The sequence below is a fragment of the Halalkalibacter flavus genome, from assembly GCF_036663575.1.
GTDB classification, from domain to species: Bacteria; Bacillota; Bacilli; order Bacillales; family Bacillaceae_D; genus Halalkalibacter; species Halalkalibacter flavus.
The window spans coordinates 173,015-230,685 of sequence record NZ_JAWRVK010000002.1; the positions used below are offsets into that span (position 1 = coordinate 173,015).

The 57,671-nt window shown below is 36.8% G+C and carries 56 protein-coding genes, 2 pseudogenes and 2 riboswitches (1 of these 60 cut by a window edge); of the genes and pseudogenes, 18 read left to right on the plus strand and 40 right to left on the minus strand.

The genetic code is table 11. The annotated features are described in order from the left end of the window. Positions 1 to 292 carry the 3' end of an amino acid permease gene (locus SAY88_RS02140; protein ID WP_431308830.1) on the plus strand. The gene continues 1,085 nt to the left of window position 1, outside the view, so only the last 292 of its 1,377 coding nucleotides appear in the window; its start codon lies off the left edge, out of view; the stop codon is at positions 290 to 292. Here SAY88_RS02140 and SAY88_RS02145 read toward each other — a convergent pair. After that, entirely contained in the window at positions 276 to 905 is a 630-nt protein-coding gene (locus SAY88_RS02145; protein WP_332628914.1) for a LysE family transporter, read from the minus strand. The genes SAY88_RS02140 and SAY88_RS02145 overlap by 17 nt on opposite strands. Before the next feature lie 142 nt (positions 906 to 1,047). Next, entirely contained in the window at positions 1,048 to 1,146 is a 99-nt protein-coding gene (locus SAY88_RS02150) for a YjcZ family sporulation protein (RefSeq protein ID WP_332628916.1), read from the minus strand. Between the two features lie 208 nt (positions 1,147 to 1,354). On the opposite strand from SAY88_RS02150, the gene SAY88_RS02155 reads away from it, so the two are divergent. Together SAY88_RS02155 and SAY88_RS02160 are read left to right on the plus strand one after the other, a co-directional pair. After that, on the plus strand, positions 1,355 to 1,987 hold the full coding sequence (locus SAY88_RS02155; protein ID WP_332628917.1) for a YitT family protein: 633 nt from the start codon (positions 1,355 to 1,357) through the stop codon (positions 1,985 to 1,987). A 101-nt stretch (positions 1,988 to 2,088) separates the two neighbouring features. Then, a complete protein-coding gene (locus tag SAY88_RS02160) occupies positions 2,089 to 3,060 on the plus strand; it encodes a tripartite tricarboxylate transporter substrate binding protein (protein WP_332628919.1) in 972 nt (323 codons plus the stop codon). 566 nt (positions 3,061 to 3,626) lie between these two features. On the opposite strand, the pseudogene SAY88_RS02165 reads toward SAY88_RS02160, so the two are convergent. From SAY88_RS02165 to SAY88_RS02190, 6 genes and pseudogenes are all read right to left on the minus strand, one after another. Beyond that, a pseudogene (locus SAY88_RS02165) lies at positions 3,627 to 5,040 on the minus strand (tripartite tricarboxylate transporter permease). A gap of 76 nt (positions 5,041 to 5,116) precedes the next feature. Beyond that, complete coding sequence (locus SAY88_RS02170; protein ID WP_332628921.1) at positions 5,117 to 5,410, minus strand: hypothetical protein; 294 nt, start codon at positions 5,408 to 5,410, stop codon at positions 5,117 to 5,119. A 19-nt stretch (positions 5,411 to 5,429) separates the two neighbouring features. Next, a complete protein-coding gene (locus tag SAY88_RS02175; RefSeq protein WP_332629033.1) occupies positions 5,430 to 6,629 on the minus strand; it encodes an MFS transporter in 1,200 nt (399 codons plus the stop codon). Positions 6,630 to 6,899: 270 nt separating this feature from the next. Continuing rightward, complete coding sequence (gene pepF, locus SAY88_RS02180; protein ID WP_332628922.1) at positions 6,900 to 8,687, minus strand: oligoendopeptidase F; 1,788 nt, start codon at positions 8,685 to 8,687, stop codon at positions 6,900 to 6,902. Positions 8,688 to 8,895: 208 nt separating this feature from the next. Next, positions 8,896 to 9,777, minus strand: a complete 882-nt coding sequence (locus tag SAY88_RS02185; protein ID WP_332628924.1) for a hypothetical protein — start codon at positions 9,775 to 9,777, stop codon at positions 8,896 to 8,898. Further along, positions 9,774 to 10,304, minus strand: coding sequence for an RNA polymerase sigma factor (locus tag SAY88_RS02190; protein WP_332628926.1), 531 nt, complete (start codon positions 10,302 to 10,304; stop codon positions 9,774 to 9,776). Before SAY88_RS02190 ends, SAY88_RS02185 begins: the two co-directional genes overlap by 4 nt. 559 nt (positions 10,305 to 10,863) lie before the next feature. On the opposite strand from SAY88_RS02190, the gene adh reads away from it, so the two are divergent. After that, the gene (adh, locus tag SAY88_RS02195) at positions 10,864 to 12,381 is read left to right on the plus strand and encodes an aldehyde dehydrogenase (protein WP_332628928.1); all 1,518 of its coding nucleotides are present in this window, start codon (positions 10,864 to 10,866) and stop codon (positions 12,379 to 12,381) included. A 203-nt stretch (positions 12,382 to 12,584) separates the two neighbouring features. Then, complete coding sequence (locus tag SAY88_RS02200) at positions 12,585 to 12,953, plus strand: DUF779 domain-containing protein (protein ID WP_332628929.1); 369 nt, start codon at positions 12,585 to 12,587, stop codon at positions 12,951 to 12,953. Positions 12,954 to 13,054: 101 nt separating this feature from the next. Here SAY88_RS02200 and SAY88_RS02205 read toward each other — a convergent pair whose 3' ends face one another. The 3 genes from SAY88_RS02205 to thiC form a co-directional block, all read right to left on the minus strand. Further along, positions 13,055 to 13,195: a hypothetical protein gene (locus SAY88_RS02205; protein ID WP_332628930.1), complete on the minus strand. Its 141-nt coding sequence runs from the start codon at positions 13,193 to 13,195 to the stop codon at positions 13,055 to 13,057. Positions 13,196 to 13,199: 4 nt separating this feature from the next. Continuing rightward, a complete protein-coding gene (locus SAY88_RS02210; RefSeq protein WP_332628931.1) occupies positions 13,200 to 13,562 on the minus strand; it encodes a hypothetical protein in 363 nt (120 codons plus the stop codon). 295 nt (positions 13,563 to 13,857) lie between these two features. Further along, positions 13,858 to 15,642, minus strand: a complete 1,785-nt coding sequence (gene thiC / locus SAY88_RS02215; protein WP_332628933.1) for a phosphomethylpyrimidine synthase ThiC — start codon at positions 15,640 to 15,642, stop codon at positions 13,858 to 13,860. Between the two features lie 130 nt (positions 15,643 to 15,772). Further along, positions 15,773 to 15,887, minus strand: a riboswitch (TPP riboswitch). Between the two features lie 161 nt (positions 15,888 to 16,048). Here thiC and SAY88_RS02220 point away from each other — a divergent pair. Beyond that, positions 16,049 to 17,029 carry a 2-hydroxyacid dehydrogenase gene (locus SAY88_RS02220; protein ID WP_332628934.1) on the plus strand — a complete coding sequence of 327 codons (981 nt, stop codon included), beginning with the start codon at positions 16,049 to 16,051 and terminating at the stop codon, positions 17,027 to 17,029. Between the two features lie 84 nt (positions 17,030 to 17,113). On the opposite strand, the gene SAY88_RS02225 is transcribed toward SAY88_RS02220, so the two are convergent. Then, positions 17,114 to 17,458: a hypothetical protein gene (locus SAY88_RS02225; protein ID WP_332628935.1), complete on the minus strand. Its 345-nt coding sequence runs from the start codon at positions 17,456 to 17,458 to the stop codon at positions 17,114 to 17,116. Positions 17,459 to 17,563: 105 nt separating this feature from the next. After that, a complete protein-coding gene (ssuE, locus tag SAY88_RS02230) occupies positions 17,564 to 18,097 on the minus strand; it encodes an NADPH-dependent FMN reductase (RefSeq protein ID WP_332628936.1) in 534 nt (177 codons plus the stop codon). Positions 18,098 to 18,475: 378 nt separating this feature from the next. On the opposite strand from ssuE, the gene SAY88_RS02235 reads away from it, so the two are divergent. The 4 genes from SAY88_RS02235 to SAY88_RS02250 all read left to right on the plus strand — a co-directional run bounded on the left by SAY88_RS02235 (position 18,476) and on the right by SAY88_RS02250 (position 22,514). Then, positions 18,476 to 18,919: a CBO0543 family protein gene (locus SAY88_RS02235; RefSeq protein ID WP_332628938.1), complete on the plus strand. Its 444-nt coding sequence runs from the start codon at positions 18,476 to 18,478 to the stop codon at positions 18,917 to 18,919. A gap of 293 nt (positions 18,920 to 19,212) precedes the next feature. Next, positions 19,213 to 20,061 (plus strand): pyrroline-5-carboxylate reductase, encoded by an 849-nt coding sequence (gene proC, locus SAY88_RS02240; protein WP_332628939.1) that lies wholly within the window; start codon positions 19,213 to 19,215, stop codon positions 20,059 to 20,061. Positions 20,062 to 20,087: 26 nt separating this feature from the next. Further along, the gene (gene proB / locus SAY88_RS02245) at positions 20,088 to 21,227 is read left to right on the plus strand and encodes a glutamate 5-kinase (RefSeq protein WP_332628941.1); all 1,140 of its coding nucleotides are present in this window, start codon (positions 20,088 to 20,090) and stop codon (positions 21,225 to 21,227) included. A gap of 21 nt (positions 21,228 to 21,248) precedes the next feature. After that, positions 21,249 to 22,514 (plus strand): glutamate-5-semialdehyde dehydrogenase, encoded by a 1,266-nt coding sequence (locus SAY88_RS02250; protein WP_332628943.1) that lies wholly within the window; start codon positions 21,249 to 21,251, stop codon positions 22,512 to 22,514. Between the two features lie 100 nt (positions 22,515 to 22,614). Here the strand turns inward: SAY88_RS02250 and SAY88_RS02255 are convergent, their stop codons facing one another. After that, complete coding sequence (locus tag SAY88_RS02255) at positions 22,615 to 23,670, minus strand: DUF3900 domain-containing protein (RefSeq protein ID WP_332628944.1); 1,056 nt, start codon at positions 23,668 to 23,670, stop codon at positions 22,615 to 22,617. A gap of 284 nt (positions 23,671 to 23,954) precedes the next feature. Here SAY88_RS02255 and SAY88_RS02260 point away from each other — a divergent pair, with 284 nt between their 5' ends. After that, a complete protein-coding gene (locus SAY88_RS02260) occupies positions 23,955 to 24,515 on the plus strand; it encodes a hypothetical protein (protein ID WP_332628946.1) in 561 nt (186 codons plus the stop codon). Between the two features lie 91 nt (positions 24,516 to 24,606). On the opposite strand, the gene SAY88_RS02265 is transcribed toward SAY88_RS02260, so the two are convergent. From SAY88_RS02265 to SAY88_RS02280, 4 genes are all read right to left on the minus strand, one after another. Next, positions 24,607 to 25,632 carry an ion channel gene (locus tag SAY88_RS02265; protein ID WP_332628949.1) on the minus strand — a complete coding sequence of 342 codons (1,026 nt, stop codon included), beginning with the start codon at positions 25,630 to 25,632 and terminating at the stop codon, positions 24,607 to 24,609. 231 nt (positions 25,633 to 25,863) lie between these two features. After that, complete coding sequence (locus tag SAY88_RS02270; protein WP_332628951.1) at positions 25,864 to 27,201, minus strand: TrkH family potassium uptake protein; 1,338 nt, start codon at positions 27,199 to 27,201, stop codon at positions 25,864 to 25,866. A gap of 1 nt (position 27,202) precedes the next feature. After that, complete coding sequence (locus SAY88_RS02275; RefSeq protein WP_332628953.1) at positions 27,203 to 27,865, minus strand: potassium channel family protein; 663 nt, start codon at positions 27,863 to 27,865, stop codon at positions 27,203 to 27,205. 63 nt (positions 27,866 to 27,928) lie between these two features. Continuing rightward, positions 27,929 to 28,074, minus strand: a riboswitch (cyclic di-AMP (ydaO/yuaA leader). 103 nt (positions 28,075 to 28,177) lie between these two features. Continuing rightward, positions 28,178 to 29,410, minus strand: a complete 1,233-nt coding sequence (locus tag SAY88_RS02280; RefSeq protein ID WP_332628955.1) for an alanyl-tRNA editing protein — start codon at positions 29,408 to 29,410, stop codon at positions 28,178 to 28,180. 54 nt (positions 29,411 to 29,464) lie between these two features. On the opposite strand from SAY88_RS02280, the gene SAY88_RS02285 reads away from it, so the two are divergent. Then, positions 29,465 to 29,896, plus strand: a complete 432-nt coding sequence (locus SAY88_RS02285; RefSeq protein WP_250098266.1) for a CBS domain-containing protein — start codon at positions 29,465 to 29,467, stop codon at positions 29,894 to 29,896. A 110-nt stretch (positions 29,897 to 30,006) separates the two neighbouring features. Here SAY88_RS02285 and SAY88_RS02290 read toward each other — a convergent pair whose 3' ends face one another. Together SAY88_RS02290 and SAY88_RS02295 are read right to left on the minus strand one after the other, a co-directional pair. After that, positions 30,007 to 30,207 carry an alpha/beta-type small acid-soluble spore protein gene (locus SAY88_RS02290; protein ID WP_250098265.1) on the minus strand — a complete coding sequence of 67 codons (201 nt, stop codon included), beginning with the start codon at positions 30,205 to 30,207 and terminating at the stop codon, positions 30,007 to 30,009. A gap of 159 nt (positions 30,208 to 30,366) precedes the next feature. Beyond that, positions 30,367 to 30,513, minus strand: a complete 147-nt coding sequence (locus SAY88_RS02295) for a hypothetical protein (protein WP_332628958.1) — start codon at positions 30,511 to 30,513, stop codon at positions 30,367 to 30,369. 161 nt (positions 30,514 to 30,674) lie between these two features. On the opposite strand from SAY88_RS02295, the gene SAY88_RS02300 reads away from it, so the two are divergent. Together SAY88_RS02300 and SAY88_RS02305 are read left to right on the plus strand one after the other, a co-directional pair. After that, complete coding sequence (locus SAY88_RS02300; RefSeq protein ID WP_332628960.1) at positions 30,675 to 31,079, plus strand: DUF4395 domain-containing protein; 405 nt, start codon at positions 30,675 to 30,677, stop codon at positions 31,077 to 31,079. A 138-nt stretch (positions 31,080 to 31,217) separates the two neighbouring features. Beyond that, positions 31,218 to 32,453: an MFS transporter gene (locus tag SAY88_RS02305; RefSeq protein WP_332628962.1), complete on the plus strand. Its 1,236-nt coding sequence runs from the start codon at positions 31,218 to 31,220 to the stop codon at positions 32,451 to 32,453. A 58-nt stretch (positions 32,454 to 32,511) separates the two neighbouring features. Here SAY88_RS02305 and SAY88_RS02310 read toward each other — a convergent pair whose 3' ends face one another. After that, positions 32,512 to 33,378 (minus strand): 5'-3' exonuclease, encoded by an 867-nt coding sequence (locus tag SAY88_RS02310; protein WP_332628963.1) that lies wholly within the window; start codon positions 33,376 to 33,378, stop codon positions 32,512 to 32,514. Between the two features lie 214 nt (positions 33,379 to 33,592). Beyond that, complete coding sequence (gene zwf / locus SAY88_RS02315) at positions 33,593 to 35,077, minus strand: glucose-6-phosphate dehydrogenase (RefSeq protein ID WP_332628964.1); 1,485 nt, start codon at positions 35,075 to 35,077, stop codon at positions 33,593 to 33,595. Between the two features lie 906 nt (positions 35,078 to 35,983). Between zwf and SAY88_RS02320 the strand changes: the two genes are divergently transcribed. Then, positions 35,984 to 37,411, plus strand: a complete 1,428-nt coding sequence (locus tag SAY88_RS02320; RefSeq protein WP_332628966.1) for an LVIVD repeat-containing protein — start codon at positions 35,984 to 35,986, stop codon at positions 37,409 to 37,411. Positions 37,412 to 37,468: 57 nt separating this feature from the next. Here the strand turns inward: SAY88_RS02320 and SAY88_RS02325 are convergent, their stop codons facing one another. Then, positions 37,469 to 37,930, minus strand: a complete 462-nt coding sequence (locus tag SAY88_RS02325) for a class I SAM-dependent methyltransferase (protein ID WP_332629036.1) — start codon at positions 37,928 to 37,930, stop codon at positions 37,469 to 37,471. Between the two features lie 162 nt (positions 37,931 to 38,092). Here SAY88_RS02325 and SAY88_RS02330 point away from each other — a divergent pair, with 162 nt between their 5' ends. Continuing rightward, positions 38,093 to 38,371 (plus strand): hypothetical protein, encoded by a 279-nt coding sequence (locus SAY88_RS02330; protein WP_332628967.1) that lies wholly within the window; start codon positions 38,093 to 38,095, stop codon positions 38,369 to 38,371. A gap of 135 nt (positions 38,372 to 38,506) precedes the next feature. Here SAY88_RS02330 and SAY88_RS02335 read toward each other — a convergent pair whose 3' ends face one another. From SAY88_RS02335 to helD, 5 genes and pseudogenes are all read right to left on the minus strand, one after another. Further along, complete coding sequence (locus SAY88_RS02335; RefSeq protein WP_332628968.1) at positions 38,507 to 39,202, minus strand: MgtC/SapB family protein; 696 nt, start codon at positions 39,200 to 39,202, stop codon at positions 38,507 to 38,509. A 156-nt stretch (positions 39,203 to 39,358) separates the two neighbouring features. Continuing rightward, positions 39,359 to 39,991, minus strand: a complete 633-nt coding sequence (locus SAY88_RS02340) for a CAP domain-containing protein (RefSeq protein ID WP_332628969.1) — start codon at positions 39,989 to 39,991, stop codon at positions 39,359 to 39,361. Positions 39,992 to 40,094: 103 nt separating this feature from the next. Then, positions 40,095 to 41,072, minus strand: a complete 978-nt coding sequence (locus tag SAY88_RS02345) for an aldo/keto reductase (RefSeq protein WP_332628970.1) — start codon at positions 41,070 to 41,072, stop codon at positions 40,095 to 40,097. A 69-nt stretch (positions 41,073 to 41,141) separates the two neighbouring features. Next, positions 41,142 to 41,973: pseudogene (locus SAY88_RS02350) on the minus strand (aldo/keto reductase). 55 nt (positions 41,974 to 42,028) lie between these two features. Further along, the gene (gene helD / locus SAY88_RS02355) at positions 42,029 to 44,317 is read right to left on the minus strand and encodes an RNA polymerase recycling motor HelD (protein WP_332628972.1); all 2,289 of its coding nucleotides are present in this window, start codon (positions 44,315 to 44,317) and stop codon (positions 42,029 to 42,031) included. A gap of 151 nt (positions 44,318 to 44,468) precedes the next feature. On the opposite strand from helD, the gene SAY88_RS02360 reads away from it, so the two are divergent. Continuing rightward, positions 44,469 to 44,723, plus strand: a complete 255-nt coding sequence (locus tag SAY88_RS02360) for a hypothetical protein (RefSeq protein WP_332628974.1) — start codon at positions 44,469 to 44,471, stop codon at positions 44,721 to 44,723. Between the two features lie 109 nt (positions 44,724 to 44,832). Here the strand turns inward: SAY88_RS02360 and SAY88_RS02365 are convergent, their stop codons facing one another. From SAY88_RS02365 to SAY88_RS02415, 11 genes are all read right to left on the minus strand, one after another. Next, entirely contained in the window at positions 44,833 to 45,957 is a 1,125-nt protein-coding gene (locus SAY88_RS02365; RefSeq protein WP_332628976.1) for a Ger(x)C family spore germination protein, read from the minus strand. Then, the gene (locus tag SAY88_RS02370; protein ID WP_332628977.1) at positions 45,954 to 47,036 is read right to left on the minus strand and encodes a GerAB/ArcD/ProY family transporter; all 1,083 of its coding nucleotides are present in this window, start codon (positions 47,034 to 47,036) and stop codon (positions 45,954 to 45,956) included. The genes SAY88_RS02365 and SAY88_RS02370 overlap by 4 nt, the downstream gene beginning before the upstream one ends. Positions 47,037 to 47,038: 2 nt before the next feature. Beyond that, positions 47,039 to 48,553 (minus strand): spore germination protein, encoded by a 1,515-nt coding sequence (locus SAY88_RS02375; protein ID WP_332628979.1) that lies wholly within the window; start codon positions 48,551 to 48,553, stop codon positions 47,039 to 47,041. A 248-nt stretch (positions 48,554 to 48,801) separates the two neighbouring features. Beyond that, positions 48,802 to 49,416, minus strand: coding sequence for an alpha/beta hydrolase (locus SAY88_RS02380; RefSeq protein WP_332628980.1), 615 nt, complete (start codon positions 49,414 to 49,416; stop codon positions 48,802 to 48,804). 3 nt (positions 49,417 to 49,419) lie between these two features. Beyond that, positions 49,420 to 50,400 carry a ring-cleaving dioxygenase gene (locus tag SAY88_RS02385; protein ID WP_332628982.1) on the minus strand — a complete coding sequence of 327 codons (981 nt, stop codon included), beginning with the start codon at positions 50,398 to 50,400 and terminating at the stop codon, positions 49,420 to 49,422. 26 nt (positions 50,401 to 50,426) lie between these two features. Beyond that, positions 50,427 to 50,867 carry a MarR family winged helix-turn-helix transcriptional regulator gene (locus SAY88_RS02390; RefSeq protein WP_332628983.1) on the minus strand — a complete coding sequence of 147 codons (441 nt, stop codon included), beginning with the start codon at positions 50,865 to 50,867 and terminating at the stop codon, positions 50,427 to 50,429. A gap of 192 nt (positions 50,868 to 51,059) precedes the next feature. Beyond that, positions 51,060 to 51,848, minus strand: coding sequence for an HAD family hydrolase (locus SAY88_RS02395; protein WP_332628984.1), 789 nt, complete (start codon positions 51,846 to 51,848; stop codon positions 51,060 to 51,062). A 185-nt stretch (positions 51,849 to 52,033) separates the two neighbouring features. Then, positions 52,034 to 53,983 carry an ATP-dependent DNA helicase gene (locus SAY88_RS02400; RefSeq protein ID WP_332628985.1) on the minus strand — a complete coding sequence of 650 codons (1,950 nt, stop codon included), beginning with the start codon at positions 53,981 to 53,983 and terminating at the stop codon, positions 52,034 to 52,036. 128 nt (positions 53,984 to 54,111) lie between these two features. Further along, positions 54,112 to 54,375, minus strand: coding sequence for a YciI family protein (locus SAY88_RS02405; RefSeq protein WP_332628987.1), 264 nt, complete (start codon positions 54,373 to 54,375; stop codon positions 54,112 to 54,114). Positions 54,376 to 54,393: 18 nt separating this feature from the next. Continuing rightward, a complete protein-coding gene (locus tag SAY88_RS02410) occupies positions 54,394 to 54,828 on the minus strand; it encodes a CBS domain-containing protein (RefSeq protein WP_332628988.1) in 435 nt (144 codons plus the stop codon). Between the two features lie 117 nt (positions 54,829 to 54,945). Continuing rightward, the gene (locus tag SAY88_RS02415; RefSeq protein WP_332629038.1) at positions 54,946 to 55,197 is read right to left on the minus strand and encodes a sporulation protein; all 252 of its coding nucleotides are present in this window, start codon (positions 55,195 to 55,197) and stop codon (positions 54,946 to 54,948) included. Between the two features lie 207 nt (positions 55,198 to 55,404). Between SAY88_RS02415 and SAY88_RS02420 the strand changes: the two genes are divergently transcribed. Further along, the gene (locus tag SAY88_RS02420) at positions 55,405 to 56,403 is read left to right on the plus strand and encodes a hypothetical protein (protein WP_332628990.1); all 999 of its coding nucleotides are present in this window, start codon (positions 55,405 to 55,407) and stop codon (positions 56,401 to 56,403) included. A 95-nt stretch (positions 56,404 to 56,498) separates the two neighbouring features. Here the strand turns inward: SAY88_RS02420 and SAY88_RS02425 are convergent, their stop codons facing one another. Beyond that, positions 56,499 to 57,578 (minus strand): branched-chain amino acid aminotransferase, encoded by a 1,080-nt coding sequence (locus SAY88_RS02425; protein WP_332628992.1) that lies wholly within the window; start codon positions 57,576 to 57,578, stop codon positions 56,499 to 56,501. Between the last annotated feature and the right edge of the window lie 93 nt (positions 57,579 to 57,671).

Consider the following 57,671-nt stretch of genomic DNA (forward strand, 5'->3'; position numbering starts at 1 on the left):
AACGACGGCAGCTGGAATTATGTTGCTATATAACTGGATTTTCATTTTAGGATCGTACGGACGTTTATTAGAATTAACGACAAAGGACAAAATAAAGCGAGTTCTTGGTTTTGTCTTCGTTCTCCTTGCAGTTATTGGTACCGTGTTTCATCAAACAAGCCGACCAGGCTTCTATATAAGCCTAGTTTTTATCCTTTTGGTCGCAATTGTCACATTAATTATGCGCCATTTTTGGAAGAAGAAAAAAGATGACAACCCACCTAGTCCTTCTTTATTTACGAAGTTAGAATAAGAAATGCCTGAATCCCAAAGTATACTCCGAATCCAATTAGGGAAAAGCCAGAAACGATTGATATGATGGTTAACAGTCTATTCGTCAAATATTTTCGCAATGTACTAGCAAGTGCTGCCATTGTTATATCCCATACAGTTATCCCAATAAAGATGGCAGCACTATATAAAATCACTTGACTTGTCCCATAAGTCGTCACCGTCTTCGCCAAAATAGAACCAAAGATTCCAAGCCAAAATAATATCGTTAGTGGGTTAAAAAGTGACATGAAAAAGCCCGAGAAAAAGGATTTCAAATATGAATCCTTTAAACTCCTCATATTTGTAGAGCAAATCCTTCCTGCCCCAGAGATGCTCTCAATCCCCGTATACACTAAAACGAAAAAACCGAAAATCCATAAAAACGTTTGAATGATTGGTATTTCAATAAATTGCACGACTCCAACAAAAACAAGCAACATATAAAAAGCATCGGCAACAGTAGCACCTAACCCGACAAGCCACGCATGAAAAAAACCGCTTTTTATTCCACGATCTAATTGGGCTGCATTAACCGGACCAATAGGTGCAGCCAAACTTAATCCTAAAAATATGTACCCTAAAAACACACTCATAGAACCATCCTCCAATCATCAATCTTACGACGGACAACTTTATCGCTTGTACAAGTCTATGAAATGATTTAGGTTATTAGGACAATAATTTAACTAAAAAAAGAAAGCCGACTCTATGAGTCAGCCCTCTTGCTAATGCAAATTAATAGCCGCACCAGCTACATCCAATAATGATTAATAAAATAAACAGCACTACTAATAACGCGAAACCGCCACCGTAACCTGGAGTTGCGTGTGTCATGAAAATCATCTCCTTTGATTCGTTGTTAACTTACACTCATATCCTATGTTCATTCTTTCATTTCGTTTGGGCTCTTTACAATTTTCCTCCAAAACAAAATGTGTAATTCAATGAACCATGAGAAACTGCTAACATAAATATGGAAAAAGCTAATACAATGATATAAGGACAAGAACTCCACAATAACAAATAAACTATAGGAGCAACTATGGTACATTCATTACGGTCATATTTATTAATTACGTGCGGAGGGTTCATTCAAGGCATCGGAATGGCACTTTTTCTTTTTCCTCATTCCATTCCTTCTGGTGGTGCAGGAGGACTTGCTGTTTTGCTCAATTATTGGGTAAATATTCCATTTAGTTTTGCTCTATGGCTCGTAAACTTTTCAATGCTTGTTGCTGCCATATATTGGCTTGGAAATGCAAGTGCAATTGGAACGATGTACGGGATTACCATTACATCCTTAAGTGTTCATTTATTTAGTTTTGAGTTGTACAGGCCCTATGACAATGTTTGGATTGATTTAGTTATTGGATCTATTATTTTAGGAATTGGAGTAGGTATTCTTCTACGCCAAGGTGTGTCGAATGGTGGGATGGGCGTCCTTGCCCTTATCATAGCAAACGTTCGAGACATAGCCCCAGGAAAGCCTCTCTTTTTTTTGAATGGTTCTATTTTTATTGTGACTGGCTCAATCATTGCCTGGCCAATTGTTATTCAAGCACTAATTTCTCAATGGCTCTCTACAAAAATGGTTGATGTTATTTTCCGTTTAAGAACGATGTTACTTTTTGAGCAACCTATACAAGGTTGGAGGAAAAAAAGTGTAAAGCGATAGATCATCGTATATGTATGGGCTATTTCTTATAGACAACATTCCATTATATATTTTTGGCATATTCTTCATATAAAGGAAATTATTTTGAAGGATGTGTAACTATGAAAAAAAGCTTGGTCGCATTGTTTGGTTGTTTGATTGTTCTTTTGTTAGCAAGCTGTTCAGACTTATCACCCACAACTGAAGGAGAATTTCCAGACAAAAGCATTCAGTTGATTGTTTCCTTTTCTCCAGGAGCTGCTACTGACACCCAAGCAAGAATTATCTCAAAGTATGCTAGTGAGTACCTTGGGCAAGAACTTGTCATCGTAAATAGGCCAGGCGGAGGCGGTCAAGTTGGGTGGAACTCGTTTTCAACAGTGGAACCAGATGGATATACATTAGCAGCTTATAATCTTCCTCATATCATAACTCAACCGTTAGTTGGCCAAACGAGCTTTGAAGTCGATACGTTTGAGCCGCTTGTTAACTGGGGCGGAGATCCAACCGTTTTTGCGGTAAGAGCAGACAGTAGTATTACAAATTTAGAAGAATTGATTGACGAAGCCAGACGTTCTCCTGGCACGATTACGGTTGGGAATGCGGGGTTATATGTTGGTCAACATTTAGCCACTTTATTGCTTGAGAACGCAGCAGATATTAACCTTGAAGATGTTCCTTTTCAAAGAGCAGCTGATGCCATTGCCTCTGTTCTTGGTGGCCATACAGATGTTGTTGCCGGTAACCTTTCTGACATTTATCGCCTAGGTGATGAAGTAATCCCACTTGCAATAGCAACAGAAGAACGCCACCCCTTTTCACCTGATATCCCAACATTTACTGAATTAGGCTATCCAGAAGTCGTTATGAGTACTGACCGTGGTATTGCAGCCAGAAAAGATACTCCTACGGAAGTCATTGAAAAGCTAGAAGAAGCATTTCTGAGCATTCTAAAAGATGAAAAGTTCCTAGCTGAAATGGAACAGGCTGGAGCCGATATGCTTATTATGAACCGCAATGAAGTTATAGCGGACATGGAAGCTAGAACTGACATTTATGAGGAGTTATTAAAATCCATTGGTGTAACCGAGTAAAAAGATTAGGGGTCTGACCCCTTTATTTTTAAATTGGAACCTTTAATAGTATAGAGAAAACGACATACAGAACGAGTGTGAATGAAATAGAGACAATAACTATCTTCCGAATGGTTAAAGATGATTCCTTCTGTTTGTATTGATGATAAACAAACAGTGGAATTGTAATCATTAATAGTAATACTTGTGTATAGTACCGATAAATGTAGTTAATAAGCTAACAATAGAGACTATAACAATAAGGAAATATAACGGCCATGATCTTCGTTGTTGTGAAGTAACTTTTATGTCTGGGCTAACAAAAACTTTCTTACCATACTCAATCATAACTAATAGAAAGAGAAAACCTGCGTTTATAAGAGGGAAGATTTTTTGCTCAAATTGCATTTGAGACATTAAACTAGCTGAGCTTAGAATTACCCCGCTAACCAAAAGCCATGCCCATGCATATTTTGTACCTAACCCTTGAAGTGAGAATTGAAGTTCCTTTTTCCGTAGATTTTTATTTTTGCGTAAGGCTTGCCTGATAGCCAAAACAATCGTCAACATAACTAAGCTGTATAATATTACGTTCCACGTCCCAGTAAAAAATAAATGAAAGCAGAACCTCGGGCTCCACCAAGTTGCAGTCCTTGAAGTAATCCTTGTTCTGCAATTGGACCTAAAATGAACCCTAATGCAATTGGTGCAGGAGAAAAACCGTATTTTTGCAAGACGAACATAAGCAAGCCTAAAATTACGACCGTATAAATATCAAATAAATTGTTTTGAGTTGTATAAGCACCTATGATCGAAAATGAAAGAATAACAGGAGCCATAAAATAAGCTGGAATAGAAGTAAGCCGCGTCATGTACTTAATAAGTGAAAGACCTAGCACGAGTAGTAAGATTTGTGCAGCTATCATACTATATAGAAACGTATATGCAACATGAGCATGATCAACAAATAGATTATTCCCCGGCCAAATACCGTGAATGAGCAATCCTCCCAAAAATATTGCTGCGGTTGGTGATCCAGGAATACCAAGCGTAAGTAATGGAATTAGTGAGCCTCCGACCATCGCATTATTCGAACTTTCGGATGCGATAATCCCATTTTTATCGCCTTTTCCAAATTGGTCTTTCTTTTTAGAGAAACGCTTTGCCTCATTATAAGCTAGTAAACTGGCAATATTCCCTCCTGCTCCAGGGATCATTCCAATAAACGCGCCTAATCCACTACCAATAGTTACATATTTTGGTTTTTTTAAGACATCCCCAAAGGATTCTCTAATTGATGATTGGGATTGCTTATAGCCATTCCGCTTATCTTCTCCTCTAGAATTTTCTCGAAAATCCTCAATCATTCGTAACGCTTGTGGAAAGGCGAACAGCCCTATTAACACAGCTACCATATGTAGCTCTCCAACTAACGAGTCCATACCAAACGTAAAGCGAGCTGTACCTGTAATCATACTAATCCCTACAAATGATAAGCCAATCCCTATACAACCACCGATTAAGTTCTTATTGACTGCCCCATCGGATATCGCTGCAATAACAGTTATTCCGAATATTGCGATCCAAAAGCTCTCTGTCGGTCCGAACCTTAATGAGAAATCAGCAAATACTGGCGCAAAAAAAAGTAACAAAAACATCCCAAATAATCCGCCAATTACCGAGGATATCGTAGCTAACTCCAGCGCATTTCCCTTGTTTAGTCATTGGGTAACCGTCAAAGGTTGTTGCAACATTTGCAGGTGCACCAGGAACATTAAATAATATCGCTGGTATGGACCCTCCAAATACACTTCCGCAATAAATACCACCTAGTAGAATTAACCCCTCTGTTGGCCCGAGTGCAAAGGTAAAAGGGATCATAAGAGCAACACCCATAGTTGGCGTTAGTCCCGGCATTGCTCCTACAAACATGCCAAGTAGTAAACCTAGAAACAGGACGAGCACGTGATGGATCTCGAACACCTGCCAAAAAAAATCCATATCCTAGCCCCCTTTTTTAAGCTAGGATATGATATTCACCTAATTCTGAATTAGTGTGTGTACACAAATTTAGAGACTATTCTTCTTTTTTATCCTCTTCTCCTAATTCAACTTTCTTCCCACCAACTGATAAGTAAGAATACACTTCTAATTCTGGTTTTAACTTTTTTAATCCTTCTAAGTATGGCTTCACTAAATCTTTAAAGTCTTCATATACCCCTTCTTCTTGCAACTGTCCATAAACATACATTTTTTTCTTTTCTTCTTCCATTAAAAAGGCCATGTATCCAACCGGCTTATTCGCATCTGTTACAACATTTAATACTTGTGCATCCTCTTTTAAAAATTCGGGAGAAAAATAAATTTGCAAAACGAACTCCTCCTAGTTCTTATTCTGTCGTTAGTTGCAGTTTTTTAAATAATGTATTCGCTTCGCTGTCTTCACTTGTTTTCTTCTGATTTTTCACATGGATTAATACAAGACATAATAATCCGACGAAAAGAGTTAACCCAGCAGTCGCTAAAAACATACCAGTCCTCGACCAATTCATTAACGCTTCAAAGATCGGTGGACCAGCGGCCACTCCTAGAAATCGAACTGAACCATAAAGGGATGTCACAAATCCTCTTCTTTCCGCTCCAACAGAACCTGTAATGAGACTATTTAAACAAGGCAAGACAAGGCCCGTTCCGATGCTTGATATAGCTAATATACCAATGAATGGAACCAATCTTGTAAAAAAGACCAACGAAGCAAACGAAATAGTCATTAATAAAAATCCAGTAATAATCACTTTTTTCATTCTTTTTATGTCTTTACCAATTTTACTTCCTGTTATTAATGACGTAGTCATCATAAAAAGAAGCGGAATCGCTAAAATCACACCCTTCAGTACTCCATCGATATTATACTGTGTCTCCAACGTATCCGATAAATAAAACAAAATCCCAAAAAGCGTAAACAAACAAGTTGCTCCGGCTAAATAAGCTGTAAATAACCATCTGCCTTCATGTTTGAAGACCGAAAATAAACCCTTTACATATTTGCCTAATGGAGGAGCTTGTTTCTTTTTCTTTTTTTCTTTAATAAAGAAAATGGTTAGTAGCACAGAAATCAATACAAATACTGGAAACCCCCAGAACGGACCATACCAAACTAATAAAGCCAATAGCGATCCTACAATTGGCGAAAGTACTTTACCAAATCCATTTGAGGCTTCTACAATCCCTAGTACTTTACTTTGGTCTCCACCTTTAAACAAATCTCCTGTTAAAGCCATTGCAATTGGAGCTGTACCGGCTGCGCCAATCCCTTGTAACGCTCTGCCAATCATGATCCAAATATAAGCGCTATTAAACCAAGCAGCAGATACCCCTGCTAATAATCCACCAATTCCATAAAGAATAAGAGCAGGCACAATAATTGCTTTTCTTGAAAATCGGTCAGACATGTATCCTAGAATTGGAATAAAAATGGCCGCTGTAATTGAGAAAATCGTTATGGTCAAACTTGCTTGAAAAGCAGTTATCCCTAATTCAGTTTCCAATCTCGGCAAGATCGGTATGAGCATTGAATTTCCTAATGTCATAATTAAAGGGATCGACCCAATTGCTAATATGACTAAGCCTTTGCCTTTTTTCGCCAATCGTCATAACACATCCTTCATTCTTCTTGAAACGTATCAAAAAGTAGGTCAAATGGGTCAAATCATGCTTTTTCATACGCTTTATTCCTTTATAAGATGCGGTGGAATTACAATTTCATACATGGGAAAAAGATCAAGGACATGAAAAAAGAAGGGGTTATCCCAAAAGGTCTGAATTTTGACCTTTTAGATACTCCCTTCTCATAGCAAAAATTATAGTTTTGAAAATTCATCAACTAACTCACCGAATATCGTTAATGCATTTTTAATTGGCTCAGGATTGGTCAAATCAACACCTGCTGCCTTTAAAAGCTCAAGTGGGTAATCGGAACTCCCACTCTTTAAGAATGTAAGGTACTTCTCGAGTATTTCCGGCTTTCCTTCAAGAAGCTGGTCTGCAATATGGATAGCTGCTGCATAACCAGTTGCATATTTGTATACATAAAACGGACGATAAAAATGAGGAATTCGTGACCAGCCGTATTTAACTTCCTCATCAAAGACAACTTCATTTCCATTAAACTCTTCAAAAATGGTCTCGTATACTTCATTAAATACATCTGCATTCAATGGTTCCCCATTCTCGGCCTTTTCGTGTGTGATTTTCTCAAACTCAGCAAACATTACTTGAGTAAAAAGCGTACCTCTAAAACTGTCAATAAAATGATTAAGTAAATGCTTTTTCATTGTCTCATTCTCAGTCGTTTTTAACAAATAGCGAATAAGAAGCACTTCATTTACAGTAGATGCTACTTCGGCAACGAAGATTGAGTACCCTGCCGTAATTTGGGGTTGATGTTTGGATGAGTACCATGAATGCATCGCATGCCCGCACTCGTGTACAAGTGTAAATAAACTATCTAAGTCATCTTGATGATTAAGCAGTACAAATGGATGAACTCCGTAAAGCCCTAAATTGTAAGCTCCTGATCTCTTTCCTGGTGTTTCTCTAACGTCAAAATAGCGCTTTTCTTTGAAGCTACGTAAAGTTTCAACATATTCTTCTCCAAGTGGAGCCAAGCTTTTTAACATGGTGTCATATGCTTCCACAAAAGAAATGTCCTCTTTAACATCCTTTACTAAAGGAACATTCAAGTCATACTGACGTAGCTCTTCAAGCCCAAGGACCTCTTTTCGAATCGCCGCATAACGATGTAACGGTGCAATTTTTGCTTTAGTAACTTCAATTAAATTATCATACACTTCTTTTGGAACCATATCAGAGAATAAAGATTTCTCTAAAGCAGAAGGATATTGACGCATTTTCGATAACGTCACATTGTTTTTAATCGCCGAAGCTAAGGTAGATGCAATCGTATTTTTTAGTTGAACATATGGCTGATAGTAAGCTTTGTATGCTTCAAGACGGACATCACGATTTTCGTCTTCAATTAATTTTGAATACATACCTCTTGTCAGTTCAACTTTCTCTCCCTCTTTTGTTGTCACTTCACCAAACTTAATATCAGCATTATTAATCATACCAAACGTATTACTTGGTGCTGATAGAGCCTCTCCTAGATCTGATAAAACTTCCTCTTTTTCTTTTGTAAGTACATGCTTTTTATAACGATACGATTCTAAAAGGTCTTCTTCAAAATACGTAAGGCCATCAATTTCACTAATGTAACCTTTCAATGTACTCTCCTCTAAACTTAAGAGAAACGGCATAAAGAACGATGTTGCTGAACTAAGTTTCACACCAAGTGTTTTAGCACGATCTAGATACGATTGAGATTTTGAATCTCTCGTGTCTAAATCCACCTGAAGCATTGCATATACATACACTTTTTTAAACGTATAACCTGTTTCCTCACTAAGAACAAGATAATCATATAACGACTTTGCATCGTTAATGCTCCCATCAAATGCTTTTAACTTTGGTAATCGATCTTCAACTGATTGTAAGTCCTTTTCCCAATGTGAAATGTCTTCATAAATATCAGCTAAGTTCCACTTTTCCTCTAATGGGACTTCTTCTCTTGATTTATACTGTGGCATTTGATCAAGCTCCCTTCCATCGACTCCTATGTATTCCATTTCAGTTATATGTTACTACATTTTGAATTAGTTACAAAGAAAAAGGATAATATGACTTACTCAATATTAGACAGGAAAAGAATACCCAAAACAACGAAGGCACTGAAAAAGTTGGTTTCCTCTTCTCAGCGCCTTCTAAAACAACCTGTTTGTTTAATTTTTCAAGTTACTAATAAACCCAGCTAAACTCATCAAGGATCACCTTTAGCTCTCGACCAAATCCTTCACTGAATTCAATCATTTCTGTATTGCCTATGCTAAAAGAACTTGTTCTTAGAAAATAATAACCATCTACATGTTCAACTGGAACTACATGAGCGTACACGCCATCTTTTTCAAACATAAATTCTTCCACACCTTGCCCTGGAACCCCTATGGTCTCAAAAAAGTTATTTGTTTCAACTTCGATATACCCTGACTCAATCATCATTGTTTTATAAGCTTCAACTGCTTGATCGTAGCTGTTAGAATCTGCAAATTTATGAACTTCAAACAATACTGGTTCGACACGACCTTGACCATAATTTGCAAAAACTTTAATGGACTGTCCTTGCTCATTTGTAACGTGTTCCAACTCAAATTCATGATCATAATACGTTGTAAATGAAAGACCTTCAATTTCTAATCTACGAACTAGCTTCTCATCGTCCATTCCCTCTTCATCAACAAGCTGAATCCACTTTGTCTCTTCTTCACTAGTAAAGGATTCAAGAGTTCTATTCTCCCCAACAGCTTCTTGATCTTCAGCCTCTTCTTCTGCCATCATGATACTCATACTCTCCATAGGCGCTTGATCAGCTGCTGAATCGATTGGCGATGCTGATTCATTACTACCTGAAAGCTGACTAGCCCCTAGCACATAGCCAATTCCCAACATAAGAACAACCAATGCTGCTACTTGCCAACGTTGATACGACCTCGCCCAAGACCAATTTCGTTTCTTTTTCTTTTTTATGTTAGCCATTATATCCGCAGAGGATGATTGAGTCGGCATTTTTTCATAGTATTTATTTAATCGTTCCATCGTCTCATCAAAATTATTTCTGCTCATAGTTGCTCACCTACTTTTTCATACTCCGCCTTGAGTTTTTGCTTTGCACGTAAAATTCTCGTTTTGATTGCCCCTTCTGTTACCCCTAGTACCTTAGCGATCTCTTGATAATTTTGCCCATGGAAAAAATGTAAGACAATAGGAATTTTGTATTTTTCTTCTAACCTATGGATCATTTGATGCAGTTCTTGGGCTTCTTCATCAAAATGGTCATTAAAAAACATGTGCTGTGAGGCATACTTTTGTAGTTCAACTGTTTTTCTTTTCATTTGTTTTTCTTTTCGATAAAAATCTCGGATAACATTTAACGTAATGGAATAAAGCCATGTTGTAAATTTTCCACGGTTGTGTTTATGAATAAAACGATACACCTTTATAAAGACTTCTTGAGTTACATCTTCAATATGAGTTGGTGAGACACCAATTTGAAAGGCGAATTTTTCAACTGTCTTAAGATGTTGCTCAATTAATTGCTGGAAGGCGTCATCATCGCCTTTCTTGGCCCGCTCGATTAATTGTTCCTCCATGTTTGCAACCTCCGTCTATACTCTCAACTAATTTCTCTACTAATGAAACGACCAATCATGACAAAAGGTTTCAACTTACAAAGATTTCTCTTCTTTTTTTGACGACTGCCTCATTCGTTTTTACTTATAATGACAATACCAACTTTCCGATCTTTGAAAAAAACATTGTAATGCCATTCCATGTAATAGAACGCCGACGATGTTCGTTATAACAAAAATAAGGAGAGATAGTGTATGGTCAACTTCAACCACTCTTTTTTTTGCCCGAAAAACAAATGTTGAGTTACATAATAGAATGCTTCAACAACTGACGTAATCATATCCTCTACCATCCAGAGAATAAGAGATTGCACACCAAAAAAACAATGACACTTAAACTTTGATATTAAGTCTAGCCGAAATTCACTAGTTTGTTAATATAGCAGCTTATTAAAAATTATTTTCGAAAACATCTATTTATATGAATAATCTAGTAGTGATGATAATACACCTGTTATGTAGGCGTTTTATAAAGTTAATAAGAGAGAACCACTGCTCTCTTTCAAGGAGGAAAATAAAAATGATCTATGCTCAACCAGGTACACCTAATTCAAAAGTTACCTTTAAGAAAAGGTACGAAAATTATATTAATGGAGAATGGACAACCCCTGTGAATGGTCAATATTTTGAAAATGTAACCCCTGTTACTGGGGATGTTTTTTGTGAGGTTGCTAGGTCGACTGCCGAAGACATTGAACTTGCCCTTGATGCTGCACATGCTGCGAAAGCCTCATGGGGAAAAACATCAGTTACGGAAAGAGCGAATATACTAAATAAAATTGCTGATCGGATCGAAGAGAACCTTGAGATGTTAGCTGTTGCTGAAACGTGGGATAACGGAAAAGCGGTGCGCGAAACATTGAACGCAGATCTCCCGCTCGCGGTTGACCATTTCCGCTATTTCGCAGGAGTCATCCGCTCTCAAGAGGGCTCTATTAGTCAAATTGATAATGATACGGTTGCTTATCACTTCCATGAGCCATTAGGGGTTGTAGGACAAATTATCCCTTGGAACTTTCCAATCTTAATGGCCGTTTGGAAGATAGCTCCTGCTTTAGCAGCTGGTAACTGCATTGTTCTTAAACCAGCAGAACAAACCCCTGCTTCAATTATGGTATTACTAGAATTAATACAGGACCTTCTGCCACCTGGTGTATTAAATGTAGTAAACGGATTTGGAGTTGAAGCAGGGAAACCGCTGGCTACTAGCTCCAGAATTGCTAAAGTAGCCTTTACAGGAGAAACAACTACAGGTCGATTAATTATGCAATACGCTTCTCAAAATATTATTCCAGTCACATTAGAACTTGGAGGAAAATCACCAAATATATTTTTTAAAGATGTAATGGCGGAAGATGACGCCTTTTTGAATAAAGCGATAGAAGGATTTGTTCTTTTTGCTTTAAATCAAGGTGAAGTATGTACATGCCCTTCTCGTGCACTCATCCCTGAATCGATGTACGATCAGTTTATGGAACGAGCTCTTGCTAGGGTAAAAGAAATAAAAATAGGAAACCCACTTGATGTATCTACGATGATGGGAGCTCAAGCATCAAATGAACAAATGGAAAAAATATTATCGTACTTAGATATTGGAAAGCAAGAAGGAGCAGAGTGCTTAACCGGCGGGGAAAGAAATACTATTAAGGGATTTGAAAACGGGTACTATATCCAACCTACTGTTTTTAAGGGGCACAATAAAATGCGTATTTTTCAAGAAGAGATCTTCGGCCCCGTGGTATCTGTCACAACTTATAAAGATGAAGAAGAAGCATTGCAAATTGCCAATGATACACTTTATGGACTTGGAGCAGGTATATGGACCCGCGATATCAACAAAGCCTATCGCTTTGGCAGAAACATTGAAGCAGGTCGCGTATGGACAAATTGCTATCATGCTTATCCTGCACATGCAGCATTTGGTGGCTATAAAGCATCAGGTGTTGGACGCGAAAACCACAAAATGATGCTCTCACATTACCAACAAACAAAAAACATGCTAGTAAGCTACAACCCAGACGCCTTAGGGTTTTATTAAGATTCAAGTAAAAAAGCACTCTTCTTTTTTACTTAAATCGATGCGGTGTGCGAAGCCGCCGTTATCTTTTAAGCCTTTTGAGTGATCTTCTCAAAAGGCGCACGGCGTGTGGTGCCATCGCAACCTTGTTCGCACTCTTTTCATTCAAAGGTGATCTTCCTTTTTTATTAAAATCGATTTAAATCCGCCATCAGGAGGGTGATATGATTAAAAAAGTTACAGCTACAAAAGAAGCACTCGATTTTATCGACTTTTTAAAAAAGAAGCATGGCCCTCTTATGTTCCATCAATCTGGTGGTTGCTGCGATGGTAGTTCCCCGATGTGTTATGCTGAAAATGAATTTATGATCGGCGAAAGTGATACACTACTCGGAGAAATCGGTAACTGCCCATTTTATATTAGCTCAGCGCAGTACGAATATTGGAAACACACTCAGCTCATAATTGACGTGGTCAAAGGACGTGGAGGAATGTTTTCTCTTGAAGGTCCTGAAGGGAAACGATTTTTAACACGTTCAAGAATTTTCACACCTAATGAACGTGCACTTTTAGATAAAAAGCAGCAAAAATAACTTTCTTTTCATACCACTATTCCTTAGCCCGAAATGCATACAAAAACAGGTTGTTGAGAAGTGATTCTCCACAGCCTGCCCTTTAATTATAAAGTTATAGTTTAATCTGGTGCATCCGTTAAATCCTCAATATCTCTTGATCCAAATACTAATAAAGAAAGCAATACTCCAACTAAAATAGCACCTGTAAAACCTTTCCCATCAAAGCCGCTATCATACTTTCCTGATCGTTTCTTCCCCATTTAATTAATCCTCCTCAATTCTTTGTTGAAAGGCTTCAAATACATCATCAAGTGTCATATCTCCATTTTCTTTTAAGAAGTCTGCTAAAGCATTCGATTTATCATTTCCAGGAGTAAGAAACTCTCCTAATAAAGTTACTGAAACTACAGGTGATGCTCGGTATAACTCCACAGCATCAACCTTTAATTTACCAGATAATAATAAAGCAGCTGCAATAATATCTAAATTCTTCCCTGTAAATAAATCCTGAATATTGTATGATGATGCCTTTGGCTTCTTAGATTTAGGAGTTTTTGCATTTTGTTGATAAGGTTGATAAGGCGGGCCTACAGGTGGCCCTGGTGGTCTTCCATACCTTCCATACATGAAGAAAAACACCCCCTGAAACTAGTTTATGTTCAGAGGGTACTTCGGTGAGACCAAATTCGAAAATGATTTATGAAATTTTGTAATCTTTTCTTACTATATGACCTAGTAATATAAAGCTTCTACCTTTTGACAATGCAAACACCTTTTATAAAGTGGAGTACTTTCAAATGAATGGTGACACTTATTTTGTACGTCCTTTAAGTGAGTTTCCCAGTAAAGCAGATCCTCCCTTAATTTATCAATTTTCCTTTGAATATCAGGCACCTTCACCACGTCAATCCTCCTTAGATGTTTACTGATAAATTTTCCCGCCAGACTTCTTAAACTGCTCAGCTTTTTCCTTCAAGCCTTTTTCAATCGCTTCGCTAGTTTCTAGTTTATTTTCTTTCGCATATTGGCGAATGTCATGTGAAATTCTCATACTACAGAACTTCGGACCACACATCGAGCAAAAATGAGCCGTTTTCGCCCCCTCAGCCGGTAGCGTTTCATCATGGTATTCTAGTGCCCGTTCCGGATCAAGTGCTAGATTAAATTGGTCTCTCCAGCGGAATTCAAAACGAGCTTTTGACAAAGCATCATCACGAACTCGTGCACCTGGATGCCCTTTTGCTAAATCAGCAGCATGAGCGGCAATTTTGTACGTAATAACCCCTTCACGTACATCTTCACGATTAGGTAATCCGAGATGTTCTTTTGGTGTTACGTAGCAAAGCATTGCTGTACCAAACCAACCAATCATCGCAGCACCAATAGCTGATGTGATATGATCATATCCAGGAGCAATGTCAGTCGTTAATGGACCTAGTGTATAAAATGGTGCTTCGTGGCACATTTCCAACTGCTTATCCATGTTTTCTTTAATTAAGTGCATTGGTACATGTCCTGGTCCTTCCACCATGACTTGAACATCATGCTGCCAAGCTAGCTTTGTTAGTTCGCCGAGAGTTTCTAATTCCGCAAATTGGGCTTCATCATTTGCATCAGCAATGGATCCTGGTCGTAACCCATCTCCTAAAGAAAACGCGATATCATATGTTTTCATAATCTCGCAAATTTCTTCAAAATGAGTATATAAGAAGTTCTCTTGATGGTGATATAAACACCACTGTGCCATAATCGAGCCACCTCGCGAAACAATACCTGTTAGACGTTTTACCGTTAATGGAACGTATCGCATGAGAACACCCGCATGGATCGTAAAGTAATCAACTCCTTGCTCTGCTTGCTCAATCAACGTATCACGATATACTTCCCACGTTAAATCCTCTGCAATCCCATTGACCTTCTCAAGTGCTTGATACAGCGGAACCGTGCCAACGGGAACAGCAGAATTCCGAATGATCCACTCACGTGTTGTGTGAATGTTTTTACCTGTCGATAAATCCATCATCGTATCAGCACCCCAGCGCGTTGCCCATGTCATTTTTTCAACTTCTTCTTCAATTGATGAAGAAACCGCCGAATTCCCAATATTCGCATTAATTTTCACATGGAAATTGCGTCCAATAATCATCGGTTCTGTTTCAGGATGGTTGATGTTTGCTGGGATAATCGCTCTACCGCTTGCAACCTCCAAACGCACGAATTCTGGATCAAGATTTTCTCTTATTGCGATAAACTCCATTTCAGGTGTAATAATACCTTTTTTTGCATAATGAAGCTGTGTTACATTTTTACCTTTTTTCGCACGTAACGGCTTTCGTTCTAACCCAGGGAAGACATGAGAATTGGCACGTGGGTCTTCTGCCGAAATATACCCGTTATCCTCTGGTTTAATCTTACGCCCTTCGTACTCTTCCACATCATTTCGTTCTTTAATCCACTTGCTGCGAAGAGCAGGAAGCCCTTTTGTTATATCAACTTTGTAATGATGGTCCGTGTATGGACCACTTGTGTCATATACGCGAACTGGCGGATTTTCCTCTTCCCCAACCGTTCCTGATGTCGGACTTAATTCAATTTCTCGCATAGGTACTTGAATGTCAGGCCTCGAACCTTGGACATACACTTTTTTACTGCCTGAAAAGCTAGACATAATTGAAATGTTTTTTTCATTTAATGAAGGTGTGGACATTGAATTCTCTCCTTTTGAAATAGAAAGGACAAAATCTAGACATAAAAAGGAAGGAAGCTGAAGATACATAAAAAAGCCGGAACCAAACAATTGGTTTGGACCCGGCTAATTGATAGAAGTATAGTCAATAAAAATCTTTCTTAAACTTCCCCACGCTGGTATGATCCAGATCAGGTCCAAAGGGTCAACAATCTTTAACGTTCATGTTTCTCAGCCCAACTCATTGGACTCCCCTAGTTAATTCTATTAAATTAATTTATATTGTCATTATATAGGAATCTACAATAAATTCAAACACTTTTTTAGAATTTTTTTCATACACCTCCATTCATTGCCTATGGAACATTGGTTAAAAAAGTTATTTTGTGCTAAAGTTTTTACGTACTATTGATTGAAAGGAGTCTTTATGAAACCAAACGTTCTTGTCTATATGAGAGTTGATAAACGAGTCATTAAAGAATTGGAAAAAGAGTACGAGGTAACAAGTTTCCATAACCATGAATACATAGGAAATCCAGATTTTGACCTTGCATTAAAAAAAGCTGAAGGCATTATTGGACTTGCATTAAAAGTAACGAAAGAACTATTAGACAACGCTCCCAACCTTAAAGTCGTTTGTAACGTATCCGTTGGCTATGATAACTTAGACCTTGAAGAATTAACAAAACGGAAAATACTGGCTACAAATACACCGGGAGTCTTGGACGATACAACAGCAGATGCAATCTTTGGTTTACTGCTTTCAACTGCTAGAAGAATTCCCGAGTTAGATCAGTTTGTAAAGTCAGGACAGTGGGATATTTCTCTCCAACCAGATCAATATGGCGTAGATGTACATCATAAAACTCTAGGAATTATCGGAATGGGGAATATTGGCCGAGCTATAGCGAGAAGAGCTCATTTCGGCTTTGGCATGGATATTCTTTACCATAACCGCTCAAAAAACAAAGAGGCTGAGGAGTTATATCAAGCATCATATTGTGACTTCGATGATCTTCTTACGCAATCAGATTTTGTTTGTTTGATGGTCCCAGCTACGAAAGAAACGGAAAAATTGATAGGAGTAAAAGACTTTAAGAAAATGAAAAAAAGTGCTATTTTCATAAATGGATCCCGTGGAAAAAATGTCGATGAAGAGGCTCTTTATCATGCTTTAGTCAATAAAGAAATCCATGCAGCTGGTATCGATGTGTTCACAAAGGAACCAACCAACCCTGATAATCCACTTTTAACTTTAAAAAATATAGTTACTTTGCCACATATCGGCTCTTCGACTACAGAATGTGAATATAACATGTCAAAACTTGCAGCCAAAAATCTACGTACCGCTTTAAACGGGGAAAAACCACCAAGCTTGCTAAATGAAAAGTCTTGGTCGGATAAATAAGACAATAAGGTTGTCTCAAACTATATTTCAGACCCCCCAAGCACATTATAGTACTCCTCAATGGGGGTCTGGTCCTTTTTTGATTTAGCGGTTTTGCAAATAAGCATCAAGAATTTGTTTTATTCGTTCTGATTCCTCTGAACGAATAATATAATGGTCTCCATCTAATTGAGCCGAAACCTGCTGCACTCCTTGTTGTTTTAAAAAACTAACAACATCATCTACATTTTCAGATTCAGTAAGAAGTAGTTTTTTTCCAACAAATTCTTCATTTACATATATGTCGTAAGCATCGTGCTCGCCTTTAATTTCTCCATCGAAATCAGCGTCAAACAATCCTAAAAAAGGGAACTGATAACTACCTGTACTAGCACCTGATTGCCCGAAAAACATCGGCATTTTCTTCTTCAACTCCTTTACTTCTTTCATTTTAATGGTCTTTCTACATTTAGTATGTACAATACACTGAACTTACATTTCGGCACGACACAAAAAAACGAACTTCCTGTTGAAGCTCGTTCTTTTAAAAAGTAATTATTGTTTTTTTAGTTCTTTCACCAATTTATGGAAGGAAGCCTCTAATCGTTCTTTCGCTTCTTGCTCAATTGTTGTACTTCCATCTTCTTCTCTAGTTACACACGTATCAAGTGTAAAAACACCTTTAATAATATTTTCTGCTCCTAAAGAAGCTAGAACTGGTTTCAAACTATAATCAATTGCTAATAAATGTGAAATCGTACCGCCTAGCATAAGTGGTAAAACAATTTTGTTCTCTAGCCCTTTTTGTGGGAGTAAGTCTAGGTATGTTTTTAAGATTCCTGTGAAAGAAGCTTTATAAACTTGGCTTGCTACAATAACTGCGTCGGCTTCTTCTACTTTTTTATTCGTTGCTAAAATAGCTTCACTGTTATATTTAGCTAAAATTAAGTCCTCAGCTGGAATGTCAATTACATGTAGTTCCTCTACATCCATTCCTTGTTCACTTAGCACACTTTGTGCATAATCGATAATACCTTTTAACCTAGTTGTTTTTGATGGTCCACCTGAAATTATAACGATCTTTGCCATTCCAATCACACTCCTATCTTTATCATGCCAACTTCTTTGAATTTCACAAAGGAAATAACTTACTTTCAACTGTATGTTAATTGCATTTTAATTGTCAAATAATACGTCTTCTACAAAATCCCTTAATTATGCGTCGGATCGAAATGCAGGATTCAAATCCAATTTTTTTCGGGGCTTTCCTGTAGCACTTAGAAATTGATCTTGAATCGACAGTAGCAAGAAAATTTTTAGATGAGGTTGGATTGATAGAGCGATAAAGTGAATAAACTGATCCCCATAGTAAAACATTATTAAGGGGATCAAGCATTTAACCGTCATAATAATCACCGTTACATACAAAGTCCAAATACCCCTCTTAAAGTAACTAAGGAGCATATCATGCATGATCCAAAAGACGAAAAAAAATTAGAAGAAATATATGATCAAGTCAGTGATCTCACTATTGAAAAGCTTTCAATATGGTTGGACAGTGTCCTCTTTACTTGGCAATGGTGGATAGGAGTAGGTCTTAGCATCATTCCTTGGATTTTATGGTTTTTATTTAGACAGAAAGACTGTACCTTACGTTTGTTGACTGTTGGTTTTTTTGTTATATTTCTTTCAACTTTTCTAGATTCTCTTGGCGTTCAATTGGGTTTTTGGTATTATAAACATTCTGTTTTACCATTAATTCCTGCATTCCTTCCTTGGGATACAACTCTAATGCCTATTACCATTATGACCTTACTTCAGCTGAAGCCTAAGCTTAACCACTACCTTAAAGGTCTAATCTTTGCACTTGCAACGTCCTACATTATTGAACCATTTTTTTATTTGGATTGAACTATATCAGCCAACTGGTTGGAAACATCTTTACTCCTTGCCCATTTATTTTATCATTTATCTAATTTGTCATTATATCTTTTACGGAAAATCATACAAGAAATTTACAAAATAACACCTCTAACGTTTGACTCTCCATATCAATGTCTTTCCAACGTAAACCTAATTAGTAATATATCCACTCATTTTTATCGACTTAGACTCTTATCCAATTCCTATTGACTGGGCAGACTAATTTATGACTACTGAACAATAAATGTTAAAAACAATCACCAATCTGGAGATGATATTTAGTGACACAACACCATAAGTTAGCTTTTATTGGCGCAGGATCTATGGCTGAAGCAATTATCTCAGGTTTAATTCAGCAAAAGAAAATGCTCCCTAAAAATATATATGTAACAAACCGTCAAAACGAAGCACGACTTCTTGAATTGAAAGAAAAATACGGTGTACAAGTAAGCTCAAGCAATGAACAAGTCTTAGCAGAAGCTGATGTTGTCATACTCGCAATGAAACCAGCTGGAGTTCAAGAAGCTATTAAAACTATTCGATCGTACACTTCAGAAAAACAACTAATCCTTTCGGTGCTAGCCGGAATCACAACTGATTATATTTCATACTTACTAGGTCATAAAGCCCCAGTTATTCGAGTGATGCCTAATACATCAGCAGCGGTCGGCTCATCAGCAACTGTTATCTCTCCAGGCAAATACGTCAGCGATGAACATCTGGCAGTCACAGAATCGTTGTTTAAAGCAGTAGGTACCGTAAAACAAGTACTAGAAAAAGATGTGGACAGTGTCACGGCTATCGCTGGAAGCGGTCCTGCCTATATGTATTATTTAGTTGAAGGCATGTTTCATTCTTTAGAAGAACTTCATTTTGAGCAAGAATTGGGGAGAGAATTAATTTTGCAAATGATACAGGGAGCTATCGACTTGTTAAAATCCTCAAACCAAACACCAAAAGAGCTATATCTCAATGTGAAAAGTCCAGGAGGAACCACAGAGGCTGGACTAAATGTATTAGAAAACAATCGATTCCAAGAAATTATAATTGAGTGTATTAAACAAGCAGCTGAACGTTCAAGAGAAATTACTAAAGAGATGTCTACGATACCTGAAAACACACTAAGATGATTTTTAAAAAATAGAGGTGATTCCAATTGGGAGAAGGTCAACAAAAGAAACGGATTGTTGTCAAAATTGGCAGTAGTTCATTAACGAGTCGAAACGGTGAAATTAGTATAAGAAAATTAGTCCGCTTAGTGGATGAAATTGCGCTTATTTTAGATGATGGGCATGAACTTGTTTTGGTATCTTCAGGGGCTGTTGCGGCGGGATATCGAAAACTTGGCTTTATAGAACGCCCTCATAACTTGGCTGAAAAACAGGCTGCAGCTTCCATCGGACAATGCCTTTTGATGGAAGCATATTCAGAGAGATTTGGATCTCATGGATATGTAGCTTCACAAATATTAATTACTCGAAGTGATTTTTTAGATCAAAAACGGTATATGAATGCCCGAAACACGATACAAGTCCTTTTAGAACGAGGAGCTGTTCCAATTGTTAACGAGAACGATACTATTACCATTAAGCAATTAAAATTTGGCGATAACGACACCTTATCAGCTAAGGTCGCAGGTTTGGTTGAAGCAGATCAACTCGTTATTTTATCAGATATTGATGGGCTATATAACGACAACCCTAGAACAAACCCTAACGCTAAGCTTATAGAGGTAGTTCAAGAAATTACTCCAGAGATTGAAGCTGCGGCAGGTGATTCAGATAGTGAAGTTGGAACAGGAGGAATGGGTTCTAAAATTGAAGCCGTAAAAATCTCACTAGCTGCAGGAATTGAAACATTTATTGGAGATGCGAATAAACCAAATATTTTATTGGATGCTGTGAACCATAGAGCAAAAGGGACCTATTTTAAACCGAATGCAGAGCAAGATGATCTAGATGTAAGACAGCATTGGATCGCGTTTAATTCAGGTACAAAAGGCGAAGTCATTATTGATGAAGGAGCACGTATCGCTATTACAGAAGAGCAAAGTCACTTACTTCCACAAGGAGTTCGGGAAGTGAATGGAACGTTTGATTGTGGTGATGTTGTTGTTATACGTCATATGAATGGAGACGAAGTCGGGCGTGGTGTCATTAATTACTCTGCTGAGCAGCTAAGGGAAATCAAAAGACTCAAACTAAAAGAAATTCCAGACCATATAAAAGTAACAAAAAGTGAAGCCATTAGTCAAAATGACTTCGTTTGCTATACAAATATAACTACACCAAACTAACAATTAAAGGAGAGAATCTGCTTGAGTACAATAGCTAGTAGTCAAATAAATGTGAAAGAGCAAGCAAAGAAGGCCCAAATAGCTGGCAAGGCATTAAGTATTTTGTCTACAAACGATAAAAATGAAGCTTTACTTATCATTGCGGATGAATTAGAAAAGAATTACTCATTTTTATTAAATGAGAATCAAAAGGACCTTGATAAAGGAAAAGAAAAAAACTTCGATCGTGCCTTTATGGACCGTCTCCTTCTAACGAAAGAACGTGTAAATGACTTTGCCAATGGTCTAAGAGAGGTTGTTAAATTGAAAGACCCTACAGGTGAAATTGTTTCTGAATGGACATTGGAAAATGGACTGAAAGTAAAAAATGTGCGTGTTCCTCTCGGAGTAATAGGAATGATTTATGAAGCTAGACCGAACGTAACGGTCGATGCGACGGGACTTGCATTAAAATCAGGAAACGCGATCATCTTAAAAGGCGGTTCTTCTGCTTTGTCTTCAAATAAAGCAATCGTTTCTGTCATTCATGAAGCTCTCAATAAAACAAAAATACCAGTAGACGCAGTTCAATTTATCGCTAGTACAGATAGAAAAGCGACTGAACAACTGTTTACCTTAAAACAATATATCGATGTTCTCATCCCTAGAGGTGGTGGTTCATTAATTGAAACCGTCGTAACAAAAGCAACCATTCCTGTCCTTGAGACCGGTGTTGGTAACGTCCATATTTATGTAGACAAAGAAGCTGATGTAGAAAAAGCGTTAAAAATTATTATTAATGCTAAGACTGATCGACCTGCTGTTTGTAATGCCTTAGAAACAGTACTTATTCAAAAAGATTGGTTTATGAATCATAAGGATTTGCTGATTTCTAAGCTCAACGAATATAACATAAGCGTACATGGTGATAAGGAAGCTGTGAAAATGATCCCTGGCTCTGTTGAGGCTGTTGAAAAAGATTGGGCTGAGGAATATTTAAGTTTAGATCTTGCCGTTAAACTTGTTAATGACATTCAAGAGGCTATTACCCATATAGAAAAATATGGAACGAAACATTCTGAGGCGATTATTACAGAAAACCAAAACATTGCAGATCAATTTTTACAGGAGGTTGATGCTGCTGCCGTTTATCATAATGCCTCAACACGATTTACGGATGGGAGTGCTTTAGGTTACGGAGCAGAAATTGGAATTTCGACCCAAAAATTGCATGCTCGTGGACCAATGGGGCTGCCAGCATTAACAACAACAAAATTACAAATTTCAGGAAATGGACAAATTAGGTAGTTTTCAGGGTAAACCCTTAAAGCTATAATATTATCCTCACTAAATAAGAAATGGATGGAGAAACCATCATCCATTTCTTATTTAGGCAATACCCCTTCACCTACCTCCCAATCTTCTTCAGCACCTCATCCAAAGGTTCAGGCTTCAAAAACTCCACCGGTGAAACCCCCTTCTCAAACGTAAACGCATCTCCTTCAATCACAATCACATACCGCCCATTCACCTTCGCAATATGAAGTGATTCCCCAAAATCTGATAGCATCGCCTTCACATCAATATGGTCAAGCTTCAGCTTTAACGGAATTTCCGGTTGATGCTCAATGATTGGTGCAGATGCTTCTACAACTTGCTCCGGTGTCCACTTTTCCTGCATTTCACGAACTGGAGTATTCGACCAAGCTTCAATGTATTCTTCCTCTTGCTGACGCTCAGGACTTTCCTCCCGATACGTTTCAGCAATATGTTGCTGTGCCATTTGCACAACCTGTGTTTTGACAATCTCTGGTAACGATTGATGGTACTCAACAAACTTTAAAAAGTCTTCAAAGTATCGTGCATGTGAGGATTGATGAATTTTCAACTCCCACTCCTCAAGCATGCCTTCTTCAGGCATATAAGGATATTGGATAGATTTCATATTTTTGGTTGTAATCGCTCGTTCAACATTTCGAATCATCGTTTTTTCATCTGTAATGGTTGCTACTTTTTGTTCAAAGTCACATTTTAGAACAAAGACAAATGGTTCATCAAAGTATTTATTAAATTTAGCTCGGAGAACAAGTAATGCTCCTCCCCTTATCGCACTTGTATCCATATAAGCTTGAACCAACTCTTCACTACTATTCTTAAAATCATCTATTGAACCTGCTGAACGAATTCTATGAAACATATTATAATTGGGATTTGTCTCCAAATCATATCCTGGTTCCACAATAAACCGACCGATTTTCGTTGGAACTGAATCTGACTTTGGGTTCCGTTCTACCTTCCGCTTTGCAACTTTCATTAATTCGCCATCAAGAAAATCTTTTAACGCACTATCTATGTACATCACTTCATCTAAAGTTTGGTAATGTTTAAAACGCTTATCTGCTTGCTCTCCTTGTCCGTCGACTTGAACGACAAAGAATGCTAAATAATTAATCGTAAAATCCATAAGATCACCTAGTTCCTCATATTAAGCACTATAAAATTAACGTACAAATTATATCATTGTTTTTTGGTAATGTCTTTTATTCGAGTGTAGGTAAACGACCTCTTTCACATTAAGTTGGGCTCCTGCATAGGATGGTATCGTTTCTTCTACAATCCGCACAAAGGAGATTAGAACAATGGAATTAACATTTGCACACTGGTTATATTTAGCCGGAACATGCTTATGCTATTCTAGCCATTGCAGACGGAGCAGGCGCTTCAATAATTGGTGGTATTGCGCTTCTATTGTTAATCTCTATATCTCTATTCCGTGATTATCGAAGATCGTTAAAAGAAGTCAGTGATCATATCGTCAAGGGGTTCGTTTTTGCCTTTAAAGTCATGGGGTTAGTCATTCCAATAGCAGGCTTTTTCTTTATGGGAAGTGGAGAGTTTTCTGCAAGTATTTTAGGAGTAAATGATCCTGATCATGCACCTGCCTTTTTATTTGATTTAGTAGAGTCAAGTCAACACGCTATCCCAGATAATGCTTTTATTACCGGTTTTGGAATCCTTATACTTGGAATGATTTCTGGTCTAGACGGATCCGGATTCTCTGGTCTGCCGTTAATCGGTTCCCTCTCTGATGCCTTTGCGACTTCCGCGGGAGTTGACCCTGCCACTTTGGCAGCTATTGGTCAAATCGGAGCTATTTGGGTTGGCGGCGGGACATTGGTTGCATGGTCACCTATTATTGCCATTGCCGGAGTTGCCAAAATATCAGTTTTAGATCTCGTTCGAAAAAGTTTCATACCCGTAATCATTGATTTAACAATTACAACGATTTTTGGATTGCTATTCTTATAGTTCTGTCAAAAAAGGGGTTACCCAAAAGGTGTTTGACTTTGAAGTGACCCCCTAATCTCTTTAAGGCTTTTTAAAACAGTTGTTCATGGACTCAAGATGTAGCCATTTTCTCATACGCTTCTTTGCTACAAATGACATACAGTTCCGCTTCATTTGGTATCGGTTCCTCTAATTTTGTCACCAAATTAAAATCATTTCGGTCAGATATAAGTGTAGCCCCGAGTTGCTTTAATTCTTCAAATGCATCATTATATGTTTGCCAAGCTGGCTGCTTTTTTATTTTCCTAATATCAACCCCACTTTTTCTACTTAGTAATTTCATAATTAATTTACTTGAACCTTTATCAATGGCTGATTTGGCCATTAAATCAGAAAGTGCCTCATCTGCAATGACAAATTCATCGACATTCGCATGCTTAAAATTGGAGATATGTTTCTCCTTAAGAATTTCAACAATTGTATAGATTTCCTGTTTCATTTCAACTGCATAGCCTTCAATCGCAGACACAGTTAGCAAAGATTGGCCATCAGCTGCTGTGGGATTAAATTCATTGTCCTGTGTGAAAATCAATACAGCTTTTGCCTGTAATATATTCGCTTTTTCTAATGTTTCTTTATCGGTTGGGTCTCCTTGAATATAACTCATTTTCTCATGTTCAAAAGGAGTCTTTGCCCTTGAATCTATTACTAAAATCTTTGCGTTATCATCTATCTCTAGAATTTCATTCATTGTATGATTAGCTTTACTTGACCACCCTACGATCACATAGTGACCTTGTCCTTTGTAACTCAATCTCCCTTCCTCCTTTAGCTTTCTGTATATCCCAAATCCTTCTACGATCTTCCCAATGACAATACCAATTAATCCAATACCGACAAAATAGAGAAATAACCCAAACAGACGACCTAATGTCGTCTCGGGCACGAAATCACCATAGCCTGTTGTTGTAACAGTTGTCATTACATACCAAAACCCAATAAAAGGGTTCGGAAACATTTCAGGCTCTAACCAATGAATAAAAAAGGCACTACATATTAAAAAAATGAACGTAAGCAATAGCAAAATTAACTTTTTTATTTTCACTGTGATTCTCATAATTTCAAAAATAAACAGCATATTTACCCCTCCTTCTTCTAACTTCAATTATTGTTCCCATTATTTCCACATTTAAAGAGGCTGTCTAAAAGGTCCGTTCTTTGACCTTTTAGACAGCCTCTAAGCAATGAGCTATGCAGTCACAATCTTATGAAGCCTGTTTTGAGTAGTTTTTTCATAAGAGGCGCACGACGAGTCTGCCATTGCAAACCTTTCAAAAGGGGTTGTTCTTGGTTTTTATACAGTCTCTTTTTATCCTGTGAATACTTCGCCATCTGCATAACGTACGTTCGATTTTTGCGTTCTTGCTAAAGAAAATGCTAGTGTTAATGGGCCAATTCTACCTATAAACATCAAAACAATAATGATTTCTTTTCCAATAGGTGTTAAATCTCCCGTTAAACCCATTGATAATCCTACCGTCCCGAAGGCTGAAAATGCCTCAAAAACTATCATAATAAATGGGACACTCTCTGTTATTGATAATGCTAGTATCGATAAAAAAACCGCCAATAAACTAATCACAACAATCGCTAACGATCGAATAATAATCTGATTTCGAATCGTGCGCTCGAAAATAACAGTCTCATTTCTTCCTCTTAAAAAAGTCCACACTGCCATAATGATTATAATAAATGTCGTCAGCTTAATTCCACTTCCTGTTGATGCACTTCCAGCACCAATAAACATTAATAAAAGCATAAATACAATCGAACCTTGCTCCATACTAGCGATATCTAGCGAATTAAATCCTGCAGTACGAGGTGTGACAGCTTGAAAATAAGCTGCCCATACCTTTTCATCTAAAGCTAATGATCCTAAAGTATGTGGATTCGCATATTCAACGGTAAAAATAAATAGCATGGCTACTGTATTGATCACGAACGTACCAACAAGCATAAGTTTTGAATGTAACGAAAGATGGTGAAATTCCTTTGTATGCCATAGGTCAGACAACACTGTAAATCCAATCCCACCAGTAATAAAGAGTAATGTAATTACAATATTAATAACAGGATCACCAACGTACCCCATTAAGCTATCGGCCCATAAAGAAAAACCAGCATTATTAAAGGCGGATATAGAATGGAAAATACTCGAGTAAATGCCATGAGCCCACCCATATTCCGGTACCCACCGAATTGATAATAACAATACTGCGATAGCTTCAATGAGAAGGGTGAATATGAGTAAGATTTTCACTAATCGAATAACTCCGCCAATGGACGTCTGATTAAAGGCTTCTTGAACGATTAGTCTCTCCCTTAATCCGATCTTCTTTCCCAGAATAAGTACAATTAAAACTGCAAATGTCATTAACCCTAGACCGCCAATTTGAATGAGGATCATAATTATAAATTGACCATAAATCGTGAAAGCAGACCCTGTGTCAAGAACAACGAGCCCCGTTACTGTTGTTGCTGACGTAGCTGTAAACAAAGCATCAATCCAAGAAATGCCCTCTACAGTCGAAATTGGTAATTTTAATAGTACCGTTCCTATTACAATTGCAACGAGAAAGCTTAACGCTAAAATTTGAGGTGGTGACATTTGAAAAGTACGGTGTAACATCTCCTTTTTGAAAAACATATTACATTCCTTCGTCTTCAAAACGTTTCAGGTCATTTTTATGACCAATAACTACTAACATATCACCTTCATAAATGACCTCATCTGGCAATGGAGAAACATTAATGTTTTCTTTTCGTTTTATGGCTAAAATTGTGCAACCGTACCTTGCTCGAACATTCAAATCAATTAATGATTTATTGTGATTTTTCCTAGTCGCTAACAATTCGACAATACTATATTCCTCTGATAATTCAATATAGTCTACGATCTTTTCAGAATTCAAATGTTGGGCAATCCTAATTCCCATATCATGCTCTGGATGAATAATGCGATCTGCCCCTATTTTTTCTAGCACTTTATGGTGATAAGCATTTTGAGCTTTCACCCACACATTTTTAACATCCATTTCTTTTAATAGAAGGGTTGTCAAAATACTTGTTTGTATGTCATCTCCAATTGCAACAATTACATATTCAAAGTTTCTTATACCTAGAGATTTTAAAGCTTTTTCATCTGTTGAATTGGCAATAACTGCATGAGTTGCAAACGTTGCAAATTCATTCACTTTGTGATCTCGATTATCAATAGCTAAAACTTGATGTCCCATTTTGTATAACTCTTTACAAATACTTCCACCAAATCGTCCCAAGCCAATTACAGCAAATTGTTTTTTTACTGCCATTTTCCCCCACTCCCTGTTTAGTGCATAAAAAAAGACCATCACAAAGAATGGTCGATAGACCCTTCTCTCTTTTCAAAACGCTGACGAAGTTAGCTGTCGGATTAGGGATTGAGAGTACCCCTTCTTACATACGTAAGATTCACCCCAAGACGGTTGTATCCGTCAATTTTGGTTCCCCCGCTCTTTAAATGATTAAGCGATTAAAAGGCTCTTTTTAGTTGTTAGTGAAAATTTACTCCTCTTTTTTAGCTTTGTCAATGTTTTATTATTAATACGACTAACGGCAATTTATCATAGGGCTACGCCAAAAAGTCACACACGGCCAAGAATCTGCTCTAAAAATTCCGAAGATAAAGTCAAGGCACCTCCACCACCTTGAACAAGCGATTCACTTCCCCCGCTTTTTTCAGAAATAATAGGTAATGCAGCCAATACAGGCTCCTTACAGTTTAAAATTGATTCTTTCCCTTTAGCTGCGTTAACTTGTAAGCGATTCTCATTTTTTGAAACGAAGAACACAGTACATTTAGGAGCTTGACCAGTTATTATTTGAGCTAACTTCTGTAATTCTTTTATCGATCTATCTTCGTATGTACGCCCAATAACCAACTCGTCTGAACTAATTAATTCTTTCGCCTCATTAGAAAGCAATTCTTCCTTGAGCTTTTCGAGTGATTTTTCCAATTCTTTTTCTTTGACCAGTCTTTGCTTTATAACATGCACAAGATCTAGTTCTGGTGCACTCATTAATTCAATTAATGCAAGTAAGACAGATTGTTTTTTATCAAACTGATTTAACACACGGTTTCCGCAAACGAACTGTATTCGTATGTTTTTCTTTTGCCTTTCCCAATTTAGTACTTTAATCGCTCGAACTTCTCCAGTTGATTTAGGATGCGTTCCATTACAGGCGTTATAATCAAAATCCGGTATTATGACAAGGCGAATATCTTTTGTTACAGATGGTGTTTTTCTTAATTGATAATGTTTCAGTTCATTATTGTCCACCCATTTTGTTTCAATCGGCCGATTTTCAAGTATTATGTTGTTTGCTAATTGAACAGCTTCTTTTACTTGAGCTTCTGACAAATCCGGGGTATGCAGGTCAATCGTTGATACTTCTTTTCCTAAATGAAAACTGACCATTTCTAGATTAAATAGGTCTGCAAATGATGCTGATAAGAGATGTTGACCAGCATGTTGCTGCATATGGTCAAATCGCCTTTCCCAATCAATGCTCCCATGTACAAGGTCATCACTATCAATAGGCTTGGATACGTAATGACGGATTTCACCGTCTACCTCTTCAACTCCTATTACAGGCTCCTTTTCAAGTTCCCCTGTATCATGAGGCTGACCTCCTCCTGTTGGGTAAAAAACTGTCTCATTTAAAACGATGTACCATTTTCCCTCATTATCGAGTTCCTGTTTGATTACTTTAGCTTGAAATTGTTTTAAATAGGCATCTAAATAATAATTTATGCATCTACAATATACTCTCCTTACGCAAAATCTCCCAATACTGTTATCATACCATTTCATCATGCATGCATAAATAACTCATCTTAACAGATACTTCTCTTGAAAGGAGTGTTTATAATGGCACAAAACTTAAATGAAATCATGTCAACAGATGTAATCACGATCGAAGCTTCTCAGTCTATTCAAGAAGCCGCCTCAATGATGAAGTCAAAGGATATCGGTTCGATCCCTGTTGTGAAAAATGGTGAACTAGTAGGGATTATTACAGACAGAGATATAACGATTCGTGCTACAGCAGATGGAGACGATACACACGCTTCTGTTGAGGAATGCATGTCAACAAATTTAACTGTAGCATCTCCAACAACCGATCCTCACGAAGCCGCAAACATGATGGCAGAGCACCAAATTCGTCGATTGCCAGTTGTAGAAAACGGAAAAATTGTTGGGATGGTAGCGATTGGAGATTTGGCTACTCAAAACATTTATGAAAATGAAGCCGGAGAAGCACTTTCTGAGATCTCAGAAAAAGATCACGGCCTATCGTAAAAAGGAAGAGGGCACAAAAGCCCTCTTTTTTTGTTTCTAACATTCTCAACATGTGACCTACTAAAAAAGCAGCTTAAACAAAATGTTTAAGCTGCATGCCATCTATTGTATTATTTTTGATAACCACCAAACTGTTGTTCAGCTTGTTGGACAAGTCGCTTAGTGATCTCGCCACCAACCGACCCATTTGAACGTGAGGTTGAATCCGAGCCAAGTTGAACACCAAACTCTTGTGCAATCTCGTATTTCATTTGATCTAAAGCTTGTTCTACTCCTGGTACGACAAGCTTATTGCTGCTGTTGTTTGCCATTTCATATCACCTCGCTTTTTTCTTTGTACTAACTATCGTGTGTAATCCAGTTTTCCTTATGTATTTTCCTAGCTGGTAATGTTTTCATTTCATTAAAGAAGACCCTAGTTATTTACTAGGATCTTCTTTCGTACTATGTGTAAAACCAAAACAGCTATGTTATTTATTGTTCTTACGATTCTTACGGTTGTTACGGTTGTTTAATTCTTGTGCATCATTTTCTTCTGCAAATTCAACATTTGCATTTTCTACTTCAACATTGTTGTTATTATTATTTGTGTTTTTGTTTTTGTTACGCTTTGCCATTGGTATCACCTCCTTAACCAAGTATATTATTACCTTACGTCGAAAAAAGCATTCCAACAATTAATGTCTTTTTTTAGAACATTTCCTATCATTCGTAATCCAAATACATGCACATCTGAAATCAGCGTTATATAATATACATAAATAAGGAGGTTGTTTTAATGGGAATTCCAAAACCACTCGTGCAAGCAAATCAAGCGTTTATCGTCATTACTGTCCTTTTGAGCTTGCTGCTTTCTAAATGGATATTACTTATTCCATTTATCATTGGAGTTATTACACTTGTAACGAAGCATAATATAATTATGATAGTAGGCAGAAAGTTTTTAAAGAAGCCAAAAGATAAGTACATTCTCGAAGATCCTGATCAACAAATTTTCAATCAATGGATCGCAACTATTTGTCTAGGTTTATCTTTGTTGTTTTTCAATGTAGGATTTGTAGCTCTTGGTTATGTATTTAGCATTATGGTCCTGTTAGCAGCAGGCATTGCTATACTTGGATTTTGTATCGGCTGCACCATTCGCTACCGTTACATGATGTGGAAGCACAAGCGAATCAATTAAACAAAAGAGGGTATTGAAAAAAGGAAGACCACCTTTTTCAATACCCTCTTTAATTTTACATGATTTAAAGTTCTAACTAAGAAGTAACATGATATAATTTATGTAAATATTTAGTGTATAGAAAGAAGGACGAACAGAATGCAAGCTCAACAAAAACAAATCGATACTCAAGTCCCTGAACAAAAAACAGCATATCGTATTTTACTCATTATTGGATTTGTCCATCTCTTAAACGACACGATTCAATCTCTCGTTCCTGCAATGTTTCCTATTTTGCAACAATCGATGGGATTGACTTTTACACAGCTTGGGCTAATTGCCTTTTCGCTAAACCTCACATCATCACTTATCCAACCAGTTGTCGGGACATTTACGGATAGAAAGCCATCTCCTTACGCTTTACCCATTGGCCTTTGTTTTACTTTTATAGGTGTGCTTGGAATTGCTTTTGCTCCTTCGTTTTTATTTGTTGTCCTTTCAGTCATTTTTATTGGACTCGGTTCAGCAACCTTTCACCCTGAAGGTTCTCGTGTTGCTTATATGGCAGCGGGCAGCAGGCGCGGCCTTGCTCAATCAATTTATCAAGTTGGTGGAAATGCAGGTCAAGCACTTGCACCTTTAATTACAGCTCTTATTCTAGTGCCTTTAGGGCAATTTGGCTCAATCTGGTTTACAATTTTAGCCGCTATAGCTATTGGTCTTCTTTTTTATATTGCACGATGGTATTCCGTTCAAATTAATTCGAACACAATATTTACCGCACCGAAAAAACCGAAAAACAAAGCAGAGAATACTAGTAAAAAGAAGAAAACAATTTTTATGGCCATTTGTTTGCTTGTTTTCTTAGTCTTCGCCCGTTCGTGGTTTCATGCTGGTATGACAAACTTTTATGCTTTTTATTTGATTGAACAATATAAAATGTCAATTGGGCAAGCACAAGTTTACTTATTTATCTTTTTAGCTTTCGGTGCAATAGGAACATTTGCTGGCGGACCTTTGGCAGATCGCTTTGGAAAGCGCAATATCATCATGCTGTCAATGCTCGGTTCAGCTCCGCTTACCCTGTTACTTCCACATGTTGGAACTATTGTTATATATCCATTAATTGCTATTATTGGATTTATTATCTTATCCAGCTTCTCTGTATCTGTCGTTTATGCGCAAGAACTAGTCCCAGGTAGGATTGGAATGGTATCTGGACTGATTGTCGGCCTTGCGTTTGGGATGGGGGCTCTAGGTTCTGTCGGCCTTGGGCTTATGGCCGATGTGATCGGTTTAACAAACACGATATTGTTTACAGTAACCCTTCCATTAATCGGTATTTTAACTTTCTTTTTACCTTCTGATAAATGGATTGAGGAAAACAATTCATGAAAAAATTAGAGCTTGAACAAATCCTTAAGGTTTGTTCAAGCTCTTTTTGAAGAAATGCTTATTGTAAGATTTGGTCTAAGTTTTTAAGCTCTAACTCTTCAAATTTCTTTAACATTTTATCTTTATTAATGTTAAAGATGGACTCTTCAAGCGTACATTGAATATCTACCTCACAATGAATCGTTGCGAGTTTTCTACACAAATGCAGCATCTCAATTTCTTCTTCTATTTTTTTCCGCTGGGCTTTTGTAAGCAATTCAATATTTTCTAAAATGCCTTCAATTGAATCATGAGATTGCAGTAACCGTAATGCCGTTTTTTCACCAATCCCTTTTACACCAGGATAATTATCACTACTATCACCCATTAATGCTTTTAGATCAATCATTTGTGCGGCATGTATCCCTTTTTCGGCATGAAATCTTTCTTCATTAAACACATCATAATTTCCGTATCCTTTTTTTAAGAGAATAACAGACACATTTTCATCTAACAATTGTAAAATGTCTTGATCGCCAGTTAAGATTGCCACCTCTGAATGTTGACCCATCTTCTTTGCCAATGTTCCAATACAGTCATCAGCTTCAAACCCTTCCAAGCCGATATTTGGAATGTCTAGATCCCGGACAACTTCCTTCACTAAATCAAATTGAGGAATCAACTCTACTGGTGGTTCTCCTCTGTTTGCTTTATATTCTGGATATAACTCAGTTCTATATGTCTTGCTTCCCATATCCCAGCAACAAATGACATGCGTCGGCTGGTGTTCATTTATAGCTGTAAATAAATGTTTCACAAATCCATGAATAGCATTAGTTGGAACACCTTTGCTATTTACCATAAAATACCCGCTCATTGCCGTCGCATAAAATGAACGAAACAATAATGCCATTCCATCTACGAGTAAAATCTTCTTTTTATCCATATGCAAATCTCCTTAGTTAAACAACATAAAAGGGGTTATGCCAAAAGGTCTGATTTTGACCTTTTGGCATAACCCAAAAGCAAGAGCGGGCACACTACAGCCTTGAGAGGAGTGAGTTTCTCCTCTTAAGGTACGTAGCGAACGCCGCCATTGCAACCTCTGTTACAGTCTTTTTTGAGACAAAGCCTTTTCCATTATTATACCCGTTTTAGGCTTAACTTCTAGTTGTAATAGGCCACCAATGGAATCCATCATCTGCAAGTAATTTATCTGCTTGCTTAGGACCCATAGAACCAGCCTCATAAGTAGCTACTTCGATGTCCCTGCTTTCCCACGCTTTAGAAATGGTATCAATAAATGTCCAAGATAAATCCACTTCATCCCAATGAGCAAAGTTCGTCGCATCTCCTAAAATACAATCATAAATTAAACGTTCATATGCTTCAGGCGTATTAGATGTATCAACACAATCATGGCAATAGTCAAGTTGAACTGGTGTTGTTTCACCTGAGGTCCCAACTTTTTTTCCATTAAGCTGTAAAGTAATTCCTTCATCTGGCTGAATGGAAATTTCCAATAAATTAGAATATCTTTGCGAGTCTTCATTATAATATAGATTCATAGGTCTGTCTTTAAATTGAATCACAATCTTAGTTGATTTCTGAGTCATTCGTTTTCCTGTTCGGATATAGAATGGAACTCCTGCCCAGCGATGATTATCTATCAAAATTTTACCAGCAACATATGTCTCAGTAATTGAATTAGGATCTACATTTTTTTCTTCTCTATACCCTTTAACTTCCTCCCCTTGGATTACACCTGCTTCGTATTGACCTCTTACGAAATAGTTTGGTGTTTCCTCAATAGAGAAATTTCTTAGCGCACGGAGAACTTTAATTTTCTCACTTCTAATTTCGTCTGTTGTTAGACGAATAGGCGGATCCATAGCAAGCAATGAAACCATTTGAAGCATATGATTTTGTACCATATCACGAAGGGCTCCAGATGTCTCATAATATCCACCGCGATCTTCGACACCTAATGTTTCACTTGACGTAATCTGAATGTTGGATATGTATTGATTGTTCCATAATGGTTCAAAGATCGCATTAGCGAATCGGATAACCTCAATATTTTGCACCATATCTTTTCCTAAATAGTGATCAATACGGTAAATCTCATCTTCTGAAAAAGCTTGGCGTATCTCGTTGTTTAACTTTTCAGCAGATGGAAGGTCCCTACCAAATGGCTTCTCAATAATAAGCCTTGTCCAGCCACTTGTTTCCGTTACTTTTTCCGATTTCAGATTTGAAGCAATAGTTCCGAAATACTCTGGCGACATTGCCATATAGAAAATACGATTTCCAGGGATTTCGTATTCTTCATCGAATTGTTTCAACTTCGAATCTAATTCATGGTACGACTCTTTATTGGTCACATCAAAAGGAAGGTAGTAGAAATGGGAACAAAATCTTTGAACCAATTCAGCGTCCTCTCCTTGAGGTATTGAATTCGTAACATTCTCACGTAACGTTTCATCTGACCAATCTCTTCTTGCTACACCGATAACGGCAAAGTTTTCTGACAATTTTCCCGCTTTATATAATTTATAAATGGACGGAAATAATTTTCTTTTTGCTAAATCTCCTGTTACTCCAAAAATAACAAAAGCTGTTTTAGGGTTCTCTATGTTTTTCATTCGTCCAGCCTCTCTTTACGTAGTTCTCTCTTCTCCTATATAAAAAAGTAACGCAAACTTACTCATTAAGTCAACTTCCGAAACTCATTATCTTCATTTTTGCCATCAAAAAGATAAAATAACCGCATTAGATTTTTTATTAATTCTATTGATAATACGTTGTTTCGGAAAGAATAAACAGAAAAAAGCAACAATAATTTCTTTATTCTGATATTTTCTTGACTCAATATTTCATTTTTTTTGACTTTTTATAATATTATACGAAATGGTAAATCTAGTCCAGTTCAATTTTACAATTAGGTAAAAAAATATGTCGTTTTATTGAATTTATTAAAATGCTATTAAGTAAAATAATCCAATAAATCTCGAGAAACCATATTATTTTTATAACTCCTAAACTAATTTAACATTAAATAAAGACCTAATCCCCACCTGTGTGATTAGACCTAGAAAAATAGACTAAAAATGTAAAGTTAACCTTTTTTTAAGTCGATAGAATTGATCATACGACTCATTTTTAAAATTATCGACAAAAAATAATTTATCAAATCAATTTGATACAAGAACTATACCATTTGTATTAAATACACGACTTCAAAACAACTCAAAATTAAATTACTTAGCACTTCCTTTCGAGTTGCGAAATAGACAGCTTTAGGCACGGTGAGAACTATTTAACAAAAGGAAAAAATAATACTAATGGACTATTCTTATTTCAAAATTGTCAGTTCATTAGTGCTCCTAAATATTTAATTTATTCACATACCAATCTAATTTTTTAGGTCTTTTTTGGTAGATACATCCAAGAAAAAGTTATATCGAAATATCGATCGAGTGGTCAAATTACAATTATCTGTTTATAATCCGATTTGTGTGACACAAATGACAAAATTTGGAGGGGTTTATTTGGAAAAGAAAAAGCTACTACTTACTACTGCACTAGTTGGAACAATGGCATTTGGAGCAACTGTCCCCACTTCCCTTGCGCATGACGCACTCGGTTCAGATGTTAATAAAGGTGAAGAACGTCTTGTTTTCTCAAATGAAGATCTAAAGACGTTAGAAAGCAGCCTGTTAAAGGGAGAGAAAAATGTTGGAAATTTCCATGAAGCTGCTGCTGTACAAATACAAGAGTTAGATGGTGTTCAGAATAACACTGCTGATGTTTATGCACATAAAGGATATGCTTATTTAGGCACTCATACAGCAAATGGTGGAAATGGCGGAGTCCGCGTATTTGATTTAAAAGATCCAGAAAATCCAGTTGAAATTGCTGTTTTTGCTCACGATGTTCCATATACATGGCAAGAAAAGGTCATTGTCAAATCTGTGAGTACACCACACTTTAAAGGTGACCTTGCAGCTGTGAGTGTGCAACAAACATCTCGGAACAATTCGAGCAGACCAGATAGTGTTGGAGGTGTGCTTTTATACGATGTAACCGATCCAACTGATCCACAAAAGTTAGGCTTTTATGAATTAGATAGACGAATTACTGGGACGCATGAGCTGTATTTAACGACTCAAGGAAATCGCGCCATTGTATTGGCATCTAGTCCTTATGCTGATTATTATACACACGGAGAAAATGAAGATTTTCAAATTATCGATGTTTCTGACCCTTCAAACCCTGAAAAATTATGGGGATGGGACCCAAGAGAGCTAGAAGAAATATCAGAAAACTTTAACGGATATCACTGGGACGCACCTGATGGACATACAAGACCAGTCTTTAACCACAGTGTCATTACTGACAATAATGGGCACTATGCGTATGTATCTATGTGGGATTTAGGAACAGTGATCTTTGACATTAAAGATCCAGAAAATCCAGTCTACCTTGGAAGAACAGAGTATCGAGATGACCAAAAAGGTGCTGCTCACTCGGCTGCTTTAGCTAGGGGCGGCAACATATTAATTGAAACACGTGAAGTATCGAATCCGGTTGGGAATGGCTATGAAGATGCATATGGATATACACGTATCCTTGATATTAAAGATAAAACAAATCCTGTCCTTCTTAGTGAATTTACGACTGAGTTAACGTATGATATTCCTGAAACATCACAAGGCAGAACAACTTTTGCTAAAACTGTTCACGATCCAAAAGTGCACGGAAATACACTATACTTATCATATTATTCTGGTGGAGTAATTATGGTTGATATTACTGATCCTAATAATCCAACTGAAATCGGTCGCTATACGCCTGAATCTGCCAATGTTTGGGGAGTCTTTGTAGACCGTAACTATGTATTAGCATCCGATATGGGACAAGGATTAAAAGTATTAGCAAGAGGTAACAAAGTAGTTAACAACGGAAAGGGGCGCTAACTAGTATTGGATAGGGATGACTCTAACTGGTCGATTCGATCAGTTAGAGTCATCCTGTTATTTTTGACACCTTAATACAATACTCCCTACCTTCCCATCTAATTCTTGTTGCAGTCGTTGATGCTCATCTAACATGTCTAATAATTTTGGATCAATATTCGGAGAAAGTGAAATTTCAATCGGTTGGCTTTCTATAGTAGTGGAATTAAATAATGAATCTATTTTCGTGAATCCTGTTTGCTCAAGCTTTTCTTTCCACTGATTTTCTGTATTACATTCTTGTAGTTGATAAAATCCTTTAAAGCGATTGAGCTCATTTTCATTTAATGATTGTACAAGTGACATTTCGTTTAAAATTAGGATTCCTTTGTCTTTCAGAACTCTGTAACATTCCTCCAATGCCTGATTCACATCGACAAAGGCTAGTACTGATTCACAAATAATGTAATCATATGTGTTATTAGAAAAAGGCATATGTTCCACTGACCCTTCGACCACGTTTATAGTACTCCTTTCAATGTCGTAAAGCTAAACTTCACAATTCTATTCCTATGTTAAATAGTTTTTTTTGATTGGGCTAATGGCCTCGTATATCATTTCTTCACGAATTATTTATTCTTTTATAGGTATTGATACATGCACAAAGAATCAGTAGGAATAAGCTATAAATAGAGTGGTTATATGGATGATATGGAGAAAAAACAGAGAGAATTAGAGTTGAAAATAAAGGAATTAGAAGCAAAAATAGAGGCACTTCGTGTAACAAATGAACAACAACTAAATCAAACAGACATCCCAGAAATTGTCGATAGCATTTTGTCTGAGAAAGAGTTTGCTTTGGCTCAAGAAGTGGAAAACAAAATGCAGCAACAGCAATTGCAGCTAATTAAATGGTCAGCAGGAACTGGAATTAGTGTCATCGCAGTTGTTATCAGTATTTTCAGGATCTTTTTCATGTAAATCGAATTGGGCAAAAGCTAAGGAGCTTTTTATGTTTGCTTTCCTCTTTTTTTAACTAGAAACCGATTAGCTCCTCTTATGCCCTAAAAAGGCGATTCAGTAATTAGAAGAAAGATGCACGTTGTAATCGGCATCTTATCTCGATTCAAGCTCCACCCCATTAACATACTGCATTTTCTTTAATGCAAAATAAATATCAGTTGTATAAATCTTCTCATCGACTAACAATAGTAATTCCATTTGTTGTAAATCTGAATCGCCCAAATCTTTTACCCTAACTTTCCTAGCTTTCATTTGGTTCTCTTTCAATTCTTTTAGAATAAATGTAAGTTTCTCTGCAGAATTGACCGTTATTTTCACTTTTATTTCCTTTTGCCTTAGCGCTTTTGGTCCGATAAATTTAAACAGAAATGGCAAAAACTCAACACTTATGAGCAAAAGAACTGTTGCAACAATCGCTTCTATCCAAAAACCTGCTCCGCATGCAATACCAATGCCGCCAGCTCCCCAAATCATCGCCGCTGTTGTCAGACCTGAAATCATGTCATTATTTCTTCTCAGTATGACACCAGCTCCTAGAAAGCCAATCCCCGAAACAATTTGCGCTGCAAGTCGCAACGGATCCATCGGTTTGCTATGGGCAGCAGCATAGTTTTCTGCACCAGCAATTGAAACAAATGTAAGCAAACAACTCATAATTCCAATGACTAAACATGTTTTTAGCCCTAACGGCTTCCTTTTCAATTCTCTTTCTATCCCAATAACAGTACATAATATCGTTGCAATAGCTAAGTTAAAAAGAAAACTATTAGGCTCAATGGATATAAACATAGCACCCCTCCATTACAATCGATTTCTTTTCTAATTTCGCTATTTCATTAACAGTTTCCTCTTTTCATTCAAGAACACACAAAAGAAGGTGTCTTATAAGAGTAGCATTCTCCATAAGACACCTTGTCTTCTAACATTTATAATCTCTAAAAAGAACTATCTAGCTTTAATAAACATTTGTACCCACGCACCATGATAAAATCCAACACCAATTGTATCGTACTGTGGGTTTAAAATGTTTTGTCTATGACCAGGGGAGTTCATCCAATCCCTCATCACTTGTTCAGGGGTTGTTTGCCCTTTAGCAATATTTTCACCCGCTGCTTGGTAACTGATTCCAAACGTACGCAACATATCAAATGGTGAACCATAATTGGGACTATTATGAGAGAAGTAATTTGAATTAATCATATCCTGAGCTTTTTTATGTGCTACATTTTTGACATCCGCTCTGTGCTGCACTGGATTTAAGCCACGCTGTCTTCTTTCTTGATTCACTAAAGATACGACTTGATCTTCAAATGCGCTATGATGAGAAGCTTCCGGCTTCAAGCGAATGACTTCCCCAACATGCATGTTTGTAGGTACCACATCCGGATTTAATCTCATTAGTTCACGATAATCTAATCCATATCGTTGAGCAATAAACCAAAACGTATCCCCGCGTGACACCTTATAGTGAGAAAAAGGTGGCTCATTAAACATTTTTACCTCAGCATTTACAGCAGGTTGAATAGAAAACATCGACATAAGAACAACAGCTACCATTAAAACATGTAATCGTTTCATTTCTAACCTCCGAGAATTATGTTTTACAATTTTATTGTCTCTAGGTTTGATGAAACGATACCATGAATTTGTCATTTATGTATGAAAACTTTGATGCCGTTTTCTAATATACACCACGAATGTGGGAATGAACCTCACTTTGATAAAAATCTTCTAATTTTGCTAACTCTTCATTACTAAATGATGGAACGTCCACAGCTTGCAAGCTATCTTCTACTTGTTTGACAGTTTTAAATCCCGGAATTGCACAAGTAATAGAATCTTGATCAAGAATATAACGTAATGCAGCTCTTGTCATATTCCCGCGGCCGATCCATTTTAGTTCATTGCTTAACTCAACACCTTTGTTAAATTCAAGTCCACCAAACGTCTCCCCGACATTAAAGGCTGCACCATCTCGATTAAAATTTCGATGATCATCTTCTGCAAAGCTAGCACCTTTCGTAAACTTCCCAGTTAATAGTCCACTTGCTAATGGAACACGAGCTAAAATTCCGACTCCTTTTTTTGAAGCTTTTGGAAAGAGATCATATAATGGCTTTTGCCTTAACATATTGAAAATTACTTGTAATGCTTTCACATTAGGAATATCCAAGCAGTATAGCCCTTCCTCAACAGTTTCTACGCTCACTCCGTAGTGACGAATCTTCCCTTCTTGTTGAAGCTGATCTAATACATCAAATACTCCTCCATGTTTGATAATTTCAAATGGAGGGCAATGAATTTGGAATAAATCAATTCTCTCCCTTTGTAAGCGCTTCAAATTCGCTTCACAATAAGCTCTAACACTTTTTTCCGAGTAAGTTTCTAAATTATGAATGTCCCCTGCTCTACAAAACTTCGAAGCAATATAGATTTGATCTTCCTTGCCTTTTGTTGCTCTACCTAACAATTCTTCTGCGTGACCATCCCCATAGACATCCGCTGTATCAAAGAAGTTCACTCCAGCATCCATCGCATATTCTAAACCTAGTACAGCTTCTTGGTCGTTCGATTTTCCCCATGAACCACCAATCGCCCACGTACCAAAACTTAACTCACTTACTTTTAAATCTGTATCCCCTAATTGACGATATTTCAAAAATCTCACCTCCTTATCAATATTAGAGTAAAAAGGGCCAGAAAAGCCCTTTTTTCTCTATTTGGTCTATTAAAAATTAAAGTTATCAGGGTCTGGTCCTACACGTTCATCCTTATTTAATCGATTTATTGCTTCCATGTCTTCTTCTGCTAACGCAAAATCAAAAATAGTTGCATTATCGATAATCCGTTGTTCTTTCACGGATTTTGGAATGGTAACTACCTCATTTTGCAAATCCCATCGTAAAATTACCTGTGCAGCTGAACTCCCATACTTTGTTGCAATAGCATTGACGTATCGTCTGTTAAAAGCTCCCCTTGCTTTAGTGGCGACCATGCCTCTAATTGAATCCCTTGTTCTTTACAAAAAGCTCGTAACTCTATTTGAGCTAAATGTGGATGATATTCAACTTGATTAACCATTGGTTTGATAGCAGCACCCTTCAGTAAGTCTTCAAGATGATGAATATGAAAATTACTTACTCCAATTGCTTTTACGCGACCTTCTTTATACAGCTTTTCTAGTGCCTTCCAAGTGTCTTTGTATTTGCCGGCAGTTGGCCAATGAATCAAATATAGGTCTAATAATCAAGACCGAGCTTCTGCAAACTTGTGTCAAATGCTTTTAATGTTGTTTCATATCCTTGATCTGCATTCCACACTTTAGACGTAATAAACAATTCGCTGCGATCGACACCTGATTCCTTGATTGCTTGGCCAACTCCCTCTTCATTGCCATAAATAGCAGCGGTATCGATACTGCGATAACCTGCTTTGATCGCAGCTAAAACCGAATCAACAACCTCTTGACCATCAATTACTTGAAAAACGCCAAAACCAAACCAAGGCATCTGTACACCATTATGTAATGTTACTGTAGACTGTAAACTTGTCACCATCATGCCCCCCCCTTTTTTCATTATCTACCATGTCTAGTGAAAACTGAAATAATATGACTCATGGGCACTGAATATATGTTTCATTCGAAACACCTGAAAGAAGAATACTTTTGTCTTTTACATACAATAAATCTAATGAATGCATAGCTCGTGTACAAACCGTATACAACAGTTTGCGCTCCGTCTCTTTGTTATATGAAGACTGAGATGCATTATAGACAACAACAGCATCAAATTCTACCCCTTTAGCTAAATAAGATGGAATAATTAGTACTGTTGATTCATACCCAGTTGAATCTTTCTTCATTAAACGGACGTCGAGTTTTTCTTTGATCTCATCATATAAAGTTTCGCTTTCCAACGCTGTTTTACAAATAATCGCTATAGTTGAATATGATTTTTTTAGTTCCTCAATACGGTCAATTAGCGTTTCATTCATGTCATAAGAATCCGTTTTCCAACATTTCGGCTTCTCGCCTTCTCGATTAAATGGCTCAATATTCGCATCAATTATTTGTTTTGCAAAATTAATAATTTGTTTTGTAGATCTATAACTCTGTGTTAACTCATATCTTTGAATTTCCGCTTCATCATATAGTGATTCCAAAGCCGAAAAGCTACTAATTTTTGAATGTGCATAAATTGATTGGTTTTTATCACCTAATACAGTAAGCTTTGCTCGTGGAAACATATTTTTAATAAAAGCAAACTGAAATGGTGAATAATCTTGTGCTTCGTCAATAAATACATGACGTATATTTGTATTTACTTGAAATCCTTCAAGCTGTCCTTTCAAATATAAGTATGGAGTTGCATCCTCATATGGGAAAATCGAATGCTTTATTTTATCCATTGATTGACGCTGTAGCCTAACCGGTAAAGTTCTTTCCAATAAATTCAAATAAATTGAAGGAACATCAATAAACCGAAGTTTGCTTATATCTTCTTTCACTTTTTTAAATCTTCTCTTAACAACAAGAGCTCGTAATATTTCTTGTTCTCGTTCGTATTCATAAAACGAATCCGAATCCTTCTTTTTTTCTTTCTCAACTTTATGATGAACCTTCATTAAAACTTCATTATCGAGAAGATCAATTTCTTGTTCAACCCATTCCTGTTCCCGCTCTTTGAGCTCAATTTTTCTAACCTCTTTCAAAAGAAGCTCAACAACCATTTGAAAACGATTAGGAATCGATACTGTATCATCTAACTCGTAAAAATAGTGATTAATCTTTTCTCTTGAAATCAATGTTTGTCCTTTAAAAATAACATCTTTAAACACAAGCCCATCTTTTTCAAGCGAAACGATGAAGTCATCCATTATTTGCATATAATTTAATGAAGATTTCAATTTTATACTCTCAATTTTTTCTTGATATCCCTGGTCATTTCTCGCTGATAAGACATATTCAATCTGAGTAAAAGGATCTTCAAGCTTCCATTCATCACCTAATCGATAATCTAAATAAGCCTGAAATGTAGTTTGTTGCATATTCTCTTCCCCTAGTTCCGGCAAAACGGTTGAAATATAGCTGTTGAATAAAGGATTGGGTGAAAATAACACAATTTGATCAGCGTCAAGTGTATTTCTGAAACGATAAAGCAAGTAAGCAACACGTTGCAACGCTGCCGATGTTTTCCCACTACCAGCAACACCTTGTACAATTAAGAGCTTCCCTCTATCATTACGAATGATCTGATTCTGTTCTTTCTGAATGGTAGCAACAATGTTCTTCATTTGGGAATCCGACCGGCCGCCTAAAACTTCCTGAAGCATCTCATCTCCAATAGTAATTCCCGTATTAAACATATGCTCAATACACCCTTGACGAATAATATACTGTTTTTTTACATTTATTTCTCCCGAGATGGGTCCAGTTGGAGTCTCATACGAACCCGGTCCAGGTCCATAATCATAATACAAACTAGAAATGGGAGCACGCCAATCATAGACGTAAAAATCCACACCGTTTTTATCGACGAAGGATGCCGTGCCAATATACACAGGTTCCGCCTCTGTTTCCCCTTTTTCTAAAAAGTCAATTCTCCCGAAATAAGGAGACTCCTTTAGCTTATGTAAGCTTTTCAATTGTTTTATATCATGCTGATGACTTCTTTCTCTTTCAGACATAAGTTCTGCCTGTTGTTTAATGCTAGCATGTGTCTCCGCTACATCATCAGCAGTATCAAAGTTAACAGTAACGTCATCCCAAAATCTCTTACGGATGTCAAGGACGTCTGCTTTAACATCCCCTAATTTTTCTTTTAGCTCTATCTCTCTTTTTTTTACTTCTTCAACAACAAAATTTACTCGTTGTTGTTCCTCTTGCCACTCGTTGCGACTCATTTGCCCACTCCTCAACCACATATTATTGCTTACTAGCTGGTATATACATATTTCAATAAGGATATGCATGTATCCTCTTTTCTTTCCGTATAAAAGGGTAACATTGAAGTAAATAATAGTTACATAATCATACAGGAAAAAGGAGAAAAATATGGCATCTGAGGATTATATTGAAGAGTGTTTATATCGGGTACAAAATTTAATTGACCGCGCACTAACGGAATTGATGGAAGTAAAAATGATTCGCGAAAACGATCCGACGGAATACGCATTCATTCAAAAAGAGCTAGGTGATTTACAAGGTGAATTCGATCAACTTGTAGGTGATAAAAATAATGACCCTCGTTTAGAAGAAGCACAGAAGCGCTTGAATGAGGTACGTGAAATTATGACAAGAGGTATATAATCTTAAGCAAGGAGTTCGTTTTTAGCCTAACCTCATATTACTAAAAGTGCAACAAAACTCGGGGGAGTGTGACATTACCCGAGCTTTGTTGCTATTACTTTTTCTTAACCTACTCCAATATCCCTGTTGATGTAATTTCAATTGTTGCTTCTACTTCAAATGTTACCTTTGGGTAAATGACGTTTCTCCACTCATCTTCAGACCAATCTCCACTTACTCTACTTCGAAAAGATTCCGAAAACCTAACGGGATCTACCTTCAATTCTTGTAGTTTTTTTATTAACTTTAAACATTCTTCTTCTACTCTTTTACCGATAGCGTCTTCAACAATCTTACGTGAATTGGCTTCTTCCAAATTTTGTTCTCCCGTATAACTCATCGCCATCCCATCTAGCTTTAATCTTATATTGACCATTGGATTTTCCAAATCACCATTTGATTTGATTTTACTCCTTGAATTAATTAAGTCTAGAGCAACATATGGTTCATCTCCTGACTTTTCTTGTATATTAAATCCAATACTAGGCAGCCGTTTGGCTCTAGCCATCGCTTGCATGTACTTTCCTTCATCGGGTTTTAGTAAGTCCACCATCTTATCGTTTTCAAATAAAGCAACATGTGAAATATCAATCGTACCTTCTATTTTCTCTAAATAAGGAACCTTGGGATCTGATGTCCTGTCTGTTGCTTCGTAAATAAAATCATGAATGGTTGTAAATGGACGGAAGGTAGCTTCCAAATGGGGTTCCATTAAGTCATGCAAGTACAAAATAATTTGCGGTTTATCTTTATAGTCCCCTTTTATAACCTCTTCAGGAGGCCCTTTCGTTACACCAATATATACATTAGCTCCAATATTAGGATCTCTATAAAGTCTTTCCATGATGCCTAGAATCCCCTTTTCTCTAACCAAATCCTCTGAAAAAAGGATTACTCTAAGTTGAGAAAAGTCTAATGCTTTTTCAGTTTTTCTAGCAATTTCAAGCATGGCTTCATACGGTTCTTTATCAATCACCGTAAATACCTGAGTCAACTCCTCCGCTTCTGGATGTGATTGAGGAAGGGCAACGGTAACTTTGTATTGGTTGTTATCGCTTGTCTCTAAGTCATATCCAACAATCCCTACTAAACCATAGTTTTCAATAGATGCCTGTTGAATTCCATCCGTTCCACAACCACTTAATAGAGAAAGTAATATTAAATACTTTATAATCATGATGTTCCTTCTACTCATGAAGGCTTTCCTCCTCTAAACAAATTAGTGATTAGCAAGAATGTTGGCAGGATCAGTATAAAAGAAAAAGCAAAATAGCGATTCCACTCATATAAAGTTTCGCGAGTGACTCTGTCTATTGGTAAAAAAAAGATTATAGTAACGAGCATGACGACTAAATAAGCTTGCCACGATTGACTTTTCCCGCTACTCAAATCAGTAATTCCTCGTTTAGCGACCCATAAATATGCACTAATTGTTGAGAGGATCAAAAAGATCCACAAGCTTAACCCTAGACTCTCGATTCTTTCAATAAATGAAAACTCTACCGCTCTTAAAATACTTAAAATTGGATAACGAATATTGCCAATTTGCCATTCAGAAAAATAAACAACACATGCTAAACATACCAATGTATAAATAAAAACTGTCAACCAGACACCGCCTGTTACATATTTAAATGATTCTTTTTTATTTATAATGAAAGGAAAAAAAAACAAAACAAGTTCAAACCCCAACATTGATTCAAACCCTAAAAACAATGAATGAAAAAAGGGCTTTGCTCCAACCTCAAATAATGGAATCACCGAAGTGAATTTTGCAGGCTCAAAAGTCCAATTTAGAAAGTATATCATCCATACGGTCATAAAAAATGCTAACACACAGGTTCTAGCAACTGTTTTAATTCCCCCTGATAAAATATATAACGTCAATAGCAATAGCGGAATGAATAATAAGGTTTTATTCACTCTACCTAATGCGATGGTCTGAATAACTTCTATAAAATCATCTACTATGCTTGTTACACTAATAACCATGTACAAAATAAGTAATAAATTTATAAAAGTCCCTAAGTACTTTCCTACTAACTTTCTGTTAATTGAAAACAGGGTTTCATTTGGAAATCTTCCACACAACATTAACATTGGTATCAACAACAACTGAACAATCACCCCCATTGCAATGGGGATCAACCACATGTCACGACCCGACTCGTGTATGACATGTGGAAGCCTGATGAAATTCATTGAAATCATTACGTTTTGAATTAAAAACAAAACATGATAATTATTCAACTTCTCCATTTTACCTTTATCCACGGTTAATCATCTCCATACGGACGAGTTAGAAACTTTTTCGCTCTTGATGCTCCCGTTCTTACGTTTAATAAAAAGTAAGGTAATCTAAAAACGTCTTTTAGATAATCGGTCCATTTCCTTGGGATAACCGGGGTAAAATATGGCGTTCCCAAGGAAGTCATATTTGTTAAATGAATAAGCAACCAAGCTAAGACCAAAAACTGCCCATACATACCCAAAAATCCTGCACTAACAATAAAAAAGTAACGAATAAATCTAATTGCACTACTCATCTCAAAACTAGAAGGTAGAAAAGACGCAAGTGCGCTCACTGCTACAATAACAATTAAAATATTACTTACAAGACCCGCTTCCACTGCAGCAGTTCCAATTACAATACCACCTACAATACCAATGGTCGAACCAACCTTTGTCGGCATCCTTGCCCCTGCTTCCCTTAGGACCTCAATTACTAGCTCAATACCTAAAACTTCAATTACAGGCGGAAACGGTACTTGAGAACGAGACTGTGACAGAAGATTCAATAAATGGGGTGGCAGCATTTCAGGGTGAAATGTTAAGACAGAAACATAAGTGGAAGTTAATAAAATGGTAATAAAAAAACCAGCGAAGCGTATCATCCTAATCATATTTGCTACAGTCCATCTTGCATAATAGTCTTCTGTTGAATTAAACATGTTGACAAACGTGGTAGGACATATGATCACTTCTGGTGAATTGTCCATCATAATCGCTATTCTACCATCTAATAAATGCGACATAGCTACATCTGGTTTCTCCGTTGATAAATAAACAGGAAATAAGGAAAGTGGTTGATCTTCAATCATTTGCTTTAAGATACTCGTAGACAATACACCATCGATCTCTATATCATTTAGTCTTTTTTCAACCTGATTAATGTTCTCTTCGTTTGCGATATCTTCTAGATACATAAATGAAACATTCGTCCTAGCTTCTTTTCCAATTACTGACGATTTCGTTTTTAATTTAGAGCTCTTAATTCTCCTTTTAATAAGTGACACATTTGTTTGTAAAGATTCTGTAAACGCATCTTTCGGTCCTAGCATATTTGTCTCAGTATCTGATGAAGAGATTGCTCTTTCTGGCGGGCCATACGTATCCACTTTATAAATCTTCCTGCTATTCTGTAGCAAAATAATTGTGTTACCGTTAATAACATCGTTAATCAGTGACGACAATTGGTCCCATTCGATACTTTCCGCATTCGGTATGACTTCTAATATCGCATCGTTCGTAATCCTATGTAATGGAACGAGTAAATGCCTTTGCAAAATTGATGCATCTATTATAGATTCTAAATAAAAAATTAAAATCCGTTCATCATTTACTTCCATTTCCATCTTGATGAAGTCCGAGACGTATCTAAATTCATTCTCGATCGCTTCTATAGTGATCTTCTCATTCCTTTTTTGATCTACTTTCTGATTTTCTTTTATATCATTCTGATTTCTAACCTCTAACGTTTTTTTCATCCATTTTTCATAAATAGATCTCATTTGTATGCACTCCTCATTTGTTTAAGTTTTACTTTTTTCAGGTTGTTATTCCTACGTATCAAATGACAGGAGAATTTACCATTTATTTGCTTTCCTCACAAAAAAACAGCCCATAGGTTTAATATCCTCTGGACTGTTTACATAAAAAAGTAATTTTATAATAAATTTGTGTCAATTCTGTTTGATAATACCCTTTCATCTATATTCTTGACTTGGGAACTCAAGCGAATTTAATAGGGGAAAGTTTTTTACGAACGATAAGTTAGATCAAACCATTCTTTTGCTTTCTCCACTTCTTCTCTAACAAGTTGATGACCTCCATCAACCCAATACTCCGTTACTTCTGCATTAGCTTTCTCTAAATCACGTGCTAATTCTTTCGTTTCTTCTAATGGAATGAGCGGATCACGTTTTCCAGCTCCAATAAATACAGATGTCCCAGATAGTTCAGGAATATCTACACCCCTACGTGGAACCATAGCGTGAAATAGAATTGCTCCATTTAATGCTTGTTTATGATGATACATCATACTCGCTGCGATATTCGCTCCATTTGAATATCCGATGGCAACCACGTTGTGACGATCAAATTTATAAGTTTTTGCACTTTTATTGACAAATTCAGTCAATTCCTTTGTTCGGAAAACCAAATCTTCTTCATCAAAGACGCCTTCTGCTAATCTTCTGAAAAAGCGTGGCATTCCATTTTCCAATACATTGCCTCGTACACTAAGAATGTTTGCATCTGGAGCAATCATATTGGCTAACGGCAATAGATCCTGTTCATTTCCACCTGTACCGTGTAACAGCAATAAAGTTGGTGCATTCTTATTTGTCCCTTTAGTAAAGATATGTTTCATCATGCATTACTCCTTTGTATTTAACGGTTTTAATTTTGCTTCAATTTCAGCACGCTGGTTTTCAAAGTATGGTGGTAAAGAAAGGTTTTCTCCTAGATTCTCAAATGATTCATCCTCTTCAAAACCTGGCCCATCTGTAGCAAGTTCAAATAATATTCCATTTGGCTCACGGAAATAAAGTGAACGGAAATAATACCTTTCAACAAAGCCTGAATTTGGTAAGCGAAGCTGTTTTAAATAATCGATCCATCTTTTCAGCTCTTCTTCACTCTCTACTCGAAAAGCTACATGATGAACACTTCCTCTACCAGGACGCTCCCTCGATAGATCAGAACGCTCTTCAAGATATACTTCTGCTCCCGTACCTCCTTCACCTGTTTCAAAGATACGAACTGGCGGCTGACCATCTATTAATGATGGATAAGAGGCTTTCTCACGGTAGCCCATTACCTCTGTTAGTATTTTGGCCGTAATATCGGCCTTTGGAACTGTTAACTGCACTGGCCCTAACCCAACAATACCATATTCCATTGGTACAGGACTTTGATCCCACGGTTTCCCTCCCGCTACTCCTTGATTTGTCTCATCTGACACAAGTTCCAGTCGCTGTCCTTCAAAATCACAAAATGCAAGGACTTTACGACCATATCTTGTAAATATGTCATCATGCTCGACATCAAATTCTTCGAAGCGTTTTTTCCAATATTGGATCGATTCATCACTAGCTACACGTAGTGAAGTTAATGAGATACTGTTGTTGCCATAATACGTCGTTCCAGCATGTGGGATCTCAAAAAACGTTAAATCAGTTCCAGGATTCCCTCGCTCATCAGCATAAAATAAATGATAGACAGACGTATCATCTTGGTTTATTGACTTTTTGACTAAACGCAGCCCAAGGACTTTTGTATAAAAGCGATAATTTTCTTTTGCGTTTGCTGTAATAGCTGAAACATGATGTTGACCTAATAACGGTTTTAATTCCATTTTCTTCACTCCTACTCATTTATTTTTTACGATTTGTCATTTAACTTTTTTAAAATAGACAATAATTGTTTCTTTTCTGTTCGGTCTAACTTTTCAAATTGGGCTGCTTGGAATGATTCTTGTAACGGGATCACTTCTTCATAAAGCTTCTGGCCTTTAGTGGTTAATGATATCCGTTTCGTTCTCCATTCTTGCTTTCGCAAAATGAGCTCAAGCTTCTCCATTTTAGCAAGCATTTGTGTAATATTTCCTTTGCTTACTAACAATTTATCGGCTAATTCTTGTTGTGATATCGGTTGGAGTGCCCCCACCTGTGCTAACAAATCAAATTGGGCTATTGTCAATCCCCATTTTTTTAAATGCTGATTCGACAAACGATTACTTTGGTTATAAAAACGTGCTAAACGGAACCATAATAGTAACCCTAATCTAATATCTTTTGTTTTTCCGAAGGCTTCCTTAGACAAGAAATTCTCACTCCTTCAGTGATTCTTTTTATCAGTTTATAACTAAACTGATAACTTGTAAAGAGTTTATAACTAACTTTTTTAAAGTGTATAAAAGTTAGCTAACATTTTAATCATGTATCCCTTTTATAATTACGACACCAAAAAAGAGGCTGCCTCAAAAGTGAGACAACCTCTTTTCTATACGCTCATTTAGTTATTAATCTTATCTAGAATGTCATACAATTCTTCTAAATGTGTAATTTCAAAATCTGGAATGACTTCATTTCTTTCTTTGTTATGGCGGTTAATCCAAACAGATTTCATTCCAACACGTGATGCACCTAAAATATCTGTCATCAAGTTGTCACCTACCATGATCGCCTCATCTTTCGTAAGTTCCATTTTCTCTAGTGCGTGTTCAAAGATGGTCGGATCTGGCTTTCCTCTTCCAAACGCACCAGAGATGATAATTTGATCAAAATAAGGAACAAGTTCTGGTGTGATCTCTAACTTAGTATTTTGTAAGTCTGGGGAACCATTTGTTAAAAGCAATAACTTGTATTTACCTTTTAATTCGTCTAATACTTGGAATGATTCATCATAAACAAAAGGATGCTTGCGTCTTTCAGCCGGGAAACGCTCCGCTAACTCGTAACCAAATTCTGGATCATCAATTCCGAGTTCCTTTAATCCTCTTGTCCATGCTTCTTTACGATAAGTTGGTACAATTTCTTTCATCTTTCGGAAGTTCTCGTCATCATCTAAAAAGTTACCCCATAAACCTTCAAATGGATTAATCCCAATCATTTTTGTAAAATCATACGTCTCATAGCTAGCGTACAACTCACTTGCTTCCTTGCGAACTGCCTCTTCTAATGCATCAACATTAAGATTGTATTTGTCAGCTGCTACTTGACATGTTGCTTCAAATGCTTTTTTAACACTGCGTTGATCCCAAAGCAATGTATCATCAAGATCAAAGAAAATTGCTTTTATCATTTCCGAATCCTCTCCTACCACAATATATTCACTTACTAGATTACCGAACTAGGCCACATAAGTAAATAGAATCCGCTAACTGAGGGAACTGAAAATGCGGATTTTCTCTTTTTTAATTGCCTCGAGCCATTTCTACTTTAGTGTCCAAAAAAGGTTTGTTTTTACCTTTTTCAGTAACTTCCTACCTATCGTTTCGTCTGCAGTTTTACGCCTTCTGGTAAAATTTCTTTAACGACAGTTAATAAGTTATGATCCTCGTATAACTGTTCATCAAAAATTGTCGCAATGCCCTTATCTTGATGTGATCGAACTAACCGCCCTAACCCTTGACGCAAGCGGAGTAACATATATGGAATATCCACTTCCTTAAAGGAATCTTGCGCTGCATTTCTTTTCGCCGCAAAAACAGGGTCATTCGGCGGGAATGGCAGAGACCAAATAATGACATTTGATAGTGATTCCCCTGGTATATCGAGACCTTCCCATAAACTAAGGGCACAGAGAACAGAATTTGTTTCTTTTTGGAAATTCGATATCAGTTGACTAATTTCCTGATCACCTTCAAACAGCAGGTCCCACTTGGCAAAGTCGTGATCTTCAATCGTCAATTGTTTAAACTGCTGAAGTTCTTCTTCACTTCTAAAAAGAAGCAGTGCTTTTCCGTCTGTTTCTTCGAGTAACGCTTTCGCATAATGAACTTTGTCTGTTACTGATTGAACAACAGGCGCAAACAATTCCATTTGTTCTCTGTATTCAAATGGAGACTCAACAGAAAATGACAAATAATCTTTAACCCCTATGCTACTTGCCAAATAATCAAATGAGCCATTCGTAGACAACGTAGCTGACGTAAATAGAAATGGTAATTTTTTTGAAAATACCTTTTCTTTTAATACTTCTTCTACTAGTCTTGGCATAATAACTAAAGTGACACTTGTTTCTCCTTCTTCAACCCATGAGATCACATTATCAACACTTACAAAAATCTTTAGAGCATGATGAATCATATCAAGATGCTCTTCAACAATCTTTAGCTGATAGGCGTCGATCGTATACATTTCACTTTCAAAGACAATTTCATCCTCTAACCTTGCTATTAATTCGACCAATCGATTCGCTTCTCCTAGAAGCTCTTTTGAAAAGCTGATCTCTTTCCGCCCAGACCCTTCCACTTTTTTAGAATGGTCTCGTAATACATATGAAAAGTGAAAGCTTTGTGAAATGAGGTCATCCACAAGTACAGCAAATTCTTCTCTTACATCATTTTCTAATAAGCGTGTTAAAAGCTCCTCAATTACATCATGTCGCATCTTATACGTCAGTGCTTTTTGTGCAGCAACTTCAAGCAAATGCCCCTCATCAAAAATAACCGTACTCGCTTCCGGTAACAAGGGGAGCTGCCCTTCACGAACTCTTGAATCATATGTCCAAACATGCTCCATATAAAAATCATGAGAACAAATTAACAGATCTGTAGATTTACGATAGTGCTCCCGTGAAAGGGTCTGCCCACAGCGGTGACGTTTATCACACACGAAGCAATCTTGAAACGAATCCCATCCGATTTTATTCCATTCTTTATCATTTAAATGTGCGTATTCTTTACGATCACCATAATGGTAAAAAGATTGTAATGTTTGGTTTGAATGGACGAAAGCAGGAAGATCCACATGAATGTCATCATATATTTCATCATACTCGTCTTTTGATCGTTCCTCGTCGAGCTTTTGCAAGCATAGATATTGATCTTTTGACTTTGCTAATCTCACATCAATCGTTAAACCTAAAATGTTAGAGAGCTTATCAATGTCCCCGCCCTTTTTGACTAATTGCTCAATGAGTGACTCATCAGCACAAGCAATAATTGCTGGTTTTCTCATATATCTTGCATAACAAAGCGCATAAAGAAGATAGGCGATTGTTTTCCCTGTCCCTACTCCTGCTTCAGCAAACATGATTTTCTTATCGATAAATGCTTTCTCAATTTGAAATGCCATATAGATTTGTTCATCCCTAAGCTCTAGTCCAGCCTCTGGTAAAATATCGTAAAATACATCGCCAATCCATTCATTTAATCTCTCAAAAAATGGCTGGCTCCTATCGTATGAAAATGGTAACTGAGTATTTGTTTTCAAAAAAAGGCCTCCGTATCTTCATAAAAAAGTCAATAGATAATTATCTAAAAAAAAACATGTTTTGTCAAAGGTAACCTATATAAAAAAGGCAACCAAATTTCGATTGGTTACCTTTTACATGTATAAAATTAAACTTGAACCATTCCCCATTCATGTAAATGTAAGCTCCTTACACCTTTTATAACATAAGGATCTTGCTCAGCTAATTGTTTAGCCTCTTCCAATGAATCGGCCTTATATATGACAAGCCCCCCTGCACCATCTGTAAAAGGACCCTTTGCAAATATTTTCCCTACCCCTTCAAGCTTTTCAAGAAACTCTAAATGTTCAGCACGATATGTAGCATTCAGTTCTGGTTTTTCCATTAATAAAATAGCAGCAAAATAAGACATGAACATCCTCCCTCTCTTTTAATTTATTATATTATCGTTACCAGCATTCCCTTGTTCAATTGAGTTTGCGTAATATTCGATAATTTCTCTTCTTCTAATAATTCCAATGAAAATTCCATGGTCATCAACCACTGGGATAAAATTTTGTGATATGGCTAATGTTAATAGATCTTTCATTTTTGATTCAATTCGAACAGGTTTGTTTTTCATTTTTCTCTTAATATCTTTTAACTGAATTTGTTCAGCAAGCTCTAACGTAAACGATTGGATGTTCTTTACTTGCCATAGGAGATCACCTTCTGTTAAAGTACCAACGTACTTTCCATGACGATCAATAATAGGGACAGCAGAGTACTTGTGAAATTCCATTTTCTCTAACGCTTGTCTCATCGTTGAGTCTAAATCTAAATAGGCTACTTCTGCTTTTGGCACTAAGAAAAATGAGATATTCATAGACGTTCTTCCCTTTCACAACTTTGTCTATTCTATTATACTAGATTTCAGAACAATTTACCAAAAGCTAGATTAACTTGTAAACCCAGTAAAAAAAGCAACGCAAATAGCGTCGCTTTAAATTAGCAATTCATAAACTCCATTTAATTGTTCAACTCGTTTTTCATCCTGCTCATTCTTAGCGTAATCCAATTCATATTGCAGAACTAAATTCAAAATCGTTGCTTCGTTATCTTCAAGATCCCTTACAAATTCATCTTCATCCTTGTATTGTTTCGTTTCTAACTTATGATAAATCCTTTGACAAATTTGATGGTTATCAAGATGATTGGATAATGATTCTCGTAAATACCCTAAGTTAGAGTCCAATGCCGTCGTCATCCTTTCTGTTTCAACATGCTTTCTATAATTAGGATGTGGAATCACTTGAAAAAAATTCATATGCTGGTGAAAACTTTTTAAGTCGAAAGTTTGTTACCTTATTCACAATCTAAGGTGTTTTATGTTAATCTATATAAGTCATAAAAATGAACTTTGGAATAAAACATTATTCCCTATACTAACAAGAGGTGCAACATGTCTAAAAAAATCATCTTTGCTCTATTACTTATAATATTTATTCTAACTCCTTTTTTTGTAGACGCTCATGTGAAATGGTTCACAGAATTAGAGCCACAAAAAGAATCCATTGAAAATATTATTAATCCGCTGTTTATGTTTATCACTATTATTACAGCAGTCTTTTTAGCCATTCTACCTCAAGTATTGCCAAAACTAATGGCTTGGGGACCGTTAGAAAAAATGGATCTTAAATTAGAAAGTTATCGAAAATACTCAACTTCTATTTTACGGTATGGAACAGCCATTGCCTTAATCATTCAAGTACTTACAGGATCTCTGTTTGCACCCGAGCTCACTCACTATTCAACCTTACTAACTGTTATAAGTTGGATGGCCATTGCCTTTTTGCTAGTACCGAACCAATTGGCAACCAAATTAGGTGCAGCAGCAATGCTGATCCTATTTAGCATTATGCTTGCGGAATACGGACTTTTTCATATGCTAGACTACGCTTTTTATTTAGCAATTATTTTCGTTCTTTTCATGACTAAGACGAAATACGAAAGGTGGAGCTTTCCATTTTTATATTTAGCAACAGGTCTTTCACTTTGCTGGGTAGCCGTTGAAAAATGGGTGTATCCTGAAATGTCTGTTGATATTGTAATTAACCACCAACTTCCAACTTTTTTCCTTTCACCGGAAGTATTCGTATCTTTAAGTGCTTTTATCGAATTTGTAGTCGGTTATTTACTAATCGTCGGAATTTTAAATCGATTGCTTTCCTTTATCTTAACTGGCATTTTCATTATGACGACAACTTTATTTGGATTGGTTGAAGTCGTCGGCCATTTCATGATTCATATAATCTTAATAATTTTTATTATTGAAGGGGTTTCCTTCTACAAGCCACCGGTAAAAATTCACAAAACTGTCCTCGATCAAATGATCTTTGTTTTCTTGAACTTTTTATTTGTACTAGCTACCATTTTGCTGCTTTATTATCGATTTGCATAATTATTACCTTTACACTCTCTTTATATTCTTTCTAATTCTATACTCTAACAACGAAACAAAGGCGTCTCGCTAATGTCGAGAGACGCCTTTGTTTGTTAATCTAATTCTATTGTCCAATTATATGTATCTGCTATCTTCCCTGTTTGTATACCTGTTAATGTATCGTAAAGGCGCTGTGATAATTCACCAATTTCTCCCTTGTTGATTTGCATTTTCCTTTCTCCCCAATTTAACTCTCCAACTGGAGAAATAACTGCTGCCGTACCTGTCCCAAATGCCTCTTCTAATTGACCTTGCTCGTATGCTTCATATAGTTCTTCTAACGAAAGTTTTCTTTCTGTTATAGGAATTCCCCAATCTTTTAATACCTCAATGATCGACATTCGCGTAATCCCTTCAAGAATACTTCCATTTAGCTCTGGTGTAATGATTTCACCATTCACTTTGAAAAACACATTCATACTACCAACTTCTTCGATATACTTCTTTTCAACTCCATCTAACCAAAGAACTTGAGAATATCCCTCTTTTGTCGCCCGTTCTTGAGCCTTATAAGCAGCTGCATAGTTTCCAGCTGTCTTTGCTGTCCCTGTTCCACCACGAACAGCTCTCGTATACTCGTCTTCGACATGAATCCGAACTGGCTGAATTCCCTCTTTGTAATAAGAACCAACAGGAGATAAAATGATAATGAATTGATACGTTTGTGAAGGTGCAAGACTTAAATTTGGTTCTGTCGCAATAATAAACGGACGAATGTATAATGAATTTCCTTCTGCCTTTGGTACCCACTCTTTTTCTACTTTAAGTAGCTGTTTTAAACAATTTAGGGCTAACTCTTCATCTATTGCTGGAATACTTAATCGATCACTTGATAAATTTAATCTTCTAAAATTTTTCTCAGGGCGAAACAAAAGAATCCGATCCTCAGGTGTACGGTACGCTTTTAATCCCTCAAAAACGGTTTGTCCATAATGAAAGATCATAGCCGCCGGATCTAATGTGATCGGTTCATATGGGACGATTCTTGGATCGAACCATCCTTTATCAGCTTGATAATCCATGACAAACATATGATCAGAAAAATGCTTGCCAAAAGCAATCTTATCTGCATTTGGCTTAGGCTTTTTGTCTTTGCATTCAATAAAATTTACAGTTACATTCGCCAAGATCATTACACTCCTTTGTAATTTCATATGTATTATTGTAAATAGTCCCCTTAAGGAATACAAGAGTACAGTTCCATTTTATAGAAAAAACGAGAGTGA

Excerpts from the sequence above, each read along its gene's own strand:
- SAY88_RS02145 (WP_332628914.1), bottom strand. The coding sequence starts at position 905 with ATGAGTGTGTTTTTAGGGTACATATTTTTAGGATTAAGTTTGGCTGCA.
- SAY88_RS02150 (WP_332628916.1), bottom strand. The coding sequence starts at position 1,146 with ATGACACACGCAACTCCAGGTTACGGTGGCGGTTTCGCGTTATTAGTA.
- SAY88_RS02155 (WP_332628917.1), top strand. The coding sequence starts at position 1,355 with ATGGTACATTCATTACGGTCATATTTATTAATTACGTGCGGAGGGTTC.
- SAY88_RS02160 (WP_332628919.1), top strand. The coding sequence starts at position 2,089 with ATGAAAAAAAGCTTGGTCGCATTGTTTGGTTGTTTGATTGTTCTTTTG.
- SAY88_RS02175 (WP_332629033.1), bottom strand. The coding sequence starts at position 6,629 with ATGACATTAGGAAATTCAATGCTCATACCGATCTTGCCGAGATTGGAA.
- pepF (WP_332628922.1), bottom strand. The coding sequence starts at position 8,687 with ATGCCACAGTATAAATCAAGAGAAGAAGTCCCATTAGAGGAAAAGTGG.
- SAY88_RS02185 (WP_332628924.1), bottom strand. The coding sequence starts at position 9,777 with ATGAGCAGAAATAATTTTGATGAGACGATGGAACGATTAAATAAATAC.
- SAY88_RS02190 (WP_332628926.1), bottom strand. The coding sequence starts at position 10,304 with ATGGAGGAACAATTAATCGAGCGGGCCAAGAAAGGCGATGATGACGCC.
- adh (WP_332628928.1), top strand. The coding sequence starts at position 10,864 with ATGATCTATGCTCAACCAGGTACACCTAATTCAAAAGTTACCTTTAAG.
- SAY88_RS02200 (WP_332628929.1), top strand. The coding sequence starts at position 12,585 with ATGATTAAAAAAGTTACAGCTACAAAAGAAGCACTCGATTTTATCGAC.
- SAY88_RS02205 (WP_332628930.1), bottom strand. The coding sequence starts at position 13,195 with ATGGGGAAGAAACGATCAGGAAAGTATGATAGCGGCTTTGATGGGAAA.
- SAY88_RS02210 (WP_332628931.1), bottom strand. The coding sequence starts at position 13,562 with ATGTATGGAAGGTATGGAAGACCACCAGGGCCACCTGTAGGCCCGCCT.
- thiC (WP_332628933.1), bottom strand. The coding sequence starts at position 15,642 with ATGTCCACACCTTCATTAAATGAAAAAAACATTTCAATTATGTCTAGC.
- SAY88_RS02220 (WP_332628934.1), top strand. The coding sequence starts at position 16,049 with ATGAAACCAAACGTTCTTGTCTATATGAGAGTTGATAAACGAGTCATT.
- SAY88_RS02225 (WP_332628935.1), bottom strand. The coding sequence starts at position 17,458 with ATGAAAGAAGTAAAGGAGTTGAAGAAGAAAATGCCGATGTTTTTCGGG.
- ssuE (WP_332628936.1), bottom strand. The coding sequence starts at position 18,097 with ATGGCAAAGATCGTTATAATTTCAGGTGGACCATCAAAAACAACTAGG.
- SAY88_RS02235 (WP_332628938.1), top strand. The coding sequence starts at position 18,476 with ATGCATGATCCAAAAGACGAAAAAAAATTAGAAGAAATATATGATCAA.
- SAY88_RS02255 (WP_332628944.1), bottom strand. The coding sequence starts at position 23,670 with ATGGATTTTACGATTAATTATTTAGCATTCTTTGTCGTTCAAGTCGAC.
- SAY88_RS02265 (WP_332628949.1), bottom strand. The coding sequence starts at position 25,632 with ATGCTGTTTATTTTTGAAATTATGAGAATCACAGTGAAAATAAAAAAG.
- SAY88_RS02270 (WP_332628951.1), bottom strand. The coding sequence starts at position 27,201 with ATGTTTTTCAAAAAGGAGATGTTACACCGTACTTTTCAAATGTCACCA.
- SAY88_RS02275 (WP_332628953.1), bottom strand. The coding sequence starts at position 27,865 with ATGGCAGTAAAAAAACAATTTGCTGTAATTGGCTTGGGACGATTTGGT.
- SAY88_RS02280 (WP_332628955.1), bottom strand. The coding sequence starts at position 29,410 with ATGATGAAATGGTATGATAACAGTATTGGGAGATTTTGCGTAAGGAGA.
- SAY88_RS02285 (WP_250098266.1), top strand. The coding sequence starts at position 29,465 with ATGGCACAAAACTTAAATGAAATCATGTCAACAGATGTAATCACGATC.
- SAY88_RS02290 (WP_250098265.1), bottom strand. The coding sequence starts at position 30,207 with ATGGCAAACAACAGCAGCAATAAGCTTGTCGTACCAGGAGTAGAACAA.
- SAY88_RS02295 (WP_332628958.1), bottom strand. The coding sequence starts at position 30,513 with ATGGCAAAGCGTAACAAAAACAAAAACACAAATAATAATAACAACAAT.
- SAY88_RS02300 (WP_332628960.1), top strand. The coding sequence starts at position 30,675 with ATGGGAATTCCAAAACCACTCGTGCAAGCAAATCAAGCGTTTATCGTC.
- SAY88_RS02305 (WP_332628962.1), top strand. The coding sequence starts at position 31,218 with ATGCAAGCTCAACAAAAACAAATCGATACTCAAGTCCCTGAACAAAAA.
- SAY88_RS02310 (WP_332628963.1), bottom strand. The coding sequence starts at position 33,378 with ATGGATAAAAAGAAGATTTTACTCGTAGATGGAATGGCATTATTGTTT.
- zwf (WP_332628964.1), bottom strand. The coding sequence starts at position 35,077 with ATGAAAAACATAGAGAACCCTAAAACAGCTTTTGTTATTTTTGGAGTA.
- SAY88_RS02330 (WP_332628967.1), top strand. The coding sequence starts at position 38,093 with ATGGATGATATGGAGAAAAAACAGAGAGAATTAGAGTTGAAAATAAAG.
- SAY88_RS02335 (WP_332628968.1), bottom strand. The coding sequence starts at position 39,202 with ATGTTTATATCCATTGAGCCTAATAGTTTTCTTTTTAACTTAGCTATT.
- SAY88_RS02340 (WP_332628969.1), bottom strand. The coding sequence starts at position 39,991 with ATGAAACGATTACATGTTTTAATGGTAGCTGTTGTTCTTATGTCGATG.
- helD (WP_332628972.1), bottom strand. The coding sequence starts at position 44,317 with ATGAGTCGCAACGAGTGGCAAGAGGAACAACAACGAGTAAATTTTGTT.
- SAY88_RS02360 (WP_332628974.1), top strand. The coding sequence starts at position 44,469 with ATGGCATCTGAGGATTATATTGAAGAGTGTTTATATCGGGTACAAAAT.
- SAY88_RS02365 (WP_332628976.1), bottom strand. The coding sequence starts at position 45,957 with ATGAGTAGAAGGAACATCATGATTATAAAGTATTTAATATTACTTTCT.
- SAY88_RS02375 (WP_332628979.1), bottom strand. The coding sequence starts at position 48,553 with ATGAGATCTATTTATGAAAAATGGATGAAAAAAACGTTAGAGGTTAGA.
- SAY88_RS02380 (WP_332628980.1), bottom strand. The coding sequence starts at position 49,416 with ATGATGAAACATATCTTTACTAAAGGGACAAATAAGAATGCACCAACT.
- SAY88_RS02385 (WP_332628982.1), bottom strand. The coding sequence starts at position 50,400 with ATGGAATTAAAACCGTTATTAGGTCAACATCATGTTTCAGCTATTACA.
- SAY88_RS02395 (WP_332628984.1), bottom strand. The coding sequence starts at position 51,848 with ATGATAAAAGCAATTTTCTTTGATCTTGATGATACATTGCTTTGGGAT.
- SAY88_RS02405 (WP_332628987.1), bottom strand. The coding sequence starts at position 54,375 with ATGTCTTATTTTGCTGCTATTTTATTAATGGAAAAACCAGAACTGAAT.
- SAY88_RS02410 (WP_332628988.1), bottom strand. The coding sequence starts at position 54,828 with ATGAATATCTCATTTTTCTTAGTGCCAAAAGCAGAAGTAGCCTATTTA.
- SAY88_RS02420 (WP_332628990.1), top strand. The coding sequence starts at position 55,405 with ATGTCTAAAAAAATCATCTTTGCTCTATTACTTATAATATTTATTCTA.
- SAY88_RS02425 (WP_332628992.1), bottom strand. The coding sequence starts at position 57,578 with ATGATCTTGGCGAATGTAACTGTAAATTTTATTGAATGCAAAGACAAA.